The 57671-nt window shown below is 60.2% G+C and carries 55 protein-coding genes, 1 pseudogene and 2 riboswitches; of the genes and pseudogenes, 32 read left to right on the top strand and 24 right to left on the bottom strand.

The genetic code is table 11. The features are described from left to right. Positions 1-16: 16 nt before the first annotated feature. The 5 genes and pseudogenes from WMO64_RS11670 to WMO64_RS11650 all read right to left on the bottom strand — a co-directional run. Positions 17-1099, bottom strand: a complete 1083-nt coding sequence (locus tag WMO64_RS11670; protein ID WP_349232097.1) for a glycosyltransferase family 4 protein — start codon at positions 1097-1099, stop codon at positions 17-19. After that, on the bottom strand, positions 1096-1704 hold the full coding sequence (locus WMO64_RS11665; RefSeq protein WP_349232096.1) for an acetyltransferase: 609 nt from the start codon (positions 1702-1704) through the stop codon (positions 1096-1098). The genes WMO64_RS11670 and WMO64_RS11665 overlap by 4 nt, the downstream gene beginning before the upstream one ends. After that, entirely contained in the window at positions 1701-2342 is a 642-nt protein-coding gene (locus WMO64_RS11660) for a sugar transferase (protein WP_349232095.1), read from the bottom strand. Before WMO64_RS11660 ends, WMO64_RS11665 begins: the two co-directional genes overlap by 4 nt. A gap of 23 nt (positions 2343-2365) precedes the next feature. Then, positions 2366-3592, bottom strand: coding sequence for a DegT/DnrJ/EryC1/StrS family aminotransferase (locus WMO64_RS11655; RefSeq protein WP_349232094.1), 1227 nt, complete (start codon positions 3590-3592; stop codon positions 2366-2368). Positions 3593-4042: 450 nt separating this feature from the next. Beyond that, positions 4043-4165: pseudogene (locus WMO64_RS11650) on the bottom strand (sporulation transcriptional regulator SpoIIID); the annotation flags it as partial. 185 nt (positions 4166-4350) lie between these two features. On the opposite strand from WMO64_RS11650, the gene WMO64_RS11645 reads away from it, so the two are divergent. Both WMO64_RS11645 and ppk1 read left to right on the top strand, forming a co-directional pair. Next, positions 4351-5262, top strand: a complete 912-nt coding sequence (locus WMO64_RS11645; RefSeq protein WP_349232093.1) for a Ppx/GppA phosphatase family protein — start codon at positions 4351-4353, stop codon at positions 5260-5262. Next, positions 5255-7399 carry a polyphosphate kinase 1 gene (gene ppk1, locus WMO64_RS11640; RefSeq protein ID WP_349232092.1) on the top strand — a complete coding sequence of 715 codons (2145 nt, stop codon included), beginning with the start codon at positions 5255-5257 and terminating at the stop codon, positions 7397-7399. The genes WMO64_RS11645 and ppk1 overlap by 8 nt, the downstream gene beginning before the upstream one ends. A gap of 322 nt (positions 7400-7721) precedes the next feature. On the opposite strand, the gene ychF is transcribed toward ppk1, so the two are convergent. The 7 genes from ychF to WMO64_RS11605 all read right to left on the bottom strand — a co-directional run bounded on the left by ychF (position 7722) and on the right by WMO64_RS11605 (position 12594). Beyond that, positions 7722-8831 (bottom strand): redox-regulated ATPase YchF, encoded by a 1110-nt coding sequence (gene ychF, locus WMO64_RS11635; RefSeq protein WP_349232091.1) that lies wholly within the window; start codon positions 8829-8831, stop codon positions 7722-7724. A 113-nt stretch (positions 8832-8944) separates the two neighbouring features. Beyond that, on the bottom strand, positions 8945-10126 hold the full coding sequence (locus tag WMO64_RS11630) for a site-specific integrase (protein WP_349232090.1): 1182 nt from the start codon (positions 10124-10126) through the stop codon (positions 8945-8947). A 110-nt stretch (positions 10127-10236) separates the two neighbouring features. After that, positions 10237-10443: an excisionase gene (locus WMO64_RS11625; protein WP_349232089.1), complete on the bottom strand. Its 207-nt coding sequence runs from the start codon at positions 10441-10443 to the stop codon at positions 10237-10239. Between the two features lie 31 nt (positions 10444-10474). Beyond that, complete coding sequence (locus WMO64_RS11620; protein WP_349232088.1) at positions 10475-11338, bottom strand: ATP-binding protein; 864 nt, start codon at positions 11336-11338, stop codon at positions 10475-10477. Next, positions 11329-12003, bottom strand: a complete 675-nt coding sequence (locus tag WMO64_RS11615; RefSeq protein WP_349232087.1) for a replication initiator protein A — start codon at positions 12001-12003, stop codon at positions 11329-11331. Before WMO64_RS11615 ends, WMO64_RS11620 begins: the two co-directional genes overlap by 10 nt. A 69-nt stretch (positions 12004-12072) precedes the next feature. Continuing rightward, positions 12073-12240, bottom strand: coding sequence for a hypothetical protein (locus WMO64_RS11610; protein WP_349232110.1), 168 nt, complete (start codon positions 12238-12240; stop codon positions 12073-12075). 24 nt (positions 12241-12264) lie between these two features. Beyond that, positions 12265-12594 carry a plasmid mobilization protein gene (locus WMO64_RS11605; protein ID WP_349232086.1) on the bottom strand — a complete coding sequence of 110 codons (330 nt, stop codon included), beginning with the start codon at positions 12592-12594 and terminating at the stop codon, positions 12265-12267. A gap of 642 nt (positions 12595-13236) precedes the next feature. Between WMO64_RS11605 and WMO64_RS11600 the strand changes: the two genes are divergently transcribed. From WMO64_RS11600 to WMO64_RS11575, 6 genes are all read left to right on the top strand, one after another. After that, the gene (locus WMO64_RS11600; protein WP_349232085.1) at positions 13237-13830 is read left to right on the top strand and encodes a type IV toxin-antitoxin system AbiEi family antitoxin domain-containing protein; all 594 of its coding nucleotides are present in this window, start codon (positions 13237-13239) and stop codon (positions 13828-13830) included. Continuing rightward, positions 13827-14651, top strand: a complete 825-nt coding sequence (locus WMO64_RS11595; protein ID WP_349232084.1) for a nucleotidyl transferase AbiEii/AbiGii toxin family protein — start codon at positions 13827-13829, stop codon at positions 14649-14651. The genes WMO64_RS11600 and WMO64_RS11595 overlap by 4 nt, the downstream gene beginning before the upstream one ends. A gap of 120 nt (positions 14652-14771) precedes the next feature. Then, the gene (locus tag WMO64_RS11590) at positions 14772-16535 is read left to right on the top strand and encodes a site-specific DNA-methyltransferase (RefSeq protein WP_349232083.1); all 1764 of its coding nucleotides are present in this window, start codon (positions 14772-14774) and stop codon (positions 16533-16535) included. Positions 16536-16548: 13 nt separating this feature from the next. Next, on the top strand, positions 16549-19140 hold the full coding sequence (locus tag WMO64_RS11585) for a DEAD/DEAH box helicase (RefSeq protein ID WP_349232082.1): 2592 nt from the start codon (positions 16549-16551) through the stop codon (positions 19138-19140). Between the two features lie 215 nt (positions 19141-19355). Beyond that, positions 19356-20558: a recombinase family protein gene (locus tag WMO64_RS11580; RefSeq protein WP_349232081.1), complete on the top strand. Its 1203-nt coding sequence runs from the start codon at positions 19356-19358 to the stop codon at positions 20556-20558. A gap of 13 nt (positions 20559-20571) precedes the next feature. Then, positions 20572-21003 (top strand): hypothetical protein, encoded by a 432-nt coding sequence (locus tag WMO64_RS11575; RefSeq protein WP_178535791.1) that lies wholly within the window; start codon positions 20572-20574, stop codon positions 21001-21003. A gap of 442 nt (positions 21004-21445) precedes the next feature. Here WMO64_RS11575 and mgtE read toward each other — a convergent pair whose 3' ends face one another. Continuing rightward, a complete protein-coding gene (gene mgtE, locus WMO64_RS11570) occupies positions 21446-22795 on the bottom strand; it encodes a magnesium transporter (protein ID WP_349232080.1) in 1350 nt (449 codons plus the stop codon). A 532-nt stretch (positions 22796-23327) separates the two neighbouring features. Here mgtE and WMO64_RS11565 point away from each other — a divergent pair. Next, positions 23328-24695: an MATE family efflux transporter gene (locus tag WMO64_RS11565; RefSeq protein WP_349232079.1), complete on the top strand. Its 1368-nt coding sequence runs from the start codon at positions 23328-23330 to the stop codon at positions 24693-24695. Between the two features lie 64 nt (positions 24696-24759). Here WMO64_RS11565 and proS read toward each other — a convergent pair whose 3' ends face one another. Next, positions 24760-26199, bottom strand: a complete 1440-nt coding sequence (proS, locus tag WMO64_RS11560) for a proline--tRNA ligase (protein WP_349232078.1) — start codon at positions 26197-26199, stop codon at positions 24760-24762. Positions 26200-26339: 140 nt separating this feature from the next. On the opposite strand from proS, the gene WMO64_RS11555 reads away from it, so the two are divergent. The 4 genes from WMO64_RS11555 (at position 26340) to WMO64_RS11540 (ending at position 29795) form a co-directional block, all read left to right on the top strand. Next, a complete protein-coding gene (locus WMO64_RS11555; RefSeq protein WP_349232077.1) occupies positions 26340-26837 on the top strand; it encodes a hypothetical protein in 498 nt (165 codons plus the stop codon). A gap of 126 nt (positions 26838-26963) precedes the next feature. Next, on the top strand, positions 26964-27758 hold the full coding sequence (locus tag WMO64_RS11550; protein ID WP_349232076.1) for a zinc dependent phospholipase C family protein: 795 nt from the start codon (positions 26964-26966) through the stop codon (positions 27756-27758). Positions 27759-27820: 62 nt separating this feature from the next. After that, positions 27821-28975, top strand: coding sequence for a sensor histidine kinase (locus tag WMO64_RS11545; RefSeq protein WP_349232075.1), 1155 nt, complete (start codon positions 27821-27823; stop codon positions 28973-28975). Between the two features lie 112 nt (positions 28976-29087). Beyond that, positions 29088-29795, top strand: a complete 708-nt coding sequence (locus WMO64_RS11540) for a GNAT family N-acetyltransferase (protein WP_349232074.1) — start codon at positions 29088-29090, stop codon at positions 29793-29795. 52 nt (positions 29796-29847) lie between these two features. Here WMO64_RS11540 and WMO64_RS11535 read toward each other — a convergent pair whose 3' ends face one another. Continuing rightward, positions 29848-31215, bottom strand: coding sequence for a citrate/2-methylcitrate synthase (locus WMO64_RS11535; protein ID WP_349232073.1), 1368 nt, complete (start codon positions 31213-31215; stop codon positions 29848-29850). A gap of 83 nt (positions 31216-31298) precedes the next feature. Here WMO64_RS11535 and spoIID point away from each other — a divergent pair, with 83 nt between their 5' ends. Further along, a complete protein-coding gene (spoIID, locus tag WMO64_RS11530) occupies positions 31299-32348 on the top strand; it encodes a stage II sporulation protein D (protein ID WP_349232072.1) in 1050 nt (349 codons plus the stop codon). Between the two features lie 125 nt (positions 32349-32473). On the opposite strand, the gene WMO64_RS11525 is transcribed toward spoIID, so the two are convergent. From WMO64_RS11525 to WMO64_RS11505, 5 genes are read right to left on the bottom strand one after another with little or no spacing between them, the layout of a single operon-like run. Further along, positions 32474-33298 carry a GTP-binding protein gene (locus WMO64_RS11525; RefSeq protein ID WP_349232071.1) on the bottom strand — a complete coding sequence of 275 codons (825 nt, stop codon included), beginning with the start codon at positions 33296-33298 and terminating at the stop codon, positions 32474-32476. Between the two features lie 45 nt (positions 33299-33343). Then, positions 33344-34258, bottom strand: coding sequence for an ABC transporter permease (locus WMO64_RS11520; RefSeq protein ID WP_349232070.1), 915 nt, complete (start codon positions 34256-34258; stop codon positions 33344-33346). Further along, a complete protein-coding gene (locus WMO64_RS11515; protein WP_349232069.1) occupies positions 34255-35028 on the bottom strand; it encodes an ABC transporter ATP-binding protein in 774 nt (257 codons plus the stop codon). The genes WMO64_RS11520 and WMO64_RS11515 overlap by 4 nt, the downstream gene beginning before the upstream one ends. A gap of 31 nt (positions 35029-35059) precedes the next feature. Further along, positions 35060-36178 (bottom strand): ABC transporter substrate-binding protein, encoded by a 1119-nt coding sequence (locus tag WMO64_RS11510; RefSeq protein ID WP_349232068.1) that lies wholly within the window; start codon positions 36176-36178, stop codon positions 35060-35062. A gap of 39 nt (positions 36179-36217) precedes the next feature. Then, positions 36218-36805 (bottom strand): DUF5714 domain-containing protein, encoded by a 588-nt coding sequence (locus WMO64_RS11505; protein WP_349232067.1) that lies wholly within the window; start codon positions 36803-36805, stop codon positions 36218-36220. Between the two features lie 266 nt (positions 36806-37071). Here WMO64_RS11505 and WMO64_RS11500 point away from each other — a divergent pair, with 266 nt between their 5' ends. From WMO64_RS11500 to WMO64_RS11435, 14 genes are all read left to right on the top strand, one after another. Continuing rightward, positions 37072-38466, top strand: a complete 1395-nt coding sequence (locus tag WMO64_RS11500) for an NAD(P)/FAD-dependent oxidoreductase (RefSeq protein WP_349232066.1) — start codon at positions 37072-37074, stop codon at positions 38464-38466. A 444-nt stretch (positions 38467-38910) separates the two neighbouring features. Further along, a complete protein-coding gene (mnmE, locus tag WMO64_RS11495; RefSeq protein WP_349232065.1) occupies positions 38911-40287 on the top strand; it encodes a tRNA uridine-5-carboxymethylaminomethyl(34) synthesis GTPase MnmE in 1377 nt (458 codons plus the stop codon). A 356-nt stretch (positions 40288-40643) separates the two neighbouring features. Continuing rightward, positions 40644-43250: a bifunctional acetaldehyde-CoA/alcohol dehydrogenase gene (adhE, locus tag WMO64_RS11490; RefSeq protein WP_349232064.1), complete on the top strand. Its 2607-nt coding sequence runs from the start codon at positions 40644-40646 to the stop codon at positions 43248-43250. Between the two features lie 695 nt (positions 43251-43945). Then, positions 43946-44764: an amidase domain-containing protein gene (locus WMO64_RS11485; protein ID WP_349232063.1), complete on the top strand. Its 819-nt coding sequence runs from the start codon at positions 43946-43948 to the stop codon at positions 44762-44764. Between the two features lie 33 nt (positions 44765-44797). Continuing rightward, a complete protein-coding gene (locus WMO64_RS11480; RefSeq protein ID WP_349232062.1) occupies positions 44798-45448 on the top strand; it encodes a hypothetical protein in 651 nt (216 codons plus the stop codon). Positions 45449-45566: 118 nt separating this feature from the next. Beyond that, a riboswitch (molybdenum cofactor riboswitch) is annotated at positions 45567-45686 on the top strand. A 148-nt stretch (positions 45687-45834) separates the two neighbouring features. Further along, a complete protein-coding gene (locus tag WMO64_RS11475; protein WP_349232061.1) occupies positions 45835-46860 on the top strand; it encodes a molybdopterin-binding protein in 1026 nt (341 codons plus the stop codon). 15 nt (positions 46861-46875) lie between these two features. Then, positions 46876-47355 (top strand): cyclic pyranopterin monophosphate synthase MoaC, encoded by a 480-nt coding sequence (gene moaC / locus WMO64_RS11470; RefSeq protein WP_349232060.1) that lies wholly within the window; start codon positions 46876-46878, stop codon positions 47353-47355. Then, a complete protein-coding gene (gene moaA, locus WMO64_RS11465) occupies positions 47348-48343 on the top strand; it encodes a GTP 3',8-cyclase MoaA (RefSeq protein ID WP_349232059.1) in 996 nt (331 codons plus the stop codon). The genes moaC and moaA overlap by 8 nt, the downstream gene beginning before the upstream one ends. Before the next feature lie 25 nt (positions 48344-48368). Further along, the gene (locus WMO64_RS11460; RefSeq protein ID WP_349232058.1) at positions 48369-48806 is read left to right on the top strand and encodes an MOSC domain-containing protein; all 438 of its coding nucleotides are present in this window, start codon (positions 48369-48371) and stop codon (positions 48804-48806) included. A gap of 1 nt (position 48807) precedes the next feature. Beyond that, the gene (locus WMO64_RS11455; protein WP_349232057.1) at positions 48808-49293 is read left to right on the top strand and encodes a MogA/MoaB family molybdenum cofactor biosynthesis protein; all 486 of its coding nucleotides are present in this window, start codon (positions 48808-48810) and stop codon (positions 49291-49293) included. A 63-nt stretch (positions 49294-49356) separates the two neighbouring features. Then, a complete protein-coding gene (locus tag WMO64_RS11450) occupies positions 49357-49569 on the top strand; it encodes a TOBE domain-containing protein (RefSeq protein WP_349232056.1) in 213 nt (70 codons plus the stop codon). A 7-nt stretch (positions 49570-49576) separates the two neighbouring features. Continuing rightward, a riboswitch (molybdenum cofactor riboswitch) is annotated at positions 49577-49698 on the top strand. Further along, positions 49692-50522 (top strand): molybdate ABC transporter substrate-binding protein, encoded by an 831-nt coding sequence (gene modA / locus WMO64_RS11445; RefSeq protein ID WP_349232055.1) that lies wholly within the window; start codon positions 49692-49694, stop codon positions 50520-50522. It overlaps the preceding riboswitch by 7 nt. 75 nt (positions 50523-50597) lie before the next feature. After that, entirely contained in the window at positions 50598-51290 is a 693-nt protein-coding gene (modB, locus tag WMO64_RS11440; protein ID WP_349232054.1) for a molybdate ABC transporter permease subunit, read from the top strand. Next, on the top strand, positions 51290-52345 hold the full coding sequence (locus WMO64_RS11435) for a sulfate/molybdate ABC transporter ATP-binding protein (RefSeq protein ID WP_349232053.1): 1056 nt from the start codon (positions 51290-51292) through the stop codon (positions 52343-52345). The genes modB and WMO64_RS11435 overlap by 1 nt, the downstream gene beginning before the upstream one ends. 39 nt (positions 52346-52384) lie before the next feature. Here WMO64_RS11435 and WMO64_RS11430 read toward each other — a convergent pair whose 3' ends face one another. Beyond that, positions 52385-52753, bottom strand: coding sequence for a hypothetical protein (locus tag WMO64_RS11430; protein ID WP_349232052.1), 369 nt, complete (start codon positions 52751-52753; stop codon positions 52385-52387). Between the two features lie 225 nt (positions 52754-52978). Between WMO64_RS11430 and WMO64_RS11425 the strand changes: the two genes are divergently transcribed. Beyond that, complete coding sequence (locus WMO64_RS11425) at positions 52979-53488, top strand: deoxycytidylate deaminase (protein WP_349232051.1); 510 nt, start codon at positions 52979-52981, stop codon at positions 53486-53488. Positions 53489-53540: 52 nt separating this feature from the next. Here WMO64_RS11425 and WMO64_RS11420 read toward each other — a convergent pair whose 3' ends face one another. Together WMO64_RS11420 and WMO64_RS11415 are read right to left on the bottom strand one after the other, a co-directional pair. Continuing rightward, positions 53541-53900, bottom strand: coding sequence for a GIY-YIG nuclease family protein (locus tag WMO64_RS11420; protein WP_349232050.1), 360 nt, complete (start codon positions 53898-53900; stop codon positions 53541-53543). After that, on the bottom strand, positions 53893-54381 hold the full coding sequence (locus tag WMO64_RS11415; RefSeq protein WP_349232049.1) for a DUF6530 family protein: 489 nt from the start codon (positions 54379-54381) through the stop codon (positions 53893-53895). Before WMO64_RS11415 ends, WMO64_RS11420 begins: the two co-directional genes overlap by 8 nt. Positions 54382-54552: 171 nt before the next feature. Between WMO64_RS11415 and spoVAC the strand changes: the two genes are divergently transcribed. From spoVAC to WMO64_RS11400, 3 genes are all read left to right on the top strand, one after another. Beyond that, positions 54553-54996 carry a stage V sporulation protein AC gene (gene spoVAC, locus WMO64_RS11410; protein ID WP_349232048.1) on the top strand — a complete coding sequence of 148 codons (444 nt, stop codon included), beginning with the start codon at positions 54553-54555 and terminating at the stop codon, positions 54994-54996. Positions 54997-55182: 186 nt separating this feature from the next. After that, positions 55183-55740: an RNA polymerase sigma factor gene (locus WMO64_RS11405; protein WP_349232047.1), complete on the top strand. Its 558-nt coding sequence runs from the start codon at positions 55183-55185 to the stop codon at positions 55738-55740. Then, the gene (locus WMO64_RS11400; protein ID WP_349232046.1) at positions 55737-57374 is read left to right on the top strand and encodes a hypothetical protein; all 1638 of its coding nucleotides are present in this window, start codon (positions 55737-55739) and stop codon (positions 57372-57374) included. The genes WMO64_RS11405 and WMO64_RS11400 overlap by 4 nt, the downstream gene beginning before the upstream one ends. Positions 57375-57480: 106 nt before the next feature. Here the strand turns inward: WMO64_RS11400 and WMO64_RS11395 are convergent. Further along, the coding region (locus tag WMO64_RS11395) for a hypothetical protein (RefSeq protein WP_349232045.1) at positions 57481-57671 on the bottom strand (191 nt) is incomplete at its 5' end.

The following is a 57671-nucleotide window of genomic DNA, read 5'->3' as shown; positions in this document are numbered from 1 at the left end:
ATCCGACGTACGCTGTTTATAGCCCCAGACTTTCTAGTGTCCTTTCAACCACTTTCCTCTTATCAAACACGTCTTCCATATGCTGGCGTCCGGCCAGGCCCATCTGGCGTTTTTCTTCATGGCTCAAAGATAAAAATGTCTTCATGGTCTGGTATAGACTCTCAGGCGATTTTCTCTCACACAGCAGGCCGCTCACGCCCTCTACCACAGCCTCCTTACAGCCGTGGATATTGCTTGTGATGACGGGACGGCCGCTGGCGGCACACTCCAGATTGGTGTTGGCCATTCCTTCGTGCCAGGAGGGCAGCACAAAGCAGTGGCTCGCTGCAATAAAGGGGCGCACGTCTTTCTGATATCCGTGATAATATAGCCAGCCTTCCCGCGCATACTGCTGGATCTGCTGCTTATAATCTTCTTCGAATCCGCCGAGCACATCCAGCACGCAATTATAGCCCTCCTGATGGAGGCGGCGCATGGCTGAGAAAAGCTCGTCGATCCCCTTCTCTTTCATCACACGGCCGATAAAGAGAAAACGAGTTTCCGCGCTGCTGTCGGGATAGTCCAGGACGTGATAATGCTCCAGATTGACACCGGCTCCGGGGAGCAGGCATGTCTTCTCTGCGGGCACGATCCCCTCATCCACAAAGATCTGCTGGTTTTCCATGTTCTCAAAAAAGACGACCTTTGCGCGCTTCGCCCCCAGCTTATACAAGAAGGTTACAACCGCCCGAAGCAGACCCTTTCCCTGGAAGGCGGTGCCAAGCCCGGTAATGTTGACTGCATAGGGGACGTTACAGAGCCGGCATGCAAACCCACCATATATGTTGGGCTTGATGGTATATGTAATCACCAGATCAGGCTGCTCTTTTTTCAGAATCCTGCGGTATTGAAAGAACAGCTTCAGATCTGTAATCGGATTGACGCCCCGCCGGTCAACCGCGGTATCAATGAATTTACAGCCCTCAGCTTTCAGCGGCTCCACCATTTCTCCGTATGGAAGAGAGAGTACCACCGTATTTTCCTTCCGCAATGCGCCAATCAGCTCCCGCCGAAACTGGTATAGCCCGATATCGTTATTGGCCAGAATCAGTATTTTCATTTGATCTTCCTCGCCGGGACACCCACATAGGTTCCTTTTTCTTCAATGGAACGGCACACGACCGCGCCGGCCCCGATCATGCATTCAGCGCAGACGGTCAGGTTGTTACTGATCACAGCGCCGATGCCGATCCAGGTATTGTGTCCCACCTGCACGGTCCCGGCCAGATGGGAGCCCACCGAAATATGGACATAATCGTGAATACGGCAATCGTGATCCACAGAGGCACAGGTATTGATGATGCAGCCTTTCCCGATCGTGCTGCCGGGGTTGACGACCGCACCTGCCATAATGACAGTACCCGCGCCGACGGTCACGTCTGGGGCCAGTACTGCATGGGGGTGGATCAGAACCGGAACGTGAATACCGCCCGCCTCCAATCGTTCCTGTAATGTTTGTCTTACCTGACTGTTCCCGATGGCGACGATACCCTCACAGCTAAAGTGAAAAATATCAGCGCTTTTGCCGACAACAGGGTAACCGTTGCAGGAAGCGCAGCCTTCGCTGTCGTCAAAGAAAAGGATTTCCTCATACCCCATGCTCCGCGCAATATCGGCGACGACTTTCCCATGGCCGCTTGCACCAATGATCCCGAGTCTTTTCATTTTTTCACCAGTGTTCCCTTGAATTCTTCCATTGTGGCAGCGGTCTGGGAACTGATGCCCTCCCGCTTGACAAATGCCTTCAGGACCGTATCCAGAATGATCCGCACATCGCCCCAAAAGGTGATATGGTCGACATAGGCCACGTCCATTTCAAACCGGGCTTCCCAGCTGACGGCGTTGCGGCCATGGACCTGGGCATAACCGGATAGTCCGGGCCGCACTTCGTGCCTGCGGCGCTGCTCCTCACTGTAGAGGGGGAGATACTTGACCAGCAGCGGCCGGGGACCGATGACGCTCATATCTCCCTTTAAAATATTAAATGCCTCGGGGAGCTCATCCAGACTGGTGGCGCGCAGAAGCCTGCCGAACTTGGTTAGACGCACGTCATCGGGCAGCAGAGCTCCGTTTTCATCCCGCCGGTCGGTCATGGTGCGGAATTTATAGAGCTTGAAGATCTTTTCATTCTTTCCGGGGCGGTCCTGGGTGAACAGAACCGGGCTTCCCAGCTTGATGCGCACCAGAACGGCCACAATGATATAAAGCCAGCTGAACACAACGATGGCAGCCAGCGCGCACAAAATATCAATGGGCCGCTTGAAAAATCGCTCATACGGCCCATAAGGGTAATGCTTCTTCAACTGTGCTCCTCCCCTTGACCGCCTTACGCAAAACAGCTTTTCACGATTTCAATTACCTGGTTCTGCTCTTCCACGGTCATCTTGTTGTCGCTGGGCAGGCACAGGCCCCGCGCAAAGATGTCCATACCCACGTCTGCGCCGCACCCGGCGATGTAGGCGTTGGTACTGGCGCGTCCGTCGCCCTGAGCGGTTACAAATCCATGCATCCGGTAAATGGGCTGCATGTGCATGGGCTTCCAGATAGGGCGGCCCTCCGCATTGTACTGCGCAAGCGTTTCCAGGATCTGCGTGGGGCAGCTTTTGCCCGGCTCGCTCACATACAACGCCTCCCGCTCACCGCGCGCCTGACGGCACATGGCAGCCCTGTCAATGAGCAGACAGGAGAGCCAGAAATTCGGCTGGCTGTTTTGGGCGTCATAGGGATTCATGGTCACGGGAAGATCCCGAAACCCCTCCTGATAGCGCTGGTAGATCGCCCTTTTCTGGGCGATATGCTCCTCCAGGTAGGGATACTGTCCGCGCACTACGCCGGCGATCACATTGCTCATCCGGTAGTTGTAGCCCAGCTCCTCATGCTGGTACCAAGGGGCGTTCTCCCGGCTCTGTGTAGACCATTTGCGGGCCTTGTTGGCGGCCTGTTCGTCATCCGTCAGCAGCATGCCGCCGGAGGAGCCGGTGATGATCTTGTTTCCGTTGAAGGAAATGGCGCGATAATCACCGAACATTCCGGCCTGTACGCCCTTGTATGTAGCACCCAGCGCCTCTGCGGCATCTTCGATCAGGACGGCGTGATGGCGTCGGCAGACCTCCAGGATCTCATCCATCTTAGCGGGCGTACCGTAGAGATGGGCCAGCACCACGACCTTTACTTCCGGATAGAGCGCAAAGGCCTTTTCCAATGCCTTGGGGTCCATATTCCAGGTGTCCGGCTCCGTGTCGATAAAGACAGGAATGCCGCCCTCGTATACCACGGGATTGACCGTGGCTCCAAACGTCATGTCGGAGCAAAATACCCGGTCGCCGGGCTTGATGCCGGCCAGCTTCACACACAGATGCAGCGCGGCCGTCCCGGAGCACAGAGCTACGGAATATTTACATCCGACCTTTTCACAGGTCAGCCGTTCTGCCTCGTCGATGTTTTCGCCGATTGTAGACATCCAGTTCGTTTGGAATGCCTCTGTCATGTACTTGAGCTCATCCCCGTGCATCGTGGGGGTGGACAGCCACACCTTTGCCTCAAACCTCTTCATTGGAATTCCAATGCGCTCCTTTTTATCAAAAATCAATTTTTCATTTTATTTTTCGACTTTTTATAAGAAAAACAGCGGCCAATTCTGAAATGATTCTACTTCATTCCACCATATTTTGCAAGAAAAAAACCATGTGATTCTCTAATTTGGAATATTAATCCATTTTGCACTTGGACTGGCCGGCCCGCTGGGGGGCTGGATGGAAAACAGGGGAGGGGCGCGATAGGCGGGGAAAATAAAAGATGCGGCGGACGGGTATCCCGTCCGCCGCTCCTGTGCGCCCGGGGCGTCCTCTGAGGGCCCGGACATACTTTCTCATTGTGTCAGGCTTTTTGGAACCACTTGCCCAGCCAGTGGCTTTCTTCAGACAATCAGGCGTGGGCGGAGTCAAATCCGCCCACGCCTGATATTCTTCTCATCGGACCACCCACAGGAAACGTTCCATTTTATCACGTCCGTATGTACCGTAGATTTGCTGATGCCGAACTTTCGGGCTGCGCCGCGCACCGTGGCTCTGTTCTCTATGATGTAAAGCGCCAGCTGGCAGGCGCGCTCCTCGATGTTCCCCTTCAAACAGCAACACTCCCTGCTTGTTTCTGGGGCATATATATGCGTCCGGACCGGGAGATATGAAGTTGCGGCCCCTTTCGCGCTGTTTTTCGGGGAGATTGTAAATCTTACGTAAATCCCATTGATAACCGCTGGAAAATCGCGTAAACTAAATTGAATACACTAGTTCATTGTGAGGTGTCAGGGAAATGAAATGCGGGATTGTCGATCTGGGCTCCAACACCATCCGGCTTTCCATCTACCACTGGGAGGGGCGGCAGTTCAAGCTGCTGATGAACAAAAAGGAGATGGCCGGCCTGGCCGGTTACATCAGGGACGGCGTGCTGTCCGACCGGGGCATCCTGGTGGCCTGCCAGGTGCTGGCTGGCTTCAAGGCGCTGCTGGAGAACTTTGATATCCGGGATATCCACGTGTTCGCCACCGCCTCCCTGCGGAATATCGTCAACACGGAGGACGCGGTGGACACCATCCGCAGCGTCACCGGACTGCCGGTAGAGGTGGTCTCCGGCTCGGACGAGGCCGCCTTCTCCTTCCTGGGGGCCACGGTAGGCGGCGGCGCCCCCGCCACCGGCCTGCTGGCCGACATCGGCGGCGGCTCCACCGAGCTGGTGTCCTATGAGAACGGGATCATCACCTCGGGGTGCAGCCTGCCCATGGGCTCTCTGTCCCTGTTTACCAAGCATGTCTCCGGCCTGTTCCCCACCAGGGAGGAGCGCCGGGCCATGCGGGACGAGGTGAAGGCCGAGCTGGACCGGGCCAAGACCGCCGGCGGCCACAGCGCCCATCTGACCGGCGTGGGCGGCACCATCCGGGCGGCGGCCAAGCTGTGCAACGACCTGTCCGGCGCCGACCAGAGCAACCGGGTCATTCCCGCCGGGGAGATCCGGGCCCTGTACAAGGACCTGAAGAAGGGGGACCAGGCCACCCTGCGGCAGATCCTCCGCATCGTGCCCGACCGTGTGCACACCATTCTCCCCGGTCTGGCCATCCTCAATGCGGTGCTCAAGAGCTATGAGGTGGAGACCGTGCTGGTGAGCACCTGCGGCGTGCGGGAGGGCTACCTGCTCCGGCGCGTGATGGGAGTGAACGGCCATGAGTAAGACGGTAGATACCCGCTACACCCAGGAGCGGGAGCTCTCCTGGCTGCGGTTCAACGAGCGGGTGCTGGACGAGGCCAGGGACGAGACTGTCCCCCTGTTTGAACGAATCAAATTTGCCTCCATCTTCACCAGCAATCTGGACGAGTTCTTCATGATCCGGGTGGGTTCTATCTATGACATGACCCTATCCAAGCAGGACTATGTGGACAGCCGCAGCGGCCTCACGCCGGTCGAACAGCTCCAGGCCATCTGCAAGGCGGTGCCCGCCCTGTACAAGCAGCGGGACAAGATCGTCTCCCAGCTGGAGAAGCGCCTGCGGGCCTGCAACATCTGCAACCTGAAGCCGGACGAGCTGGACGGCAAGGAGCGCAAGCAGGTGGAGCGCTGGTTCCGGGACTATGTGCAGCCGGTGCTCTCCCCCATGGTAATGGACAGCCACCACCCCTTTCCCCATCTGCCCTCCAAGAGCCTGAACATCGTTCTGTCCCTCCGCCGGGACGGGGAGCGGCGGTTCGGCCTGGTGTCCATCCCCCGGGCTCTCCCCGCCTTCCTCCAGCTGGAGGAGCGGGGGCTGCGGTACCTGCTCACCGAGCAGATCGTCCTGACCTACGCCGACTCCCTCTTTGACTCCTATCAGATCGAGGAGAAGCACATCATCTCGGTCACCCGCAACGCGGACATCAGCCCGGAGGACGAGGACTACGACGTGATGGAGGACTTCCGGGAGCACATGCAGAAGGTGCTCAAGAAGCGGGCCCGGCTGGCTCCCGTGCGGCTGGAGGTCCAGGGACATCCCTCCGAGGAGCTGCTGGACTACCTGTGCCAGCGGCTGGATCTGCCCCGGGAGCACGTGTTCTTCTCCAAGGCGCCCTTGGCCATGGGGTACGTGTACGCCCTGGAGGGCAAGCTGCCCCCGGAGAGCGCCGCCGCCCTGTGCTACACCAAGTACACCCCCCAGTGGCCCGCCGGCCTCAACCGCAGCGAGAAGATGATCCCTCAGATCCTCCGGCGGGACGCCCTGCTCTTCTACCCCTACCACTCCATGGACCCCTTCCTCCACCTGGTGCGGGAGGCGGCCAACGACCCCTCTGTTCTGGCCATCAAGATCACCATCTACCGCCTGGCCTCCACCGCCAAACTGGTGGAGTACCTGGCCGCGGCGGCGGAAAACGGCAAGGATGTCACTGTGCTCATGGAGCTGCGGGCACGCTTTGACGAGCAGAACAACATCGCCTGGGCCGAGCGGCTGGAGGAGGCGGGCTGCACCGTGCTCTACGGCTTTGAGCACTACAAGGTCCACTCCAAGATCTGCCTCATCACCCGGCGGGACAAGGCCCGCATCCAGTACATTACCCAGATCGGCACGGGCAACTACAACGAGAAGACCGCCAAGCTGTACACCGATTTCTGCCTCATGACGGCCAGCCCGGCCATCGGCGCCGACGCGGCCGCCTTCTTCCAGAACATGTCCACCTCCAATCTGGAGGGGGATTACCAGCAGCTGCTGGTGGCGCCCTACGGCCTGAAGCCCCGGCTCATGACCCTCATCGACGAGGAGATCGAAAAGGCCCGCCAGGGGAAGCCTGCCCGCATCTTTATCAAAGTCAACTCGGTCACCGACCGCCATCTCATCGACAAGCTGGCCCAGGCCAGCCAGGCCGGGGTGCCCGTCACCATGAACGTGCGGGGCATCTGCTGCCTGCGGCCCGGCGTGCCCGGCCTCACCGACCGCATCCGGGTGTTCTCCATTGTGGGCCGGTTCCTGGAGCACCCCCGCATCTACGCCTTCGGCGTGGGGGAGGAGACCAAGGTCTACATCGGCTCCGCCGACCTGATGACCCGCAACACCCAGCGGCGGGTGGAGATCGCCTGTCCGGTCATCGATCCCGCCGTCCGGCGGCAGATCAAGCACTATGTGGAGCTGTTCTGTGCCGACAATGTGAAGGCCCGGAACCTCTGCGTGGACGGCACTTACGCCCCTGTGGCCCGGCCGGAGGATGCCCCTGCCCTGGACGCCCAGGCCACCCTGATGGCGGAGGCCCTCCAGGAGGCTTCCTCCACCCAGGCCGCTCCCGCCCCCCAGGAGCACCGGCCCGGCCTGCTGGGCCGTCTGCTGGGCAAGCTGAGAGGAGAATAACAGAAAGACAAAAGCTCCGGCATGTCTCAGAATGAGACACGCCGGAGCTTTTTTCCGTTTCAGTTTTCCATGGAAGCGAGAGCCCCCGGTTGTTATACGTTAAACCGGAGAGGACGATATCTCCGTCTTTCATGACATACTCCTTGCCCTCGGAGCGGACCAGGCCCTTTCGCCCCACAGAAGCGGTGCTTCTGCGGGGACCCCAATTCTCTTAATAGCTCGGGGCAAGTGAATTGCCCCTGCGCCAAGGTTTTCGCCTCAGGCGAAAACGCTTGTACGGCGCGTGCCGCCCCGCGCTGCGGGGCCCCAGGAAAAGGGCCTGTTATACGTTGAACCGGAAGAGAACAATATCTCCGTCCTTCATGACATATTCCTTGCCCTCGGAGCGGACCAGGCCCTTTTCCTTGGCGGCGGCCATGGAGCCGCAGTTCTTCAGGTCCTCGAAGGACACCACCTCGGCGCGGATAAAGCCCCGCTCAAAGTCGGTGTGGATCTTGCCGGCGGCCTGAGGGGCCTTGGTGCCCTTCTTGATGGTCCAGGCCCGGCACTCGTCCTCGCCGGAGGTGAGGAAGGAGATGAGGCCCAGCAGGGTGTAGCTGGCCTTGATGAGCCGGTCCAGGCCGGACTCGGCGATGCCCAGATCGTCCAGGAACATCTTCTTCTCGTCGGCGTCCAGTTCGGCGATCTCGGCCTCCAGCTTGGCGCACACGGGGATCACCTGTGCGCCCTCTTTGGCGGCCAGCTCCTCCACGATCTTGTAGTAGGCATTGCCCTGGCAGTCGGCAAAGCCGTCCTCGTCCAGGTTGGCGGCGTAGATGATGGGCTTCAGGCTCAGCAGCTCGGAGGTGGCGATGAGGGCGGCGTCGTCCTCGTCGCACGCAAAGGAGCGGGCGGAGTTGCCGTCGTTGAGCCAGTCCTTCAGGGCGGAGAACACCTCCACCTCGTGGAGGTACTTCTTGTCGCCCTTGGCGGCCTTCTGGGCCTTGTCGATGCGCCGCTCCACCATCTCCACGTCGGCCATGATGAGCTCGATGTCGATGACGCCGATGTCGCCGGCGGGGTCCACGGGCACGTTGGTGCTGGTGTCGGCCACCACGTGCATGATATTCTCGTCGTCAAAGCAGCGGACCACGTGGACAATGGCGTCGCACTCCCGGATGTTGGCCAGGAACTTGTTGCCCAGGCCCTGGCCCTGGCTGGCGCCCTTCACCAGGCCGGCGATGTCCACGAACTCCACCACAGCGGGGGTGGTCTTCTTGGGGTGATAGAACTCGGAGAGCCAGTCCAGCCGGGCGTCGGGCACGGCCACCACGCCCACGTTGGGGTCGATGGTACAGAAGGGGTAATTGGCGCTCTCGGCGCCGGCGTTGGTAATGGCGTTGAACAGGGTGCTCTTGCCCACGTTGGGCAGACCCACGATACCTAATTTCATATATCTCTACATCTCCTTAAAAAATGCCGTATTTACAAGGTCTTTCGCACTTTGGCGTTTTGGCTACTACGCCATTTTTACGCCATTTACGCATGGACTTGTATTAAGTTATATCAACATACGCTACTGAGCTGAAATTGCTTGACCGCCTGATCCAGCGTTTCATCGGTCACATGGACATACCGATCCATTGTGGTTTTAATGCTGGCGTGTCCCAGCAGCTTTTGCAGCACTTTCGGCTGCATTCCGCTTTCGATCGCACGGGTTGCGTAAGTATGGCGTAGCGCGTGCATACAAAAGCGGTTGATCCCCGCTTCATCGCAAAGCTTATAGAGGTGGGTATCATAGGAACTGTTTTTTGCCGGTTCCCCTGTGCGCCAGTTGATAAAGACCAGATCATGCATCACAAGCCGGGAAGTAACGCCGGTGCGCCTGTCCATATATTCCAGCGTTTGCGACAGCAGGGGGGATTCTTTTCTGCCGCTCCGGCTATCCCATACCTCTTTCAGAATGTCATACGCTTTATCCGTCAAAGGAATGGTGCGATAGCTCTGCTGGGTTTTGGGAGGACCGGCACGCCAAACTTTCTGTGCGTGACGAAACTCCAAGGTTTTGTTTACCGTAAGCGTCCGGCGCTCAAAGTCGATTGCGTCCCATGTTAAGCCAATCATTTCCCCGGTACGCAATCCTGTTTCGAGGATGAGCGCATACTGGTTGTAATTGTGGGAGCGCCGTGCGGTTTCGAGAAAGAGGCGCTGTTCCTCCCGCGTCAGATAGTGAATATCATCCACAGCGCGAACGGGCTTTGAAAACCGAACGCCATCCATGGGGTGCTTTGCAATCAGGTCGTTCATCTTAGCAGCCTTAAACATTGTCCCCATCGTGATGTATGCCTGACGAATGGTGGAACCTGCGTAATCCGCATCCATCTGGATGAACACCTTTTTGCAGTGCATCGGTTTTACATTGGCGATCAGCATTTTCCCCATTACCGGCTGAATATTGCGGACATAGCGTTCCCGGTAATTTCTGAGCGTGTTGGGAGCCAGATCCCCGACAATATTTTCAATCCAGAAATTGAACCACTCATCAACCGTCGTATCGGTAGCCACAAATACATCATCGTGCTTATCGGCGTACTTTGCGTCCTCAATCCAGTTTCGCGCCTCGGGCAGCGTCTGAAAATACTTCTCATGCCGCTTCCCGACTCTATCAACAAATCGTGCGCTATACAATCCGTCCTTTCTTTGGTAGATACCCTTACCGCAGTCTTTTCCCTTGAGATTCTTTCCCATGGACGAGCTCCTTTCCCGCAGAGAAGAAAAGAGCACACTACTACACTATATAGTATAGCGCACGGTGCTCTTTTCCTCAAGGCTTCTCCGCGAATTTTTCAAATGCAATGTCAGATCACAAGCGCCTGACTGATGTACTGTTCAAACTCTTTGCGCTTCACCAATTTTTTGCTGCCCACAAAAAGCACGAACGGGCAGTTTGGCGAACGCAGCATACTGTCGATTTTATTGATTCCGATATTGCTGTACTCAGCGGCTTCTTTTGCCGTGAGTGTCATTTTCAGGTGGATCGGCACCTTGCCGACGGAATTTTCCATGTGATTGCCCCTTTCGTAGAATAGAAGTTCGTCAATTTTCCTGGTTCAAAATTTTCGCCGCCCGTTTCACATTTTCCGCAGCATTGCCCTTTCGGAAATTCTCGCCGTTAAACTGTATGGGGACGCAGATCTCCAAAACCCTGTCATAGATGCGGCGCTCATCCAGATCGGCAGCTTTCTGCATCACGGAAAGCGGGATATTGGTGGTAACAATCATCGGTTTGCCGGTCAACAGCCGCTTGTTGACCACATCAAACACGCGCTCCTTGCCGAAGCTGGTATTCCGTTCCGCGCCCAGGTCATCCAAAATCAGCAGCTCCGGGCGCATCAGCATTTTCAGGCAGGCATCCCGATCCGCGCCAAAGTTGCCCTGCATACGGTTCACCACATCGGATAGCCCGACAAACAGGACGGAAACCATTTTCTCTATCAGGGCGTTGGCGATGCAGCCTGCTGCATAGGATTTTCCGGTGCCCACATTGCCGAACAGAAGCAGCCCGGTTCCATCTTGGCGGAAAGCATCCCAGTTTTCGGAATAAGCTCTTGCCTTGGCAAGCTGTGGAGTCATCACTTCCGCGTTTTCAAACCGCCATCCGGCGGCGGGAATGTCCCGGAACGCTTCGGAGCGGAGCATGGCAATCCGGTTTAGCCGTTCCAGCTCCCGCTGCTCTGCTTCACGCCGTGCCCGTTCCTCAGCCGCGCATTTACAGGCAATCGGATGCTTGTTCAGCCCGTTTTTACAGTACTGTTCAGGAAAATAGGCTTCCTTGGGCGTGTGGCACTTGCCGCAGTATTTCAGCCCGTCATCCGGGTTGATGTAATCATCCGGGGCGGTGTTTAGGGTCTCTGCTGCCTCAACGATTGCAGCCATAATCGGCTTCACATTCACAGACATTCTCCTTCCTCATAGGTCTCTGTATAGTTGTAATTTTTACCGGGCTTCGGTTTGCTGTCCTCGTCCAGCCACTTGCGGATTGTAGCGTAATGGTTGGCATAGTGCTTTCCGCTGGATGCCATATAGGCCGACAGTCGGTTGATGTAGTCCTCATACTGGTCGGGATATGTCGATTGCAGTTCAGCCAATTCCCTGTCCAAAAGAAAAACATTCTGATACTGCCCAAAACAGCGGCGGGCGTTCTCCCTCCTGTTATTCTGACTGGAATCTGTTTTTTTCTTCTCTTTCTTACTTATGGGCAAATTTTGCCCCATACAAGGGGAAGATTCCAGCCCATCCATTGGGCAGATATTGCCCTCTGGACGGGAAGAAAGCTGCACCTCATCCGGCAGTTGCAAGAAAATATGGTTTGCCCGGTTCCAGCCTTGCCGGATGCGGGTGATAAGTCCCGCATTCTCCAACTCGGCCAATGCGGCCTTGACCGTTCGCTCGCTCCGGTTCAGGTCATTCGCCATCTGGCGGATGGTATAGATCACATAGACATCCCCATCCTCCGACACCCAGCCGGATTTCTGGGAGAGCTGTGTGCGCCCCAGCAGCAGGGCATAGATCAGTTTGGCATTGATCGAGTATTCGCCCCAAAGGATAAACCGGGGCAACGGCACGAAAGGCGGCAGCGGGGTATCGGTTTTGTAGTAGATGGTACATCACTTCCTTTCTCCGGCACAGGGCAATTAAGGCGGGCGGCGGGATCGTTTGGAGTGGTAATGTGGGCAGACGATCACCGCAGCACGGAAACTTTGTTTGCAGTTGTAGACGCACTTGCGGCACAAGGCGTTATAGGCGATGCGGCTCCGGTCATTCAGAAAGAAAGCCCATTCTTCTTTTCGTTTTTTACTCATACGCGGCATAGTGGCCTCCTGTCATTACAATTCCTTTCGCTGGGTCTCTTTGAGCAGCGACCAAATCTCGGCTTGCCGTTCTTTCAGTTCCACAACATCCTCAGCATAGAAATGCCCGGTGCTGTTGATGCGGCGGCAAATCTGGTTGATATTGCTGGCAGCCCGGCTGACGGCTGCGGCCAGTTTCTTCTGCTGGGTGTAATCCACATTGATGATGTAACCGTCAATCGCCATCTTGCGGAGATATGCACCCATGTTCCTGGTGCCGAGCTGCGCCATCTTGTTTTGGATGAGCCGCCGCTCCTGCTCGGTAACGCAGAACTCGATGCGGATCGGCCTTGTGCGTTCAGCCATTGGATATTCGCCTCCTCAAACTACAATGGACAATTTTTTGCGGATTGGGGGGGACACTCGAAAAAATATCCCCTTTCATATTTCAACGGACAGTTTCGGGCAAAAACTTGGTACCTGCTCAGAAAAAATTTCTCTCTCACTTTACAACGGACATTTTATTCGCAGATTAGCGGGTAAGGCGGGAATAAAATTTCCAAGCCGGAAAGTGCCTCCCAATTTACAACGGACACTTTTTAGGCTAAACGCAGGTATGGCAGCAAAATATTTTTGAACCGAATTCCCCTCCTACTTTACAACGGACATTTTCTCCGAGAAAAACAGGGGTCTGCCTGAAAAAAGTGAAAATAAAATGCTCCCGGCTTTGGAAAAAGCGGAAGCATCATGTTCTGCGGATATGAGATTTGAGAGAACAGCAAGCACAGCCGCTGTCCGTACACAGCGGCGAAATGAGCGTTCCGGCCTGTCAGCCAGTCTGCTCATTGGTTCTTGTTGGGAGCACCCAAACCCCTACTAATTCGCAAGAAAAATTGACTTGCATCATAATATCAACTCCAATTTTATCTTGATGCCATCAACACGACCGTTGACTATCATCGTGATTTTGGATATACTATTATCAGATTGTTATTGCGAGGTGAGCGGATGGACTATATGGCGGAACTCGCCGCGATTGCGAATAAAAACGGCGGCATTATCGAAACGAAAACAGCGGCGCAGCGCGGCATTTCCAAAGCAATGCTCTATAAGCTGTGCAAGGCGGAAAAGATTCACCGCATTGTCAAGGGGCAGTATGTTCTCCCGGAGGATATGCAGGACGAACTGCTGTCCATTAGCCGCCGGTCTGGAAAGATTATTTTTTCCCATGAAACGGCGCTGTTCCTTCACGGGATTTCCGACCGGACACCCTTTGAGCACACCGTAACCGCGCCCTCCGGCTGCATCCCGTCTGCGGCCATCAAAGCGGAGTGCAAGGTGTACTACATCAAACCGGAGCTGTTCGAGCTGGGCAAAACAATGCTGCAAACCCCCGCCGGAAACCCCGTTCCCTGCTACGATTTGGAGCGCACCATCTGTGATGTGATCCGCAGCCGCAACAAGATCGGGACAGAGACATTTTTATCGGCGCTGAAACAATACGCTGTCAGCCCAAAGAAGGATTTGAACCGGCTGGATGAGTACGCCCGTCAGATGCGGGTATCGGGCGTACTGCGCCAATATTTGGAGGTGCTACTGTGAGCAATGCCATGAGCCTGAAAGCGAAAATCCGCAACATCGCCAAGCAAAAAAATATCCCGGCGCAGGTCATTTTGCAGAACTATATGTTCGAGCGGCTTCTTGTCCGCCTTGCGGCCTCCACATATAAAGACAAGTTTGTGCTGAAAGGCGGAATGCTGGTAGCGGCCATCGTAGGGCTGGACAACCGGGCGACGATGGATTTAGACACCACGCTGAAAAACCTGCCCCTGACCCCGGAGACCATCCGCAGCGCACTGGAACAGGTGTCCGCCGTGCCCTTTGATGACGGCGTGGCCTTTGAGGTGGGGAAAATCTCTCCCATCCGGGAGGATGACATCTACGGCGGCTACCGTGTGATGCTGAACGCCCATTTTGACACGCTGATTACCCCGCTGAGTATTGATGTGTCCACTGGGGACGCCATTACGCCCCACGCGGTGCAGTACCAGTTTTCTGAAATTTTCGATGATGAAAAATCCTACGAGCTGTGGGCATACAACATCGAAACCGTTATGGCGGAGAAGGTGGAAACCATTCTGCGGCGTGGCGTGTTCAATACCCGCCCCAGAGATTTTTACGATGCGTACATACTGGCGACCACGCAGAAATTTGATAAGGCCGTGTTCGCCGAAGCGTTAAACGCCACCGCAGCCCATCGCGGCACCGCCCGGCAGATTGCGGATGTGCCCGCCATTCTGCGCAACATTGAGAGTAGCCGGGAACTCAAAGCCATGTGGGAAAAGTACCGCAAGCAATTTGCCTACGCCGCCCACATTGAGTACAGCCAGATCATGGATGTGCTGAAAACGCTGGTCGCCTGACAGCGGTCCGGACTCGAAATTAAGGCTCCCGCGCCTCAGCGTGGGTTCGATTGGACAAAATACGGCCCTCCCGATACGGGAAAGGTCTTTTACGATAGCAGCGACAGGGAGGAACGACCCATGCCTACATTGGAATGGATTGGAAAAGAGAAGGTCATCAACCACCATCAAGAGGTGCCCTTCCGGGTGCTTGACCGGCGATACAGCTTTGACGAGAATGGCCAGCACACCGAGGACAACGGCAGTGAGAATATGATCATCCACGGGGACAATCTGGACGCACTGAAGGCCCTGCTGCCCCGGTATGAGGGCCGGGTGAAGTGCATTTACATTGATCCTCCCTATAACACCGGCAACGAAGGTTGGGTGTACAACGACAATGTGAACGATCCCAAGATTAAGAAGTGGCTGGGCGAAGTGGTGGGCAAAGAGGGCGAGGACCTGACCCGCCACGATAAGTGGCTGTGCATGATGTACCCCCGGCTGAAACTGCTGCAAAAGCTGCTGGCCGAGGACGGATGTTTAATTATAAGCATTGGTCATCATGAACTGAATAATCTTGTCACTTTGTTGCGAGAGATTTTCGGATCAAAACAGATTGTTACCATCACAGTTCAAACTTCTGGAGGAAAACCATCGGGTGGTTTTAACTATGTCCATGAGTACTTGATTTTCGTTGTTCCTATGGATTTTCATGCGAATGCGCTTGATTTTTGTGGAGGCAATAATCGAACCCCATTTGAAGGGCTTACATTGAGTACTTTCGATAAAACACAGCGTCCGAATCAAACATATCCAATTTTTATAAATGACCAAGGCGTGCTTGTAGGTGTTGGAAAATCGTTACAAGACCAAATTAACGATGGAACATATACCGGAGAAAAGGCTGATTTTCCCTATGACTATTCTGTTGCCCCGCAGGGGACTGTCGCTGTATGGCCTGTAACCGCAAAGGGGAAACAATGTGTTTGGCGGCAAATACCGGAACGCTTGCAAAGCGACTGGAAAAAGGGATATATAAAAATTTCAAAAAACAAGAGTGGAAACAACCAGAACGAATTTAGCGTTCAGTACTTGCCGAGCGGTGTTATCAAAAAGATAACAAGTGGTGAACTGGAGGTTTTAGGTCACGAAGAAGGTGTTCCTACACTGCTTTTTGGAGATAATCAGACGGTAGGCGGGCAGGTACCTACTATATGGGCAGAAAAGTCCTTTTTTACTGTTAATGGCACACAGACACTCAAAGAAATTTTCCCGGAATCTCCCAAAAAATTTGATTATCCAAAGTCGGTTTCATTGATTGAAAGCGTCATTCAAGCTATAACGAAAGATACTGACATTGTGCTCGACTCCTTCGCTGGTTCCGGCACCACTGCCCACGCCGTCCTCAACATGAACAAGGCCGACGGCGGACACCGCAAATTCATCCTGGTGGAAATGATGGACTACGCCGAAAGCATCACCGCCGAGCGCGTGCGCCGGGTCATCCGTGGCTACGGCGAGGGCAAGAACGCGGTGGAGGGCACAGGCGGCAGTTTCAGTTACTACGAGCTGGGCGATCCACTGCTCATCGGCGAAAACCTGAACGAAGCCGTAGAGCCAGAAAAAATCCGGGAGTACATCTGGTTCATGGAGACCAAGACGCCCTACACGCCCGCCGCCGGGGACAGCCCCTATTACCTCGGCCAGCACAACGACACCGGCTATTACTTCTACTACGAGCCGCAGCGGATCACGGTGTTGGACTATGATTTCTTGGCTACCGTCACCGAAAAAGCAGGCGGCACCGTGATTTACGCCGACCGCTGCTCCATCGATGACAGCAAACTGTCGCAGATGGGGATTGTTTTCAAGAAAATTCCCCGCGACATCAGCCGCTTGTAAGGAGGCGACATACATGGAACTGAAAACCTATCAGCGGCAGGTCATCGCCGATTTGAACCGCTATCTGGAATTGCTGGACGAAACCAAGGATTATATCGCCTCCTTCCGCCTCTTTTGGCAGGAGAAGGGCGCGCCCACGCTGGGCATCTATCAGGATGTATTGCCCGGCGTTCCTAACCTCTGCTTCAAGGTGCCCACCGGCGGCGGGAAAACCTTTCTTGCCTGCAACGCTGTCCGGCCTGTGTTTGACGCGCTGCCGTTCACCAAGACAAAAGCGGTAGTGTGGCTGGTTCCGTCCGATGCAATTTTGACGCAGACGGTCAAAGCCCTGAAAGACCCGCGTCACCCTTACCGCCAGAAGATTGATGTGGATTTCGGCGGGCGCGTGGAGGTCTACACCAAACAGGAGCTTTTGAACGGGCAAAACTTCAACCCCACCGCCGTTACCGAACAGCTCTCCATTATGGTGCTATCCTATGATTCCTTCCGCGGACGGGGCAAGGAGGGTTTGAAAGCCTATCAGGAAAACAGCAACCTTGCCGCCTTTGCCAAGGCGCTGGGTGCGCCGGAAAATCCCATCGAGAAGGCGGACGAGACGGCGCTGTTTCAGGTCATCAATCAGCTCAACCCGCTGGTGGTCGTGGACGAGAGCCATCACGCCCGGTCGGAACTGAGCATCGAGATGCTTGCCAACTTCAACCCCTGCTTTGTGCTGGATTTGACCGCCACGCCCAAAAAGCGCAGCAATATCATCTCCTATGTGGATGCGGTGCAGCTCAAAGCGGAACACATGGTCAAGTTGCCGGTGATTGTCTATAATCGGGACAGTCAAGCCGAAGTGCTGATGGATACGATTGACCTGCGGGACAGGCTGGAAGAAATCGCTGCGGCAGAATGTCAGAACGGCGGAAAGTACATCCGCCCTATTGCCCTGTTTCAGGCCCAGCCGAAGGGCAAGGAGGACGCGACTACTTTTGAAAAGTTGCGGGCGGAGCTGGTGAACGCCGGGATTCCCGCCGAACATATTGCCATCCGTACCGCCGATGTGAACGAGTTGAAAAATGTGGACTTGCTGTCCCCGGATTGCCCGGTGCGGTACATCATCACCGTAAACGCGCTGAAAGAGGGCTGGGACTGCCCGTTTGCCTATATTCTGGCCTCCCTTGCCAACAAGACCAGTCAGGTGGATGTGGAGCAGATTTTGGGGCGCATTCTGCGCCTGCCCTATACCGCCGAGCACAGGGCAAAGGCCCTGAATATGTCCTATGTGCTGACTTCCTCCAACGATTTCAACGATACAGTGCAGCAGATCATCCGTGGGCTGAACAGCGCCGGTTTCAGCGACCGGGATTACCGCCTTGCCGAGCCGGTAGAACCGGTTAAGCCTACTCCAGTGCCGGAACAGCTTCCGACCATCGAACCAGAAGATTTTTCCGGATTGGACGGGAAATCCATCGGGGCAGAGCTGCAACGGCGCAGAGAAAGCGAAAATTCGCCGGAATCCGCCCCGAAAGCGGACAGTATGCTTGCCGAGGCCCAGCAGGCGGGAGACGCATACAATCAGGCGGTGCAGGGCGCGGACAACGACCCGTTTGCCGCCGCCCTTCCGTGGGAGGTGCGTGACAAGGTGAACACATTTCATATCATTCCCCAATATCGGGAGAGCGTGGACGGCCTGCTGATCCCACAGTTTTTCCAAGTGATCCCGCAGTCCCTGTTTACCGATGGGGATAAGGTGCTGTTGAGCAAGGAAATGCTTGCAGACGGCTTCACCCTGAAAGGCAAGGCATACGACATTGATTTTGCCGCAGCGGACGATGAGATCGTCAAAGTCGATGTGGAAACTGGCCGCAGTGTGCCGAGGGCTTACCAGATGGAAGCTGCCGACCAGCGATATTTCAAGGAGTATTTCAGCAGTTTACCCCCGGAAAGCCGCGTGCGCCAGTGCAAGGACATGATGATTCACCAGTTGGACAAGCTGAACATGGTGGATGGCAGCGATTTGCGCGCCTATGTCAATCTCATTGTGGACGGGATGGATCGGGAACAGCTTGCCGCGATGGAAAAAGCCCCGCTGGGCTTTGCCGCAAAAATCCGAGCTAAAATCGAGACTCTGCTGGATCAGCACTATAAGGAGACTTTCTTTACATGGCTTGACCGGGGCAAAATCGTGTGCGAACCCAATTACCGCCTGCCTGCGGCAATCCACCCCACGAGCAGTACGGCGATTTACGGAAGGTCGCTCTATGAGGCCGAGGAGGACATGAACACGCTGGAACAGGCGCTGGTAAAGCAGTTGACGGCCATTCCCAATGTACTGTGGTGGCACCGGAATATTGCCCGGCATGGCTTTGCCATCAACGGCTACTTCAACCACTACCCAGACATTATGATCATGACCAAGAGCGGTAAGATCATCCTTGCCGAAACCAAGGGCGAACACCTGAAAAACGACGACAGTCAGGAAAGAATCGAGCTGGGTGCGGCTTGGCGGAATGCAGCGGGAAATCGGTACCGCTATTACATGGTGTTCCGCGACGAGGAAAATCTGCCACATGGGGCGGTGAGCATGGGGCAGTTTTTGGAGACAGTCGAAGCCCTATAATAAGTGAATAACCGCATCTCATGGTTTCTGATGGGGCAGCAGAGAAATCTGCTGCCTTTTTCTTATGGTGACTACCCTGTGGGGATTCGTCCCGCAGGGGTTGTCATAAATAAACGCACAGGGAGGCGATACAGATGAAAAGACAAATTTGCGCAAAGGAGGTGGCATACCCATGCAGCACGGGAAAAAGGCTGTAAATTCGATGGAGGCAGGATATGGCAAAACCGCTTGACCCCAAGAAGATAGAATCGGCCCGTCAGTATAGCAGCTGTGCCGAGCGCAGGGAGCAGCGGCGGAAGCTCATGCAGGACGAGATTGCGGAAAATCAGCGCAGCAACGGCGTGATAGTGATTCCACCAAAAAAGTTGCAGGAAGTGCAGCAAGAGCGCCCAAAACTCCGTGTTGCGGCGTATTGCCGCGTCAGCACACAGGAAGAAGAACAGGTTGGCAGTTTTGATATGCAGGTCCGTCATTTTACCCAGCGGATTGAAGGAAATCCCGACTGGGAGCTGGTGGAAATCTATCAGGACGAGGGCATCAGCGCCACGACCGTCAAAAAGCGCCTTGGTTTTCAAAAAATGATTGCCGATGCAGTGGACGGGAAAATTGATCTGATCCTTACCAAGAGCATCAGCCGCTTTGGCCGGAATATTGTAGACATACTGGATAACCTGAATGTTCTTTCTGCGCTGAATCCTCCTGTCTCGGTGGAATTTGAGACGGAGCACATCACCTACACGGGCGATGGAAAGAACAATCTGTTAATCGTTCTTCTGTCCGCGCTGGCAGAAATGGAGTCCCAGCAGAAAAGCGAGGCCATCAAAGCGGGTATTCGCTGGCGGATGGCCGAGGGAATTTACAAATTCTCTGTACAGAATACGCTGGGCTTCTACCGCGACCACTTTGGCCGGTTGGTCATTGAACCGACTGAGGCGAGGATTGTTGAGTATATCTACGAGAGCTATTTGGAAGGAGCAACACCGTCAGAGATTGCGGCTGCGCTGACAGAACAGGGAATCAAATCCCCTATGGGCAATGATAGCTGGTCTGTCGGTACCGTCCGCAGCATCCTCCGAAACGAAAAATACTGTGGTGATGCCTTGATGCAGAAAACCTATACTAAGGATTTTCGCACCCACAAGTCGGTGAAGAATACAGACTTGAATATGTATTTCAAGGAAAATCACCATACGGCAATTATCAAAAAAGAGGACTGGCTGAAAGTACAAAAGCTGTTGTCTGAGCGGCACACTTCGCCCCATAAGGCGAAACTGCGTTTCCTGAGTAACCGCTTTGTCGCTCACCGCGTCAAGGATGGCCTGTTCAAAGGGTATTTGATTCTTGATTCCCGGTGGTCTCCTGCTGAACGGCAGGAATTTATGAAAATTGTCGATGACACACAGGATAACACGAAATGAAAGGATTTTTACAATGAATTTCGATTTTTCTGCTCTGAATTTTGAAACGATTGATTCCAACATCAACGCTTACCCGGATATGTACATCAACCAGAACGGCGTCACCTTCACCAAGAAGGTGCTTGAAGATCTGGGGTATCCCGCCTATGTGCTGTGCCTGCTAGATGCCAAGGCGAAGGTATTCGCAATCCGTATGTGCAAGAGTAACGAGCCGAAGGGGTTTAAGTTTTCTAAGCCGCGGGGTGAACAGAAGGGCGTTGTGACGATTTCCAGCAAGAATCTTCTGGAACCGCTCCGCGCTGCCACGGGCGAGGATTGGGTTCCGGGCAAGCGGTACCGCGTTCGCGGTTTCTGGGTCGCTGATGCGAAAACTATGTGCTTTGATTTGAACGAGGGCGTTCAGGAAGATTTCCGTCCGAATCCTACCAATAGCGATGCCAAGTAAGCACAGAACCGTTTGACCGTATAACCGTATAAAAGAGATGAGCACGGCCCGTTTGTATAGGCTGTGCTCATCTTTGTTCTTTCTCAAAGTAGTAGTGCTCTTTTCCTTCTGCAAATTAGCCGATTTCTCTACGCCATTTTTACGCCATTTCTGCGTGGGACTGCATAGAGAAATATGAAGTTATAATTTGGTTGGTTTTGCGTAAAACCGCGCTATATCAGGCTTTAGCGGCGTTTATGGAGAGGTATGGAGATATAGAATCCGGCGTTTGAACGCCGATACCCAGTTTCATCGGATAAAAACCCTCTTTCGGTATTTTAGCCCTAGTATTATATAGTATCGCGGGCCAAAAAACAAGTCCTCCGGGGGGATTCAGACGAATTCAGCCCCGGAAACCGTCCGACAGGAGGGCGGCTTCCGGGGCTGAATTTTTCTCCGGCCCTCAGATGGGCAGCAGGGCGGAGGCGATGTTGAAGTAGACCACCAGGGAGATGGCGTCCACAATGGTGGTGATGAGGGGGGCGGCCATGATGGCCGGGTCGGCGTGGAACAGCTTGGCAGCCATGGGCAGCACGCCGCCCACGGTCTTGGCCAGCAGCACGGTGACAAAGAGGGCCAGGGACACGGTGAGGGCGATCATCTCGTTGCCCGGATAGGTGATGATGAGCCGGACAAAGTTGACCGCGCTGAGCACCACGCCCACCAGCATGCTGACCCGCAGCTCCTTCCAGAACACCTTGAGAAAGTCCCTGAGCTGGATCTCGCCCACGGCCATGCCGCGGATGATGAGGGTGCTGCTCTGGCTGCCGGCGTTTCCGCCGGTGTCGGTGAGCATGGGGATGAAGGTGACCAGCAGGGGCATGGCGGAAAAGGCGGCCTCATATTTGCCCAGAATGCCGCCGGTAATCATGCCCGAGATCATCAGCACCAGCAGCCACACGATGCGGTGCTTGGCCAGGGTGAAGGCGCTGGTCTTGAGGTAGGGCTTCTCCGAGGGGGCCATGGCGGCCATCTTCTCAAAGTCCTCGGTGGCCTCCTCCTCCATGACGTCCATGCCGTCGTCCACGGTGACGATGCCCACCAGCCGGTTCTCCTTGTCCACCACGGGCATGGAGATGAAGTCGTACTTCATCATCCGGGCCACCGCTTCCTCCTGGTCCTCGGTGGTCTCGGCGGTGATGACGTCGGTCTCCATCAGGTCCTCCACCTTCTGCTCGTCCTTGGCGATGAGCAGCTCCCGCACCGTGATGACGCCCTCCAGACGGCGGGCGTTGTCGGTGACGTAGCAGGTGTAGATGCTCTCCGAGTCCTCGCCGGTGCGGCGGATGTGGGCGATGGCCTGGGCCACGGTCATGGATTTCTTCAGATCCATGAACTCGGCGGTCATGATGCTGCCCACCGAGTTCTCCGGGTAGTTGAGGAACTGGTTGATGAGCTTGCGGGTCTCGGGCCGGGCGTTCTTCAGCACCCGCTTGACCACGTTGGCGGGCAGCTCCTCCAGCATGTCCACCGCGTCGTCCACGTAGAGCTCCTCCACAATGGCGGACAGCTCCTGGTCGGTGGCGGCGCCCAGGATGGCCTCCTGGTTCTCCGGGGACAGGTTGGAGAACACCTCCGCCGCCAGCTCCTTGGGCAGGGTGCGGAACACCACCGTGGCCTGTTCGGTGGTCAGCTCCTCCATGAACTCGGCGATGTCCACCTCGTTCTCCTCCGCCAGGGCGGCCTGGAGGGCGTGGTAATCCCGGCGCTCCAGCAGAGCACGGAGCGCCTCAAAGTTGTTTTTCTTTTCCATCGGATATTCCTCCTGTTTGATGAGATGACAGCGAGGAAGTCACCAAATGGACAAAGCCGCAGCAGGGCTGCCGGACCATGGGTCCAGCCGCCCTCTGCGGCGATACTCAAGCAGGGTCTCTCAGGATGGGGAACCCAGGCGGACAACGCCGGAGCGGGTCCGCAAATGAATATCACTGCCCATTTTCGTACTTCGGCCGCATTGGTCCACCTGACTTTCCTCCTTTTTCCTATTATCTGGCTGGGGATTCCCAGCCGCCCCATGAGGATAGCACACTCCACCGGTAAAATCAACCCCCATTTGCTCTTTTTCGCTCATTTTTGACGAATATACACGATATTTTACCATGTCATTCCACTGGCTCTCTGAATCTCGCTCACAGATGCCCGCACGCCTGTTTTCACATAGTTTTAAATTTCCATTTTCTGTGCGCTCCGGCGGACCAAAAAATCTGGCGGCCCGTACTTGTCAAGGAAAGTCGGAGCGTGTAGAATCGTAGGGCAGTGTGTTAGGTTTTTCAGGAGGTGTTCCCATGGGGGTGCTGCGGCCGGCCGGCGACATTACCCAGGGCGTGATCTGGAGGCATCTGCTGTCCTTTTTCTTCCCGCTCTGGTTCGGCACATTCTTTCAACAGCTCTACAACACGGTGGACACCCTGGTGGTGGGCCGCTTTGTGGGCAAGGTGGCCCTGGCCGCCGTGGGCTCCACAGGGGCACTGGTCAACCTGACGGTGGGCATCTTCACCGGCCTGGCCAGCGGCGCGGTGGTGGCCATCGCCCAGCACTACGGCGCCCGCCGGTGGGAGGACGTCCACAAGGGCGTCCACACCGCCATGCTCCTCTCCCTCATCATCGGCGCCTTCTTCACGGTGACGGGCTTCCTCCTCACCCCCTGGGCCCTGAGCGCCCTGGGCACCAGGGCGGACGCCTTTCCCGGTGCGGAGCTCTATCTGAAGATCTACTTCCTGGGCATGATCCCCAACGTGGTGTACAACATGGGCACCGGCGTGCTCCGGGCCGTGGGCGACTTCAAGCGGCCGCTGTACTTCCTCATCGCCGCGTCGGTGTGCAATATTGTCCTGGACCTGGTGCTGGTACTGGGATTCCATCTGGACGTGGCGGGGGTGGCCATCGCCACGGTGTGCTCCCAGGTGCTCTCCGCCGTGCTGGTGGTCATCTCCCTCATGCGCTCGGAGATGACGCCCTACCAGTTCTTTCCCCGGCAGATGCGGTTCTACACCGCCCCCGTCCGCAGCATTGTGGCGGTGGGCGTGCCCACCGCCCTCCAGTCGGTGATGTACAACGCCTCCAACCTGTTCATCCAGGCCGCCATCAACTCCTTCAGCACCGACGCCGTGGCCGCCTGGACCGCCTACGGCAAGCTGGATGTGTTCTTCTGGATGACCATCACCGCCATGTCCCAGTCGGTCACCACCTTTGCCGGCCAGAACTACGGCGCCGGACAGTACGGCCGGGTGAAGAAGAGCGTCTGGGTGTCCGCCGCCATGACGGCGGCCTTTACCGCCCTGATCAGCACCGCCATGTTTGTCTTCGCCCGGCCTCTGGTGGGCTTCTTCTGCCCGGACGCGGACGTGGTGCCCATCGGCGTGGAGCTGGTGCGCTTCCTGGCGCCCACCTACATCACCTATATCCTCATTGAATTGCTCACCGGCGCCATCCGGGGCGCGGGCAAGTCCCTGGTGCCCATGATCATCTCCGTATTGGGCGTATGCGTGCTCCGCCTGGCCTGGCTCTTCTTCGTGGTGCCCAGCCACCACACCCTGCTGATGGTGGCCGCCAGCTATCCCATCACCTGGGCCGTCACCTCGGTGGCACTCTGGCTCTACTACCGCTTCGGCCACTGGCTGGAGCCCAGACAAAAGACAGCGCAAAAAGCGTAAAAAAACACCGCCCGCAGCTGGTTTCAGCCGCGGGCGGTGTTTTATATTCATGTGACGGACGGGATCAGTAGGCCACGCCCCAGTAGATCATGTGCTTGGCGGGCTTGCCGCAGATGGCGCACACGTCGCCCAGGTGCTCCTGCTCCAGGGGCATGCACCGGGAGGTGACGCCGGCCTCCTCCTTCATGCGGATCTCGCAGGCCTCGTCGCCGCACCACATGGTCTTGGCGAAGCCGCCCCGCTCCTTCATCTTCTCCCGCACTTCCTCCAGGCTGGAGCAGGCGTAGGTGTTGTCCTCCAGGTTCTTCTTGGCACGCTGGTACAGGCCGTCGTGGATGGAGTCCAGCATGGCGGCCACGGTCTCCTCGATGCCGTCCAGGGAGACGAAGCTCTTCTCGCCGCTGTCCCGGCGGACCAGCACGCACTGGTTCTTCTCCATGTCCTTGGGGCCCAGCTCCAGGCGCAGGGGCACGCCCTTCATCTCGTACTCGGCGAACTTCCAGCCGGCGGACTGGTCGGAGTCGTCCATCTTCACCCGGAAGCCGGCCTTGATGAGCCGGTCCATGACGGCCTGGTTGGCCTCGATGACGCCGGGCTTGTGCTGGGCAACGGGGATGATGATGACCTGAATGGGGGCGATGCGGGGGGGCAGCACCAGGCCGTTGTTGTCGCCGTGGGTCATGATGATGCCGCCGATCATGCGGGTGGACACGCCCCAGGAGGTCTGGTGGGGATTGTGGAGCTGGTTGTCCTTGCCGGTGAAGGTGATGCCGAAGGCCTTGGCGAAGCCGTCGCCGAAGTAGTGGCTGGTGCCGGCCTGGAGGGCCTTCTTGTCGTGCATCATGCACTCCACGGTGTAGGTCTCCTCGGCGCCGTTGAACTTCTCCTTGTCGGTCTTGCGGCCCTTGACCACGGGCATGGCCAGCACGTTCTCCAGGAAGTCAGCGTAGATGTTGAGCATCCGCTTGGTCTCCTCACGGGCCTCCTCCTCGGTGGCGTGCATGGTGTGGCCCTCCTGCCAGAGGAACTCACGGTGGCGCAGGAAGGGACGGGAGGTCTTCTCCCAACGCAGCACGGAGCACCACTGGTTGTACAGCTTGGGCAGGTCCCGCCAGGAGTGGATGATGTTCTTGTAGTGCTCGCAGAACAGGGTCTCGCTGGTGGGACGGATGCAGTAGCGCTCCTCCAGCTTCTCGCTGCCGCCCATGGTCACCCAGGCGCACTCAGGGGCAAAGCCCTCCACGTGGTCCTTCTCCTTCTGGAGCAGGCTCTCGGGGATGAGCATGGGCAGGGACACGTTCTCATGGCCGGTGGCCTTGAACCGGGCGTCCAGCTCCTTCTGAATGTTCTCCCAGATGGCGTAGCCATAGGGACGGTAGATAAACATGCCCTTGATGGAGGAGTAGTCGATGAGCTCCGCCTTCTTGCACACGTCGGTGTACCACTGGGCGAAGTCTACCTCCATATCGGTGATCTGTTCCACCTGCTTTTTATCCTGTGCCATATCGGTCTTCAATCCTTTACAGATGTATTTGCGTGTCAGAGTATCGAACACCATTTTATGCACAAACCCCTGAAAAGTCAAGGGCTGCGGGGCGTATAAGACAAAGAAAACTCCATAAACTCTCCCTGAGGTGTTGCACTGTGACAAGGGTCGGAATCTGGGAGAAGCAGGAAAGCGTGTCCGCCGCGGTGCGCCGTTCCCTGGGGCGGAGAGGGGAGGAGATCCAGCTGGTATCCGGCCGGCATCCGGCGGAATTCGCCGGGGAGCCGGTGGACCTGCTGTGTATCGGCCCGGACTCGGACGGCTGGGCCGGGGTGCGCTCGGCGGAGTGCGGCGTGCTCCTGCTGCCCGGCGCGGCGGGGCCTCTGGCCCGGGGGATGCGCTGCCGCAGCGCCGTCAGCTACGGCACGTCCCCCAGGGATACCCTCACCTTCTCCAGCCTGGAGGGGGACAAAATCTGCCTGGCCCTCCAGCGGGAGATCGTCAGCCTGGCCGGCCACGTGGTGGAGCGGCAGGAGTTCGTAGTGCCCTTTCCGCCGGGGGAGGACCCCATGGCCTTTCTGGCCGCCGCCGGGGTGCTCCTGCTGCTGGGCGCGAAACCGGAGGAAAATTGTCCTTTCGTTCGGGGGATTTTGTGATAAAATAGTGTCTGCTGGACAGGCCCAAAGGGGTTCTGTCCGTGCGGCTCAGGCCGCGCGAGGGCATAGAGGCGGCCGCTTTTATGCCCCCCAATCCACTGCACAGCAGAGACTCAGGTGAGACATATGCCCAATTATTTTACCCATCTCCAGTTCGGCGGCCGGGTGCTCGCCGCCCTGCCGGAGCCCCTCCGCACCCGGATCGAGGCCCAGCGGGCGGACTTTGACGTGGGCTGCTACGGACCCGACCCCCTCTTTTTCTACCACCTGCTCCACGACAACCCGGTGCGGCAGGTGGGGCTGCGGATGCACAAGGTGTCCGCCCTGCCGGTGTTCCGCCGGCTGGTCCGGATCATCGCCGAAGACCGCCCCGGCGGCGCCGGATACGCCGCCGGCTTTCTCTGTCACTTCGCCCTGGACAGCGGCTGCCACGGCTACATAGAGGCCCGGGCGGCGGGCGGCCAGACCAGCCACCTGCGGATGGAGGGGGAGTACGACCGGCTACTCATGGAGCGCGCCGGCATTGATCCCCTCAGGCAGACCCCGCTGCCCCGGCACAATCTGCCCGATGCGGAGACACAGACCATAGCCCTCATATACCCCGGCGTCACCGCCAAACAGTTCCGGGAGAGCCTGGAGGCCTACCGGCGGGTGTGCCGTCTCCAGACCGTGGCCTCCCGAGCGGGGCTGAGCCGGGCCATAGACGCCCTGTCCCGCCACACCCCCAACAAGCCCGACTTCCGCGGCGCGGTGCTCAGCCGTCGGCCGGCGGGGGAGTGCGCCGTCAGCAGCACGGTGCTGGACGGCCTGGTGGACCAGGCGGTGCCCAAGGCCGTGGAGAAGATCGGCGCCCTGTTCCGGGCTGCCGCGGGCGAGGAGCCCCTGGACGGCTGGTTTGACCGGGATTTCAGTGGAAAATGAGTGTGGAAAACCGGTGGAAAATGTGGAAAACTAACAGTGGGGACAGAATTCAGGAGGAGAGAATGGGCAAAAAATATACCAGACTCAAGCTGAAGATGCTCCTGATGGTGGTTCTGGGCGCGGCCGCCGCCGCGGCGGTGGGACTGTTCCTGCTGGAGGTGGTGGTGGACGGCCTGCTCCAGGACCCCTTTGCCAGGGGCTTTGTGTGGGCGGCCCGGGAGATCTTCGGCCACAGCCAGGAGGAGGCCCTGGCCCTCTACCAGAATCTCATCCGCAACAACAAGCCGCTCATTCTCAACTGCGCCATGCTGGTGCTCATGCTGGCCGCCTTTTACCTGGCCATGGGCCGGTTTACCCGGTGGCTGGACCAGATCGGCCAGGCCACCCGCCGCCTGGTGAACGAGAGCGGGGAGGAGATCCGCCTGCCCCGGGAGCTCGCCCCGGTGGAGGAGGATCTGCGGGCCATCCAGCGCCAGCTCCGCAGCCGGGAGGAGGAGGCCAGAGAGAGCGAGGAGCGGAAACGGGACCTGGTGGCCTTTCTGGCCCACGACCTGAAGACCCCCCTCACCTCGGTGGTGGGCTATCTCACCCTCCTGCGGGACCGGCCGGAGATGGAGCCGGAGCAGCGGGCCAAGTACACCGGCATCGCCCTGGACAAGGCGGAGCGGCTGGAAGAGCTGCTGGGGGAGTTCTTTGACATCACCCGCATGGACCTGGAAGGCACGGCGGACAGCGGCGAGACGGTCCAGCTGACCATGCTGCTGGAGCAGCTCACCGACGAGTTCTACCCCCTCTTTGCCGAAAAGGACCTGAAGTGCAGCGCCGACCTGGAGCCCAGGCTCACCGTGTCCGGCGACCCGGACAAGCTGGCCCGGGTGTTTGACAATGTGCTGCGCAACGCGGTGAGCTACTCCACCCCCGGCGGCACCGTGGGCATCACCGCCCGGCGGAAGGGCGGGCTGGTGGAGGTGGTCATCAGCAACGAGGGCCTGGAGATCCCCGAGGGGGAGCTGGCCCGGATCTTTGAGAAGTTCTACCGGCTGGACGCCGCCCGCTCCACCCGTACCGGCGGCGCCGGGCTGGGCCTGGCCATCGCCAAGGAGATCGTGGAGCTCCACGGCGGCACCATCCGGGCCGAGAGCACGGGAAAGCACACCAGCTTTGTTATCAGCCTGCCCGCCCGGGCGGCGGAGTATACACATTGCAGCAATGTCTAAATTGATGTGAAAACGACTGGGATCAACCGTTTTCACATCAATTGCGCGGCATTGCCGCGCAAATAAACTGCATCGCGGTTTATTCAGTAGACATTACATAAGGAGCGCGGATATGAGGGAATTTGAGACGGCGGCGGACTACCTGGCCCGGCAGGGCCTGCGCTGCGTGGACATGATGGAGCTGCTCCGCCGGGACGGCGGCGCGCTGCGCTATGCCGGGCCGGAGGGGGCGCTGCTCTGGGACAAGGAGAGCGGCGGCTGGTTTCTCAGCGCACAGAGCGAACAGGACCTGAGCCGGGCTCTGTCCCTGATCCCGCCGGAGGCCAGGCTGGCCACCTGCCATGAGGACTGGTATCTGCCCCGGCTGGAGGAGAGGCTGGGCCTGAAGGGCCGGGCCTTCTTCCAGTCGGTCTGGACAGCGCCCCAGCCGCCCGAGCTGCCCCCCTTCCGGGGAGAGCTGCGGCGGCTGGGCCCTGAGTGGGCGGAGACGGTGGCGCAGGCCTACGGTCAGACCTTCGGGGACATCGACTATATCCAAGGTGCCATTGACCGGGGCATGCTGGGTATCTTTGACGGAGAGGCGCTGGCCGGGTTCGTCGGCGTCCACGACGAGGGCAGCCTGGGCATGCTGGAGGTGCTGCCGCCCTACCGCCGCAGAGGGTACGGCCTGGTGCTCCAGCTGGCCATCGTCCGGGCCGCTCTGGCCCAGGGGCGGTACGCCTACGGCCAGGTGGCCGAGGACAACGCCGCCTCCCTGGCCCTCCAGCGGAAGGCGGGGATGACGGTATGCCCGGACAAGATCTACTGGCTCATGGCCTAATCCATAAAAAACGCGGGACCACCTTCGGGTGGTCCCGCGTTTTTTGCTAGCGTCAGCCCCGCTGGTCCAGTGGGATAAAGGGCCGGGCGGGGGCCACGGCCTTGTAGGCCGGGCGGATGATCTTGTTGCCCGGGTTGTAGACCTCCTCGATGCGGTGGGCGCACCAGCCCACCACACGGGCCACGGCGAACAGGGGGGTGTACAGCTCCTGGGGGATGCCCATCATCTTGTACACCAGGCCGGAGTACAGGTCCACGTTGGCGCACACCACCTTCCGCTGGCCGGAGGCGGACAGCACCTCGGGGGTGAGCCGCTCCACCGCCTCGTAGAGCTCGAACTCGTCCAGCATGCCCTTCTTGACGGCCAGGGACTTGGCGAATTTCTTCAGCAGCACGGCCCGGGGGTCGGACAGGGTGTAGATGGCGTGGCCCATGCCGTAGATGAGGCCGGAGCCGTCGCCCGCCTCCTTGTGGAGGATCCGGGTGAGATAGGCCCGGACCTCGTCGTCGTCCCGCCAGTCCTTCACGCCGTCCTCGATGTACCCGAACATCTCCATGACCTTCTTGTTGGCGCCGCCGTGGCGGGGGCCCTTCAGGGAGCCGATGGCGGCGGCAATGGCGGAGTAGATGTCCGTGCCCGAGGAGGACAGCACCCGGCAGGCAAAGGCGGAGTTGTTGCCGCCGCCGTGCTCGGCGTGGAGCACCAGGCACAGATCCAGCAGCCGGGCCTCCTCCTCGGTGAACTGATTGTCGTGGCGGACGGAGTAGAGGAAGTTCTCCGCCACGCCCAGCCCCTCCTGGGGCCGGTGGAGATACAGGCTCTCGTTGTCAAAGTAGTGCCGCTTGGCGGCATAGGCGTGGGCGGCGATGGTGGGCAGCCGGGCGATAAGGGCGATGGCCTTGCCCATCTCGCTCTCCAGGGAGCGGTCCTCGGGGGCGTCGTCGTAGGAGTAGAGGGAGAGCACCGCGCGGGCCATCTTGTTCATCACGTCGGCGCTGGGGGCGCGGAGGATCATATCCTCGGTGAACATGTTGGGCAGGGGCTGGTGGACCGACAGACCCCGCTGGAACAGCTTCAGCTGCTCCCGGGTGGGCAGGGCGCCGAAGAGCAGCAGATAGGCGGTCTCCTCAAAGCCGAAGCGGTTCTCGCTCATAAAGCCGTTGACCAGATCGTTGAGATCGATGCCCCGGTAGATGAGTTTGCCCTCCATGGGGAACCGCTCGCCGTCCTGCACATAGTAGCCCAGCACGTTTCCGATCTGGGTGATGCCGGCCAGGACGCCGGTGCCGTCGGCGTTGCGCAGGCCGCGCTTTACATCCCACTTTTCGTAGTAAGACGGGTCAATGCGGTTATGCTTCTCGAACTCGCCGCATAGACTCTTAATAAAATCCATGGAGCCGTCAGTGTGGGCAGACTGCATGAGGACTCCTCCTTTGCTTTTGTTTGAATATCCCATTTTACTACGGATTTTCAAGCAAGTCAACGGCGGGGGTGGGACGGAAGGTGAGAGCGGTGCACATCAAAGAGGAGAGCGGTGTGAGACGGGCGGCGGCGGTGGGGCTGGGGCTGCTGGCCCTGCTGTTCCTGCTGCCTCTGCTGTTCCTGGGGGGCAGGGGGGAGGCGGAGGACGCACCGGAGCCCACCGGCACCCTGCCCCTGGACCGGACGGTGGTGTCTCCGCCCCCGGCGGAGGGGGCAGGTGCAGACGAGACAGTGTCCATACGGGTGAAGCTGTCCGACGGCACGGTGACCGAGATGACCATGGGCGACTACCTGTGGCGGGTGGTGGCGGCGGAGATGCCCGCCTCCTTTGAGCCGGAGGCTCTGAAGGCCCAGGCGGTGGCGGCCCGGACCTACGCGGCGGCCAAGATGGCGGCGGGGGAGGAAAACCACCCGGACGCGGACGTGTGCACCGATATCAGCTGCTGCCAGTCCTACATCACCCCACAGCAGGCGGCGGACAACTGGGGGGAGTCGGCGGCGGCCTACGAGGAGAAGATCTCCCGGGCCGTGGCGGACACCGACGGGGTCATCGCCACCTACGGCGGCCAGCCCATCCAGGCGGTGTTCTTTTCCTCCGCCGCCGGGCGGACAGCCGACGCGGTGGAGGTGTGGGGCAACGACGTGCCCTACCTCACCAGCGTGGAGAGCCCTGAGGGGGAGGAGGTGCCCAACTACCACAGCACCGTGACCGTGCCCCTGGAGGAGTTCCGGACCAGCCTGCTGGCCCAGGTATCCGGCGCAGACCTGAGCGGCGACCCGTCCGGCTGGTTCGGCACGCCGGTGCTGGCCTCCAACGGCGGTGTGGTGACCATACCGGTGGGCGGCGCGGAGGTGACAGGCGCCACCCTGCGCGCCCTCTTCGGCCTGCGCTCCACTGTGTTCACCGTCCAGGCGGACAGCACGGCGGTGACCTTCTCCGTCACCGGCTACGGCCACGGGGTGGGCATGAGCCAGTACGGCGCCAACGCCATGGCCAAGGAGGGGAAGAGCTACCAGGAGATCCTCAAGTGGTACTACACCGGCGTGGAGCTGGAGCAGATGACGGGATAGACAGGAAGCCCCCGGCGCTGATGCGCCGAGGGCTTTCGTATACACAGCCTCATTCCACCGCCGCCCGGCACTCGGGGTACCAGGTCATGGCGGCCCACAGGCTCCTGGGGGCGGGCAGGGCGCCGTCAAAGAGGACGGTCAGCCGCCCGGGGTTGAGGGCCTCCCCCTGCCATGGCTCCAGCCGCACTTGGGGGCCCGTACAGTCGGCCAGGTACATCCCGGCCCTCCAGGGGAACAAAGCCTCTGATCCGGCGGGTATCCCGGGCAAAGACGGAGAGAAACTGCTCCAGAGAGGCGGGGGAGCAGTCCGGCCCCACCGTGAGGGTCAGCCTGCGGCGGGACATGCTGGGGGTTGCAGCCGGAGCGTGAGCGTCCAGCGCGGAGAGCCAGGACGGGTCCAGCATGCCGAAGGAGGTCTCATGGACCGGGCGGCCCGGGCGCTGGGCCTCCACCTCCGCCCGCACCAGGGCCACCTGCTCCGGGGAGACCAGGTCGGTCTTGTTGATGAGAACCAGGTCGGCTGCCGCCAGCTGGCGCCTGCACACCCCGGAGGAGGCATACACTTTGTGGAACCGGGCCGCGTCCACCAGGCAGATGGCCCCGGCATAGGTCAGGCCCGGGAACTTCTCCCGCTGGCCCAGAATTCTGTCTGCACCGGTGGGGTCGGACAGGCCGGAGGCCTCCACCAGGATCACATCCGGCCCATCCGCCAGGGCGGCGCGGAGGGAGGCCTCAAACTGCTCCAGGCGGCAGGAGCAGAAGATGGAGCCGTTGTCGATCTCGGTCAGGGTGGCCCCCAGGCCGGACAGCAGGGCGCCGTCCACCCCTTCCCGGCCGTACTCGTTGACGATAAGGGCCAGCCGGCGGCCGGGGAAGCAGCGGACCAGCCGCTTGAGAAAGGTAGTCTTTCCGGCGCCCAGAAAGCCGGTGACCAGATAGAGTCGGGACAAGGAGAACACCTCTTTCCGGGAGGAATCGGGGGAGCCGCACCTGGGTCAGCTCCAGCGGACCGCCTTCCGCTCCAGCACGGTGACCAGGGCGTTGAGGGCGGTGACCACCAGGGCCACCAGGAGGATGCCGGCGATGACATTGGTGTAGTTGGCGTAGTCGGCAAAGTTTTTGATGAAGTACCCCAGGCCGCTGGTGGCGCCCATCATCTCCGCCAGGGTCAGGAGCATGAAGGAGGTGGACAGGCTCACCCGCAGGCCGGCGATCAGGCCGGGCAGCAGGGCGGGCAGGAAGATCTGGAACACCATCTCCCGGTCGGAGAGGCAGAGCACCCGGGCGCTGTCCAGAATGTGGGGGTCCAGCCCCACGGTGCGGCCCACGGTCTGGAGGAAGGTGGGCCAGAAGATGCCCAGAATGATCACCAGGGCGGAGGCCGAGCGGAAGGAGGGCATCAGGGCGATGAGGTAGGGGGCGTAGATGATGGCGGGCACCGGGGAGAGCACCCGGGCGATGGGCACCAGGAATCCCCGCAGCCGGGGGCTCCATCCGGCCAGCATGCCCAGCAGGGCCCCCAGGGGGAGGGCCACGCAGAAGCCAATGGCAAGCAGGGACAGAGAGGAGCCGATGCCCCGGAGCATCAGCCGCCATTGGTCCCCGAAGACCTGGAACACCGCCTCGGGGGTGGGCACCAGGATGGGGTGGGCGGTTCCCAGCACCGTGGCCCACAGCTCCCAGACGTTGAACAGCAGGAACAGGGCGGCGCCGATATCCCCGGCGGCCCGGGCGTTTTTCTTCCGGACGATGCGCCACAGACAGGCCGCCTCCACCAGGACGGCGGCCCACAGGAACAGGACCGGGGAGGCGGTCTCGTTTTTGCCCGGCAGGGCCACCTGGACCACCAGCAGCACAAAGAGCAGATGGAGGAGCACGATGGGCCGGGACTTTTTTTCAGAGGTCTTCACAGTGTCTCACCCACCGCCTCTCCGTACTGGTAGAACAGGCCGATAAGCCGCTTGCGGGCCACGCAGCACTCAGCCGAGGTGAGAAAGGCCGCCGGGTCCCGGGGGCGGGGGGAACGGACGGACAGGACAGCCCCGACCCCGCCGGGGCGGAAGAAGGCGATGCGGTCGGAGAGAAGGATGGCCTCGTCGATGTCGTGGGTGACCATGACCACCGTGCTCCCCTCCGCCTGCCACAGCTCCAGCAGCAGCTGCTGGAGGGCCTGCCGGTTCTTGGGGTCCAGGGCGCCGAAGGGCTCGTCCAGCAGCAGCACCTGCCCCCCCACCGCCAGGGCCCGGGCGATGGCCACCCGCTGGGCCATACCGCCTGACAGCTCCCCGGGGTAGCGGGACAGGGCGTCCTTCAAGCCCACCCGGACCAGGGCCGCCTCGGCCTGCTCCGCCGCCTGGGCCCGGGACAGGCCGGGTTTGGCCTTCCGCAGGGCGAAGGCCACGTTTCCCCGGGCGGTGAGCCAGGGGAAAAGCCCGCCCTGTTGGAACACGATGGACCGCCCGGGCGCAGGACCGGTCACCGGGGCGCCGCCGATGGAGATGGTCCCCTCCTCCGGCAGGGAGAGGCCGGAGATGAGCCGCAGCAGGGTGGACTTGCCGCAGCCGGAGGGGCCCACCACGGCCAGAAAGGAGCCGCGCTCCACCTCCAGGGACACCCGGTCCAGCACCCTGGGGCCGCCGGGATAGGAGAAGGACACGTCGCGCAGGGAGATCTCAGGCACGGAAAGGCCTCCTTTGGGGAAAATAAGCAGGTCACAGGTTGTTGGCGTCGTATGTCTCCAGCATCTCCTGGAAGTGGACGTCGTCGGGGTAGCGCTCCAGCACGATGTTCAGGGCGTCCAGATAGATGGTGGAATCCACATGGTCGGCCATGGTATTCTCCGCGTCGGCGGGAATGTCCCCGTTGGCCTTCATCACATCGAAGAACTCCACCACCCGGTTCTTGGCCGGGTCCATGGAGATTTTCATGCAGCCGTCGTAGATGCAGTACTTCACATAGTCCTCACTCTGGCCGGAGAAGGCGGCCAGGGTGGCGATGGTGGTCTCAGGGTCGTCGTACATCAGCTTCATGGCCCGCAGATTGGCCACCTCAAACCGGACCAGGGCGGGCCGCTTCTCCTCCACCACCGCGCCGGAGGTGGTCTGGCGGCAGCACACGTTGTCGGGGGTGTACTCCCCCACAAAGAAGGGCACCGCCAGCCCCTGGGTGACGGCGTTCTGCTCAAAGCCGCTGTTGACAAAGCCCACGTCGGCCGTGCCCTTCAGCACAGCCTCCACCACCGACTGGAACCCGTCCAGCTCCACAAAGGTGACGGTGCTCATGTCCACGCCGGCCTGGCGCATCTGGTCCTTCATCATCATGTGGCCGGTCTCGGCCCGGACGCAGGCCACCGTCTTGCCTGCAAAGTTCTGGATGTCCTGGAACTCCTCCTCCCACTCGGGCAGGGCCACGCAGGCGCTGCCCTCGGCGATGGTGCCGCCGATGACGGTCAGGTCGGCGCCCTGGGCAATGAAGGTGCAGGTGGGGATCACGCCGAAGGGCAGAATATCCAGCTTGCCCAGGGTGATGGCGGTCAGGCCGTCGTTCAGATTGGAGATCTGGGTCAGCTCCACGTTGAGGCCCTCCTCCTCATAGTAGCCCATCTCGTGGGCCAGCACCACCATGGCGGCCTTGATGCCGGTGCCCATCTGGCCAACGGACAGGTCGTAGGTCACGGACAGGTCCCCCAGGGCGGATTCGTCGGAGGCGGCCTCGCTCTCCTGAGGCGCGCTGCTCTGGGGCGCGGAACTCTGGGGGGCTGTGGTGTCCGCGCAGGCGGCCAGGGACAGGACCAGCATCAGGGACAGGGCGAGAGACAACATCCGTTTCATGGCAGTGATATTCCTCCTAAAGTGTGATTTTGGGGCCGTTCAGGCCTTCTTGGACGGGAAATAGGGACAGGCGGCATGGAGACACTCTGGGTTCCGGGCGAAGCGGGTGCAGGCGGGCTTGGGCCGCTCCCCCAGATCCACCCCCAGCAGATCCTTGGCCAGGGGCACCGCCGCCTCAATGGCCAGGTAGGACACCCGCTTGCAGCAGCGGGGGCCGTCCACCGTGGCGATGTACTCCAGACACCAGGCGGTGAAGCGGTTGGCGTCCGCCCAGTGGGCGGCGCTCTTGGGGTTGGTCTTGAGCCACAGGGCGGCGAAAATACCCGCGCCCACCGCCGCGCCGCAGCAGCCGCAGTCGCCGCAGCTGCCGCCGGGCACCTGCTTGGAACGGGTCAGGGCGGTGCGCAGAGAGCGCTCCAGGGCGGAGCGGTCCCGGCCCGACACGCTGTGGGCGGCGGTGAGCAGGGCGGCGGGCACCATGAAGTGGTGCTCCGGCGTGTGCATCTCCACGCCGGGCAGGGACATCATGGCCTCCAGCATGTCCAGCGGCGCCACCGGCCCGCCCCGGTCAAAGGCGTCCAGGCACAGCGCGATCATCTCAGGATAATGGCCGGAAATGGTGTCCATTGTAAGACCTCCACAGACAAAATTGGGCCCGCTGGGGGCTCCTCTGTCCCTTATTGTAGGACGGAGAGAGAAAGCAGGGTAGAAAGAAATCCTCATTTCTTGGTAAAAATTTGCGATGTTTTGCATAAAATCCCGTTGGCACAATGGTTCCGACGGCGAAAGACTGGGCAAAATACGAATTTTTGTAGACCAACCTTGACTTTGTGTGGTATACTTTATTATGGGTTTTTATGGCCCGTATTTTTGATGAAAAGGGAACGATGCACATGAATTCGCGCTATGACGTTGCCATCCTGGGCTGTGGCGAGGCCGGTATTTACGCCGGCTACGAGCTGATGCTCAGGAACCCCGGCCTCAAGGTAGTGGCCCTGGACCAGGGCGCCGACATTTACAGCCGCAGCTGCCCCATCGTGGCGGGCAAGGTGAAGGAGTGCATCCACTGCAAGATCTGTGACACCATGTGCGGCTTTGGCGGCGCCGGCGCCTTCTCCGACGGCAAGTACAACTTCACCACAGCCTTTGGCGGCTGGCTCACCGACTTTATGGACGCCAAGGAGGTCATGAGCCTCATCGACTATGTGGACTCCATCAATGTCAAGCACGGCGCCACCACCGAGGTCTACTCCACCTCCACCCCCGAGGCCCGGGCCCTGGAGAAGAAGGCCCTGGAGTACGACCTCCACCTGCTCCAGGCCCGCTGCAAGCACCTGGGCACCGAGAACAACCTGAAGATCCTCCAGAGCATCTACGAGACCGTCAAGGAGGGCGTGGAGTTCCGCTTCCACACCGCGGTGACCAAGATCGAGCGCCTGGGAGAGGAGGGCTACCGCCTGACCACCGACAAGGGCGATACGGTGGACTGCACCTATTTCGTCGCCGCCCCCGGCCGGTCCGGCGCGGAGTGGTTCGCCAACCAGTGCAAGGACATGGGCATCGAGCTCATCAACAACCAGGTGGACATCGGCGTCCGGGTGGAGCTGCCCGCCAAGGTCTTTGAGCACATCACCGACGTGGTGTACGAGTCCAAGCTGGTCTACCGCACCAAGCAGTACGGCGACCAGGTCCGCACCTTCTGCATGAACCCCTACGGCCACGTGGTGGCGGAGAACGTGGAGGGCATCAACACCGTCAACGGCCACTCCTACTCGGACCCCGCCCTCCGCAGCGAGAACACCAACTTTGCCCTGCTGGTGTCCAACCGGTTCACCCAGCCCTTCAATGAGCCCTACCGGTACGGCAAGCATATCGCCTCCCTGAGCAACATGCTGGCCGGCGGCGTGCTGGTCCAGCGGTTCGGCGACCTGGTGGGCGGCATCCGTACCAACGAGCACCGGCTGAGCAAGTCCTTTGTCCGGCCCACCCTCACCGCCGCTACCCCCGGCGACCTGTCCCTGGCCCTGCCCAAGCGGCAGCTGGACGACATCATCGAGATGATTTACCAGCTGGACAAGCTGGCCCCCGGCACCGCCAACTACGACACCCTGCTCTACGGCGCGGAGGTCAAGTTCTACTCCTCCCGCCTGGCCCTCTCCCATGAGCTGGAGACCGCTCTGCCCAACTTCTTCGCCATCGGCGACGGCGCCGGTATCACCCGCGGCCTGGCCCAGGCTGGCGCCTCGGGCGTGAAGGTGGCTCAGGTCATCTCGGAGCGGCTGAAGTAAGAGCCCCCCGGACAACGGGACATAATGTTTGATACGGGGCCGCCCAGGCAGGCGGCCCCGTATTATCTGCCGCTATTTATCCAGACTGTAATCTTGCGGCAGAGCGGAAACGGCGAAAAACCGCCAAATGTCCAGGAGACGCATAATGGCCTTTGTACGGCCTGTATCCAGATGTATATGCAGGGCAAAGGGCCTGTAAGAAAACTGTAAATTCTGTCGTATCAGGGGTTTTCCACATTATCCACATAGTTTTCCACAGGCAAGCCGGAAGGTGGATAACCTGGGGATATACAAAAATAGTTGACATAAAACTGTGTCAAGTGTAAAACGAACGGCGGAGTGCACAAACTTGCCGCAGGTCCGCCTCAGACCGGGACTCAATCCTCCACAGGGGGACAGTTGTCCACAGTCCCGGCGGGGAAGCGCACGTCAGGAGGTTGTAAAATGGGAGATACCATTGCCGCGGTGGCGACCCCCATGGCCAGGGGGGCCATCGGGATTCTGAGGCTGTCCGGGCCGGAGGCGGTGCGGGCCGCGTCGGCTGTGTTCCGGCCCGCCGGCGGGCGGCCCCTGGAGGCCTATGAGGGCCGCAGGCTGGTGTACGGCACCCTGTACGACAGGGAGGGGCACCCCATCGACCAGGCCCTGGCCACCTACACCAGGGGGCCGGGGAGCTACACCGGCGAGGACACGGCGGAGCTCCAGTGCCACGGCTCTCCGGCGGTGCTCACCTTGGGGCTGGAGGCGCTGTTCGCCCAGGGGGTGCGCCAGGCCGGGCCGGGGGAGTTCACCCGCCGGGCCTTCCTCAACGGCAGGCTGGACCTGACCCAGGCCGAGGCGGTGGCCGACCTCATCGACGCGGAGACCTCCTCCGCGGTGCGGCAGGCGGCGGGCCAGCTGTCCGGCGCCCTGGGGCGGCGGGTGGGGGCGGTGTACGACGCCCTCACCGACCTGACCGCCCACTTCTGCGCCGTGCTGGACTACCCGGATGAGGACATCGACCCCTTCCGGGCGGAGACCATGGAGGAGGCCCTGTCCGCCGCGCAGAAGGAACTGTCCGCCCTGCTGGCCACCTATGGCCGGGGCAGGCAGCTGGTCCAGGGGGTGCCCTGCGCCATTGTGGGCCGGCCCAACGCGGGCAAATCCTCCCTGCTCAACGCCCTGGTGGGGTACGACCGGGCCATTGTCACCGACATCCCCGGCACCACCCGGGACACCATTGAAGAGAAGTGCCGCATGGGGGGCGTGCTCCTCCGGCTCATCGACACCGCAGGCATCCGGGATACCACGGATACCGTGGAGCGGCTGGGGGTGGAGCGCAGCCGGGCGGCCCTGGAGGGGGCCGGCCTGGCCCTGGTGCTCATGGACCCCCACGGCGGCATAACCGGGGGGGACCTGGCCATTCTGGACCAGGCCCGGTCGGCGGCGGAAAAGGTGATCGTGGTGCTCACCAAGTCCGACCTGCCCGGCGGCGAGGCCCCGGGGCTGGCCCTGGAAGGGGAGGATTGCCCGCCGGTGGTCTCCCTCAGCGCCAGGACCGGAGCGGGACTGGAGCAGCTGGAGCAGGCGGTGGCCGGGCTGTTCCCCCAGGGGGAGGAGAACTGGGGGGAGCTGCTCACCAACGCCCGGCAGGCCGAGGCGGCGGGGAGAGCCCTGGAGGCGGTGGCCTCCGCACGGGCCGCCCTGGCCGCCGGGATGCCGGCCGACGCCATTTTCTCCGACGTGGAGGCGGCCCTGGACGCTCTGGGCGCCCTCACCGGCCGGTCGGTGCAGGAAGATGTGACGGACCGGATTTTTTCCCGTTTTTGTGTGGGAAAGTGAGCGTAAAAAGGAAAAATCCGTATGAAAACGCGGGCAGGAAGGGATTCCTGTCCGTGTTTTTTATCAAGAACAGGTAAAATTCCAGGCAAAATCCCGGGGGTATTCGTCAAAAAGACGGAAGAAAAAAGATTGCAAAAATTGATAATATTTTAACAATAAAAGGCCGTTTTTTTAAATAAGATTATCAAATATATACTTTTCACAGAAAATAACGAACCTTTCTTGAAAGATGGCAAAAAAAATAATGCAGTTTTCACATTGACAATATTTTAACAAGTAGGTATAATGCGAATCGTTAAAAAAATATCAAATGAGCGGACCCACCGCTCTCACCCATTCTTGAGGAGGCTGCACAGATGAACGAGCAGAAAACGGCAACCGCTATCATCGACAATATCGAGGCGCTCGAGGCCAAGATGGCCGCCATGCGTGAGGCCCAGAAGGTATTCGCCACCTACACCCAGGAGCAGGTGGACGCCATCTTCCTGGCCGCCGCCACCGCCGCCAACCAGGCCCGGATCCCCCTGGCCAAGATGGCCGTGGCCGAGACCGGCATGGGCGTGGTGGAGGACAAGGTCATCAAGAACCACTACGCCGCCGAGTATATCTACAACGCCTACAAGCACACCAAGACCTGCGGCGTGGTGGAGGAGGACAAGGCCTACGGCGTGAAGAAGATCGCCGAGCCCATCGGCCTCATCGCCGCCGTCATCCCCACCACCAACCCCACCTCCACCGCCATCTTCAAGACCCTCATCGCCCTGAAGACCCGCAACGCCATCCTCATCTCTCCCCACCCCCGCGCCAAGGGCTGCACCATCGAGGCCGCCAAGGTGGTGCTGGACGCCGCTGTGAAGGCCGGCGCCCCTGAGGGTATCATCGGCTGGATCGACGTGCCCAGCCTGGAGCTGACCACTCAGCTCATGCGCGACTCCGACCTGATCCTGGCCACCGGCGGCCCCGGCATGGTCAAGTCCGCCTACTCCTCCGGCAAGCCCGCCCTGGGCGTGGGCCCCGGCAACACCCCCGTCATCATCGACGACACCGCCGACATCAAGATGGCTGTCAGCTCCATCCTCCACTCCAAGACCTTCGACAACGGCATGATCTGCGCCAGCGAGCAGTCCGTCACCGTGCTGGCTCCCATCTATGACGCCGTGAAGAAGGAGTTCGCCGCCCGGGGCGCCTACTTCCTCAAGGGCGACGAGCTGGACAAGGTCCGCAGCATCATCCTCATCAACGGCACCGTCAACGCCAAGATCGTGGGCCAGAGCGCCCACGCCATCGCCAAGCTGGCGGGCGTGGACGTGCCTGTGGACGCCAAGATCCTCATCGGCGAGGTGGAGAGCACCGATCCCTCCGAGCCCTTCGCCCACGAGAAGCTGTCCCCCGTGCTGGCCATGTACAAGGCCGAGAGCTTTGATGAGGCCCTCCAGAAGGCCGAGCGGCTGGTGGCCGACGGCGGCTACGGTCACACCTCCTCCCTGTACATCGACGTGCGTGAGACCGAGAAGATGGCCAAGCACGCCGCCGCGATGAAGACCTGCCGCATCCTGGTCAACACCCCCTCCTCTCAGGGCGGTATCGGCGACCTGTACAACTTCAAGCTGACTCCCTCCCTGACCCTGGGCTGCGGCTCCTGGGGCGGCAACTCGGTCTCCGAGAACGTGGGCGTCAAGCACCTGCTCAACATCAAAACCGTGGCGGAAAGGCGTGAAAACATGCTCTGGTTCAGAACTCCCGAGAAGGTCTACTTCAAGAAGGGCTGCCTGCCCGTGGCCCTGGACGAGCTGCGCTGGGTCATGAACCGGAAGCGCGCCTTCCTGGTCACCGACAGCTTCCTCTATCAGAACGGCTACACCAAGGCCATCACCGACAAACTGGACGAGATGGGCATCGTCTACACCGTGTTCTCCAACGTCCAGCCCGACCCCACCCTGAAAAATGCCCAGGAGGGCGCCGCCGCTATGGCCGCCTTCAAGCCCGACTGCATCATCGCCATGGGCGGCGGCTCCGCCATGGACGCCGGCAAGATCATGTGGGTCATGTACGAGCACCCCGAGGAGAACTTCCAGGACATGGCCATGCGCTTCATGGATATCCGCAAACGTGTCCACACCTTCCCCAAGATGGGTGAGAAGGCCTACTTCGTGGCCGTCCCCACCTCCTCCGGCACCGGCTCCGAGGTCACCCCCTTCGCCGTCATCACCGACCAGAACACCGGCGTGAAGTACCCCCTGGCCGACTACGCCCTGCTGCCCAACATGGCCATCGTGGACACCGACAACATGATGAGCCAGCCCAAGGGCCTGACCAGCGCCTCCGGCGTTGACGTGCTCACCCACGCCCTTGAGGCCTATGCCTCCATCATGGCCACCGACTACACCGACGGCCTGGCCCTGAAGGCCATGAAGAACGTCTTCGAGTACCTGCCCACCGCCTACGCCGACGGCACCAACGTGGAGGCCCGTCAGAAGATGGCCGACGCCTCCTGCATGGCCGGTATGGCCTTCGCCAACGCCTTCCTGGGCGTGTGCCACTCCATGGCCCACAAGCTGGGCGCCTTCCACCACCTGCCCCACGGCATCGCCAACGCCCTGCTCATCAGCCTGGTGGTGGAGTACAACTCCGCCGAGTGCCCCCCCAAGATGGGCACCTTCTCCCAGTATCAGTACCCCCACACCCAGGCCCGGTACGCCGAGTGCGCCCGCTTCTGCGGCATCCAGGCCAAGGACGACGCCGAGGCCGTCAAGAAGCTCATCGCCAAGATTGAGGACCTGAAGGCCGCCGTGGGCATCAAGAAGACCATTGCCGAGTACGGCGTGGACGAGAAGTACTTCCTGGACAACCTGGACGCCATGGTGGAGCAGGCCTTCGACGACCAGTGCACCGGCGCCAACCCCCGCTACCCCCTCATGAGCGAGATCAAGGAGATGTACCTCAAGGCCTACTACGGCAAGTAAGCGCGCGCAATAAAAAACAACCGAAGCCGTCCGTTCCGCAGGCAGCGGAACGGACGGCTTCTTTATTATCAAGGGACAGAACGTCCTATTTCCGAACCTGTCAATTATGATGATATTCCAAACGTGTAGTCCACAAATATAAATGATAAAATATCGAACCGAAAGGTTGCTCATACGAAAAGAATATGGTATATTTAAATAAAAAGGAGGTGATTAAAATGTTTATATAATGCGAAATGCACAAATTTTGGCAAGAGGTTTATGAAGCATGTCATTTAAATAAGAGAAAGTAAGGAAGACTTATGAAGAAAGTTATGTCTATTATACTTTCGGCGGTTATCCTTACGAGTGCGTTATGCACTTATACTTATGCTCTTGACAGGAAAAATGATAGCGCCGAGAATAAAATTACGCAGGTCGCAACGGAATATCTCTCGCGAGCTACACGAAATATGTATCTATTTGAAGATAATGACCTTGATTCTTTGTCAATTGCTTTAGTTATGGAAAACCCCTTAAATATATAGCAATTTAAGCAGAATAGAATTGAGTTAAGAGAATTTGCTGATAACTTAGAGCTAGTAAATGACAAAGTTTCATATTATAAATATGTTCGTTCTGCACAAGAAGGCTTCGTAAATGATTTTACTCAGAAATATACAGTTAAAAATATACAAATTTGCGATAATGTTGCAGTGGCTAATATAACTGAATTGTTGACTTGGCAATATGTTGACTATGATCTTCCATCTGCTGCCGAAATAAACTATAATGTTACATTAATCATGACGGAGGATAAATGGCTAGTTGCTTCGGTAGTGGCACCTGAAGAATATTTTGATCAAAAATACATTATTGGAGATACGGAATTCAACCTTGACACAAAAATTACTCAGTTTAATGTACGTTATGCAACTGAAAAAGCTGAATATAACGCTTATTTAGAAAATGAGAATAGAATTTCTGAGGCCCCTACAATTATTCGTACTAGTAGCTATGACCCTGACAAAGCTGTAGCCTACGCACAAAAATGGGCAATGTCCCGAAATGATGCCTTTATTGACTTTGGAAACGTAGACTGCATGAATTTTGCTTCTCAATGCATCTATGCTGGACTAGGTGGCCCAGAAAATACACCTGACACAGATTACATGGACAAATCAGGAAGTGATAAAACAGAGAGATGGTATTGGAATGATTATGAATCGTGGTGTTCTTGCAGTGATTTTAGAAATTATGTAAATGGAAGCGATGCCGCATTAAATACTGGCATTTATGAAATTGAAAATGGGGGACAGATGCCATTTTGGCACACAATTGTAGGGAGCATTGCTCATGTCAATACGGAGGCTGGAGGAGAATATGGGCACGCTATTGTTTTTATTGGCTATGAGTCCCCACTATTGAAAGATATCTATTTTTGCGCACACAGCACCAACAGGCTTAATGAGAAGTTTGGTTTACATTATCCTGACAGCCCTGCATATGTAATTACACCTGAATCATTGTCATAATAAGCGTTCAAATGCCGCCGGAAGGGGATAGCCTTGTACAGACAGAGGATTTTATTTGCGCTCCTGCTCGGCCTTTCTCTGGTTTTGACCGGTTGCTCCGGCGGAAAGGAACTCACCGCCGGGCAGATTGAGGCCGTCAACGCCGCGTTTGAGCCGGTGGTACCGGCGGAGGAGGGGGACATTGCCGCCGGACAAGGGCCAGAGGGCGCTTTTACGGTCAATCCCATCACGCATTTCTTCACCTCCTGCTATGAGACGCCGGAGGAGCTGGACCTGGGGAAGTTCGTGGCCTATATCCCCAGCGACAGCCCGCTCTCCCCGGGCGATGAGGACGAGCTGGACGCCCTCCGGGCCGCAGGCTTCCCGGTGTCCTTCGACCGGGTGGAGGACGCCCCTGTTGTTATCAAAAGGGTTCCCTTTTCCACTGTGGACGCATACTTGCAGCGCTACGCCGGGGTTTCCTTGTCGGCCATGGAAAATCCGGGAGACGCCTGGTATCTGGAGGACTATGGGTGCTTTTACAGCCTTGCCAGCGATTTCAACCCCGGCAGCTTTGCCTGCACCCGCGGCGTACAGCGCGGGGACAGCCTTGTCCTGTACAGCGCGGACGCCGTGCTGACGCTTGCACGGAGCGGCGATACCTGGCAGATTATCTCCCACCTGCCCGCGGAGGACCCGGAATAAGTATATGAATGGCCCGCATCCACAGCTTTGTGGATGCGGGCCGCGCTTTTGGGGGCGGAATGGAAGAAAACGGACTTTTCTGTTGCAATCCGCCGTGGCGTGTGGTACGATTTTCATAATATTGTACATGCTCCGAGCGGGACCGCCTAAGGGCAACTGGCCTATGGCGCACCGCCGGGGTCGGGCTGGAAACGGCCCGGCCTTCCGCCTTTTGAAAAGGAGCAGCTTTCGCCCAAGGGGGTAGTGTACCCTTTTTTACCCTTTTGGCCCTTTTTCGGGAGTGCTGCTGACAGGCGGCACTCCCGTTTTTTGTTGCGGAAAGAGGCGGAAACCATGGACAGAAGACCACAGAAAACTAGATCTTGAACTGCCAGGAGGGGCTGCACATGAAGCTGATCGATACCCGCAATGCGGTGGGGCACGTGCTCTGCCATGATCTGACCCAGATCATCCCCGGCGTCACCAAGGACGCCCGGTTCCGCAAAGGCCATGTGGTCCGGGAGGAGGACATCCCCGTCCTGCTCTCCATGGGCAAGGAGCACCTGTACGTGTGGGAGAAGGAGCCGGGCATGCTCCACGAGAACGAGGCGGCGGAGCGGCTGCGGGCCCTGTGCCAGAATGAGCACATGCACCCCACGCCGGTGAAGGAGGGTAAAATTGAGCTTATAGCCGACTGCGACGGCCTGTTTCAGGTGGACGTGGAGCGGCTCAACGCCCTCAACAGCGAGGACGAGATCATGATCGCCACCCGCCACACCAACACGGCGGTCCGCAGGGGGGACAAGCTGGCGGGCACCCGCATCATTCCCCTGGTCATCGCCGAGGAGAAGCTGAAGACGGTGGAGGCCAAGGCGGGGGACACCCCTATCCTGCGCCTGACCCCCTGGAAGCTGAAGACCTGCGGCCTCATCACCACCGGCAGCGAGGTGGCCAATGGGCTGATCCAGGACAGCTTTACTCCCGTGATCGTGGACAAGCTGGCGGCCTACGGCATCCGGGTGACGGAGCACTGCCTGCCCGGCGACGACCGGGCCGCCATCACCGCCGCCGCCCTGGCCTTCCGGGACAGGGGAGTGGACATGGTGCTGTGCACCGGCGGCATGAGCGTGGACCCGGACGACCGGACTCCCGGCGCCATCCGGGACACCGGGGCGGAGATTGTCTCCTACGGCGCACCCGTCCTGCCGGGGGCCATGTTCCTGCTGGGGTACTTTGACAGCGGCGTGCCCATTATGGGCCTGCCCGGCTGCGTCATGTACGCCAAGGCCACAGTGTTCGACCTGGTGCTGCCCCGCATCGCCGCCGGAGTGCGGGTGAGCCGGGCGGAGCTGAAGGCCATGGGCCACGGCGGTCTGTGCCTGGGCTGCGGGGAGTGCCATTACCCCGTCTGCCCCTTCGGCAAGGGCGTATGACAAGGAGGGAACGGAATGGAACCGACCATGAACCACTTTGACCGGGAGGGCAACGCCATCATGGTGGATGTGGGCGGCAAGGAGCCCACAGTGCGTACCGCCACGGCAGAGGGACTCATTAGAGTGTCCCGGCCGGTGCTGGAGGCCATCACCGGCCGCACCGCCGCCAAGGGGGACATGCTGGGCGTAGCCCGGGTGGCGGGCATTATGGCCGTCAAGCGGACCTGGGAGCTGATCCCCCTGTGCCATCCTCTGGCCCTGAGTCACGCGGCGGTGGACTTTGAGATCCTGGAGGAGCAGTGTGCCGTCCGGGCGGAGTGCACCGTCAGGCTTACCGGCCGGACCGGCGTGGAGATGGAGGCCCTCACCGGGGTGACGGTGGCCCTGCTGACGGTGTACGACATGTGCAAGGCCATGGACAAGGGCATGGAGATCACCGGCGTCCGCCTGCTGTACAAGGAGGGGGGCAAGTCGGGGGTGTACCACTGTGTATAAACCGGAGGAGGGCCTGCGGGACGGGTACGGCCGGGCCATCCGCTATCTGCGGGTGTCGGTGACCGACCGGTGCAACCTGCGCTGCCGCTACTGCATGCCGGAGGACGGGGTGGACTGGATGGACCACAGCAATCTGCTGTCCTACGAGCAGATTGCCCGGCTGGTGGGGCTCTTTGCCAAGCTGGGGGTGGAGAAGGTGCGCCTTACCGGCGGGGAGCCTCTGGTGCGCCGGGACCTGCACCGGCTGGCGGCCGCCGTCAGCGGCACACCGGGAATACGGGAGGTGGCCGTCACCACCAACGGCGTGCTGCTGGCCGAGCAGCTCCCCGGCCTGGTGGCGGCGGGGCTCACCGGGGTGAACATGAGCCTGGACACCCTGGACCGGGAGCAGTTCGCCGCCATCACTAGGCGGGACCAGCTGCCGGCCGCTCTGGCCGGGCTGGAGGCGGCCCTGGCAGTGCCCGGGCTGAAGGTGAAGCTCAACTGCGTCCCCATGGGGGAGAACGACAGCCAATTGGTCCCTCTGGCCGCCCTGGCACGGGACAGGGAATTGTCGGTCCGGTTCATCGAGCTGATGCCCATCGGCCTGGGAGGAAGCCTTCCCCGCCGCACCGAGGCGGAGGTGCTGGAACGGCTGGAAAAGGCCTTTGGACCGGCACAGCCCTGTGCCCAGGACCAGGGGGGCGGCCCCGGCCGGTATGTGACCTTCTCGGGCTTCCGGGGCCGGGTGGGCTTCATCAGCGCCATGACCCACCGGTTCTGCGACCGGTGCAACCGGGTGCGGCTCACCTCCTCCGGGTTTCTGAAGACCTGCCTCCAGTATGACCGGGGCGTGGAACTCAAACCACTGCTGGACGCCGGCGCGGAGGACGGCGACATCCTGGCCGCCATCCGGAGGGCCATCGGGGAAAAGCCGGCGGGGCACCACTTCGCCGGGCCGGCGGCCCAGGGAGACGAGGCCCGGAATATGAGCCAGATCGGCGGATAAAAACAAAATATGTGAGGTGTTTGCCATGGGCAAGGTGATTGCCGTGTGCATCAGTGAGAAAAAGGGGACCCAGAAGAAGAACGTGGGCACCGCCCAGGTGGTGGAGGACTGGGGCATCCAGGGGGACGCCCACGCGGGGAAGTGGCACCGGCAGGTGTCCCTGCTGTCCCACGAGCAGGTGGAGGCCTTCCGGGCCCGGGGCGCCGTGGTGGACCACGGGGCCTTTGGGGAGAACCTGGTGGTGGAGGGCTATGACTTCAAGACCCTGCCCATCGGGACCAAATTTCAGTGCAACGACGTGGTACTGGAGCTGACCCAGATCGGCAAGGAGTGCCACTCCCACTGCGAGATCTACAAGGTGATGGGGGAGTGCATCATGCCCCACGAGGGCGTGTTCACCAAGGTGCTCCACGGCGGGACCATCTCCGTGGGGGACCAGCTAACTATTGTGGAGGAGGGGTAATATGCGGGCGGCCATCATCACCCTCAGCGACTCCGGCTACGCCGGACAGCGGGAGGACAGGAGCGGCCCGGTGATCCGGGCCATGGCGGAGGAGGCGGGCTATGAGGTGGTGCACACCGCCCTGCTGCCCGACGGGGTGGAGCCCCTGGCCGGGGAGCTGAAGCGGCTGTGCGACGGGGACCTGGCCGACCTGGTGCTCACCACCGGCGGCACCGGCTTTTCTCCCACCGACCTGACCCCCGAGGCCACCCTGTCCGTGGTGGAGCGGCTCGCCCCCGGCATCGCCGAGGCCATGCGGTGGCAGTCCCTCCAGATCACCCCGCGGGCCATGCTCAGCCGGGCGGCCGCGGGCATCCGGGGCAAAACCCTCATCGTCAACCTGCCGGGCAGCCCCAAGGCGGTGCGGGAGTGCCTGGAGTTCATCCTGCCCGCCCTGGGCCACGGCCTGGAGATCCTACGGGGCACGGCGGGCAACTGCGCCCGATAAATCCGGTTCCGCCTCCCTGCGGGGAGTTTGGAATAAAATGCAAACGGGAAGGAGGGAAAAACAGTGAAGATCAGCGCGAGAAATCAGTTCAAGGGGACCATTCTCTCCATCGAGGAGGGGGCGGTCAACGGCATTGTGCGGCTGGACATCGGCGGCGGCAATGTGGTGACCTCCACCATCTCCATGGCGTCCATCCGGGAACTGGGCCTGAAGGTGGGCGGCACGGCCTATGCCGTGGTCAAGGCCACCTCGGTCATGATGGCGGTGGACGACTGAGTCCCCCGCTGCCTCAGCACTTCGAGCCCGTACCGCCTAAGGGACAGCGCGTCCTATGGCGGCGGGCCGGGGTATATCTGGAAACGGGTATGCCTACCGTATTTGTGAAGGAGTTTTGAGAAATGAAAAAGGTATTTGCCCTGGTCCTGGCCCTGGCGATGGCCCTGGGACTGACCGCCTGCACATCCACCACCGGCGGAGAGACCGGGGAGGAGACCGTGGATGTGGTGGTGTTTGCCGCCGCGTCCATGGAGGCCTCCCTCACCGAGATCGCCCAGCAGTACAAGACGGTTGCCCCCAACGTGAACCTGGTGTTCACCTTTGACTCCTCCGGCACCCTCAAGACCCAGATCGAGGAGGGCGCCGTGTGCGACCTGTTCATCTCCGCCGCCCAGAAGCAGATGAACCAGCTGGACAGCGCCGACACCACCGGCACCAACACCGACGGCCTGGATTTCGTGTACAGCGACACCCGGATCGACCTGGTGGAGAACAAGGTGGTGCTGGCGGTGCCCGACGACAACCCCAAGGACATCCAGACCTTCTCCGATCTGGGCACCGACAAGCTGTCACTGCTCTGCCTGGGCAACGACGACGTGCCCGTGGGCGCCTACTCCCTGGAGATCCTGGACACCCTGGGCATCGACATCGCCCAGCTGGAGAACGACGGCAAGGTGACCTATGCCTCCAACGTCTCCGAGGTGGCCAACCAGGTGAAGGAGGGGGCCGTGGACTGCGGCATCATATACGCCACCGACGCCAACACCTATGAGCTCAAGGTCGTGGACCAGGCCGCTGCCGACATGTGCAGCCAGGTCATCTACCCCGCCGCCGTGATGAAGAGCGGCACCGAGGGGGCCAAGGACGCCGCCCAGGCCTTCCTGGACTACCTGCACACCGATGAGAACGCCGTCTCCGTGCTGGAGGGCGTGGGCTTCACGGTGCTGCCCTGAGGGGCTGCTGAAACGCTGAGGGCCGGCGCATACCGCGCCGGCCCCTGGCAGCGATGAAAGTGCAGGTGATCCGATATGGACTGGTATCCCCTCTTGAACTCTCTGCGCATTGCGGCCATCTCCACGGCCATCATCTTTTTCTTGGGCCTCGCCGCGGCCTACTACGTAGCCAAGCTGCCCCGGCTGCTCAAGGGCGTGCTGGACGTGGTGCTCACCCTGCCCCTGGTGCTGCCCCCCACGGTGGTGGGGTACTTCCTCCTGCGCATCATGGGCCCCAAACGGCCCCTGGGCATGTGGTTCCTGACCCAGTTCGACCTGCGGCTGACCATGGTGTGGTACTCGGCGGTGTTCGCCTCGGCGGTGGTGGCATTCCCCCTCATGTACCGCACCGCGCGGGGGGCCTTTGAGTCGTTCGACCCCACCCTGGCCCACGCCGCCCAGACCCTGGGCCGCTCCAACACCTGGATCTTCTGGCGGGTGCGGATGCCGGTGTGCCGCCAGGGCATCATCGCCGGCACGGTGCTGGCCTTTGCCCGCGCCTTGGGCGAGTACGGCGCCACCGCCATGATCGCCGGCTACACCCCCGGCAAGACCGCCACCATCTCCACCACCGTCTACCAGCTCTGGCGCACCGGCGACGACGCCGGAGCCATGCGTTGGGTGCTGGTCAACCTGGCCATCTCCGCCGTGGTGCTGCTGGCGGTGAACATGCTGGAGAAGAAGGACCGCCGCCCCCGCCGGGCGGCCCCCTCCGGGGAGGTGGCGTGATGTCCCTTGTGGTGGATATCCGAAAAAACTACGGAAAATTTCAGCTGGATGTGTCCTTTGAGACGGGCAGCGGCCACGTGACCGGCCTGCTGGGGGCCTCCGGCTGCGGCAAGAGCGTGACACTCAAGTGCATCGCGGGCATCGAGACCCCCGACGCGGGGCGCATCATCCTGGACGGACGGGTGCTCTTTGACAGGGAGAAGGGCATCAACCTCTCCCCTCAGCGCCGCCGCGTGGGTTACCTCTTTCAGAACTACGCCCTGTTCCCCAACATGACCGTAAAGCAGAACATCACCGTGGGCGTCCGGGACCGGAAGGCCCGGGAGGAGACGGCGGAACGGCTCATAAAAGCCTTTGGCCTGGAGGGAAACGAGCACAAATACCCCCGCCAGCTCTCCGGCGGCCAGCAGCAGCGGACCGCCCTGGCCCGCATCCTGGCCAGCGAGCCGGAGGCCCTGCTGCTGGACGAGCCCTTCTCCGCCCTGGACAGCTATCTGAAGTGGCAGGTGGAGGGGGAGCTGGCCGATCTGCTGGAGGGCTTTGCCGGGCCGGTGCTCTTTGTCACCCACAGCCGGGACGAGGTGCGCCGCATCTGCCAGCAGGCCTGCGTCCTGGACCGGGGCAGGGCCCAGGCGGTGCTGCCGGTGGACGAGCTGTTCCGGGCCCCGCGGACTCTGTCGGCCTGTCTGCTCTCCGGGTGCAAGAATGTGTCCCGGGCCAGACCGGCGGAGGGCGGGAAAATTGAGGCCCTGGACTGGGGCGTCACCCTGGACCCGGGCCGCCCTCTGCCCGAGAACCTCACCCATGTGGGCATCCGGGCCCACTTCGTCCGCCCGGCGGACGGACCCGGCCCCAACCGGTTGCTGTGTACCCCCGGGCGGGTGGTGGAGGAGATGTTCTCCACCGCTGTGACCCTGTTCACCCCCGGCGGGGACAAGGGCTTCGCCCGGCTGCGGATGGAGCTGAGCCGGGAGGGCTGGGCCGCCCTGAGAGAGCCGGAGCAGCTGTGGGTGGAGCTGCCGCCCGAGTCCCTGCTTCTGCTCAACGGAGGATAACAAAAACGTCCTGGACAACTGCCGTCCAGGACGTTTCTTTCAGGATTTCTCTTCAAAACTGGCGCCGCAGCTGCGGCAGGTGACGGTGATTTTTCCCTTGCCCTTGGGCACCCGCAGCTGCTGGCCGCAGTTGGGGCACTTGAAGTAGCGGTGATCCTTGTCCCGGTGGATGGTCCGGCGCAGCCGGAACCACCGGATGGCGGGGCCGGCCAGCTGCATGAACTTGTTGTTCTCCGCCCGCCGCCGGGAGATATTCCGGGAGAACAGGCGGAACACCACATAGGCCGCCACCACCAGTGCAACCCAGCACACCAACTCCAGCCGCAGCAGACTGCCCGCCAGATAGAGCACCAGATACACCGCAATCAGGAACAAGGAGAACTGATCGACGCCATATCGGCCATACATAAATCTCTGCAGCCAATTCATCGAGCGAACGTCTCCTTCTCAGCGGAAGAATGGCCCCAGCGGGACCGGGAGTCCGGCCACCTGGCCTTCCGCGGTACTTTTTATAACAGTAATGATACCGTTTTGAAGGTTTTCCGTCAAGGCACCAGACGTAAACAATATGTGAATAATCCCTTGAAAGCACAGGGGAAAGCGGTTATACTGGACAAAAACAGGAGGTGCTACGTGAAGCGAATCGACAAGGAGAACTACTATCTGGACATCGCCGAGACAGTGGCCGAGCGGTCCACCTGCCTGCGCCGGTGCTATGGCGCCATTATTGTCCGCAATGACGAGATCATCGCCACCGGTTATAACGGCGCGCCCCGGGGCCGCCGCAACTGCGTGGATCTGAACTACTGCACCCGGGAGGCCCTGAAGATCCCCTCCGGTGAGCGGTATGAGCTGTGCCGCAGCGTCCACGCCGAGGCCAACGCCATCATCTCCGCCGCCCGCAGCGAGACCCTGGGCGCCACCCTCTACATGGCGTGCAAGAATCCCGCCACCGGCGCCCTCATCGCCGGGTCCACCTCCTGCGCCATGTGCCGCCGTCTCATCATCAACGCCGGCATCCAGCGGGTGGTCATCCGGAACACCGAGACGGAGTACTCCGTGGTCCACGTGGAGGACTGGGTGCGGGAGGACGACTCCCTGCCCCAGGAGCGCTGCTCCTGCTGCGGGGACGGTAAAGCGTAAAAAAAATCAAATCCACCAGCTGCCGGGCGCTCAGCCGGCGGCTGGTGGATTTTTATTTGGTGTAAAATTCCGCGCCCTCCGCAGCCAATCGCTCCCGCCACAGGGCAGCCAGAGCCTCCAGATCCGCCTTGAACTGGGCGTCGGTCTGGTCCGCCCCCTTCTTCAGCTCCTCCAACACAGTGAAGGTGAAGGACCCGGCGCCGTATTTGTTCCAGTCGGCGGCCAGGGGGAGAAAGGTGCACGAGCCGGTGGCGGCGGAGAACTGGAAGCGGTTGCGCAGGCCCGCCGGGTCGGCAACGGCGCTGAGCAGCACCCGGTTGTTCGCTGTGCAGCGGATGGCGCACACGCCGCCCACCACGGTCCGCTCCCGCCAGGCGGACAGCAGCTCTTTTTGATGTTCCGTCTTAGCCATGATATCCCAGCTCCCCCAGAATGCGTGCCAGCACCTGCATCCGCTCCCCCAGCAACTCCCCATCCCGGGCCAGCGCGTCCTGGAAGAGGCGGATATCCTCCTGGATGTGGTCGTTCTCCGTGCACACCGACACCGTCATGGCGTCCCCCTGGAGGCCTACCCGGTCGATATCAGGGTGGTCGGGGTCGTAGAAATCGGGGTACTTGTAGCTCTCCTCCCGCAGGTAGAGCTGGGCACGGCAGGTGAGAATGGCCAGGTCCAGCACCCGGTGGAGGGGCAGCTCCTCCGACTGGCGGGACCACTTCTCCCCGGTATATCGCCACACCTTGGCCGAGATGTCCACCCGGCCCCGGTCATTCCACTGGGCCAGCCCCAGGGAGAGCCCCTTGGCGTCGGTCTGGTAGGCAGACCGGCCGTCGATGTGGTCATAGTCCTCTGCCACAATGACGGGCTTGTGTTTCAATGACGTGGGAATGCGCATAAGACCGCTCCTTGCAATTTAGTAAATTAGTAATTTAGTAAATTTCAAGAGCGAGAATAACACATCGCCATCCGTCTGTCAAGAGAGAGGGAAAAAGCGGCGGCCTGCTTGCCGTATAATTCCGGCCTGTCCGGAAAAACTGGAGGAGAAAAGGAGGTGCGGACAGGCTCTATGGATATGACCAACAGAGAATACGAAAAATACGTGGAGAAAAAAGCGGCGCCGTCCCCTACACCCAAGAATCTGGCCTGGGCCTTTGTCACCGGCGGACTGATCTGCACGGTGGGACAGGGTCTGCTCAACCTGTACCGTTCCATGGGCCTCAGCGAGACCGGCGCGTCCATCGCCGTTTCCGTGACGCTGATTTTCCTGGCGGTGCTCTTTACCGGCCTGGGCTGGTTCGACAAGCTGGCCAAACACGCCGGTGCGGGCACCCTGGTCCCCATTACCGGCTTTGCCAACGCCATGGCCGCCCCCGCCCTGGAGTTCCGCAGCGAGGGGCTCATCATGGGCGTGGGGGCCAAGCTGTTCGTCATCGCCGGGCCGGTGCTGGTGTACGGCATCAGCGCCAGCGTGATCTACGGGCTGCTGCTGGTACTGTTCACCGGACACTGAAAACAAGTTGACATAAAATCACAGCCGTCCGCCGTTCCGAAGGGAATGGTGGGCGGCTGTGCTGTGTTCAGGGAAAATTGACGGCGTCCGGGCGGATATGATAAATTCTTTTCCACAGGAAGCGTCATATCCCGGTCCGGATTTCGTCTCAATGGGTGAAAGGGAAAGAACAAAGGAGGGATTCCCGTGGAGGACGCAAACATTGTGGCGCTGTACTGGCAGCGGGACCAGGGGGCCATCACCGCCTCGGACGAGAAGTACGGCACGCTCTGCCACAGCCTCTCCTTCAACATCCTCCAGACCCATGAGGATGCGGAGGAGTGCGTCAACGACACCTGGCACCGGGCCTGGGACACCATGCCGCCCCAGAAGCCCAACTCCCTGCGGGCCTATTTCTGCCGCATCGTCCGCAACCTGTCCATCGACCGGTGGCGGGCCCGGTACAGCCGGAAGCGGGGCGAGGGGATGGGCAGCCTGGTGCTGGAGCTGGAGGAGTGCGTGCCGGCCGTGCCCAGCGCCGAGGAGCAGTGGGAGACGGAGGAGATCGGCGCCGCCGTGGAGCGGTGGCTAAGGCAGCAGCGGGCGGAGGACAGACAGCTGTTTGTGGGCCGGTATTTTTACGGCGCGGCGGTGCGGGACCTGGCCGCCGGGCTGGGATGCTCCCCCAACGGCACCACCCAGCGGCTGCGCCGTCTGCGGCAGTCCCTCCGCCGGGCGCTGGAGGAGGAAGGAGTGACATTATGAGCAGAGCGAGCGAGAGGCTGCTGGAGGCCATGAATCATCTGCCTGACGCCACCCTGGAGGAGGCTGTCCCGGGGACGGTCAGGAAAAAGCCGAGTTGGAAGAAGTGGGCGGCCCTGGCGGCCAGCCTGGCCGTGGTGGTGCTGGGGGTGGGCATCTTCACCGGGTTCATCCCCCTGCTGGGTGGACGAGCGGGACAGAACGGCTCGGGCAGCGACGGTGCGTCGGTCTTTATGTCCTACGCCGGGCCGGTGTTCCCCCTGACCCTGAGAGAGGAGAACGCCGCCATTGCGGCACAGCGGAACATCACACTGGATTTTGAACCCTGGGTGCCGGTGTGGATCTCCAACCAGGAGGAGGCCGACTCCCGCACCTGGCTGACTGAGACGGAGCGGCAGGATGTGCTGGAGTTCTATAACGAGCACTATCCTGAGGGCGGGCGATACGAGAGCAGCACCGATATTCTGGTGACGGATTCCTACACCCTGACCAACACCTCGGCGGAGGACCAGACCCTGACCGTCCTCTACCCCTTTGTGTCCGGGCTGGACAGTCTGGAAGAGAACCGGCCCACTCTGACAGTGGACGGGACAGAGCTGGAGACCACCCTGCGGGTGGGCACCTATGCGGGAGGCTTTGAAGGCGTATGGGGCGCAGACGACCCGGAGGGCACCGCGAACCTGGCCTATCCCCACAGCTGGACGGACTATCAGGCACTGCTGTCCGATGGCAGCTACCTGGAGAACGCCCTGGGACCCGGCCCCGATGTGACCGGCGTGCCGGTGATTGTCTACAAGCTGACCAACCCCTACAGCCCCGAGCGGGATGAGGAGGCGGGCATCACCAACCCCACTCTGCGGGTCACCTTCAACCTGGATTACGACAAGACCACCATCCTGACCTACGGCTTCCACGGCGCGTCCTATGACCGGGAGACGGGGGTTATGATTCAGGAGTTTTCCATCCCGCAGCCGGGACAGTATGACTACGGCAGCAAGGAATTCTACCTCCTGGTGCTGGGGGAGGACGTGGAGAACATGACCATTCAGGGCTACGCCAACGGCAGCCTGGAGGAGGACGCCCTGGTGCTGGAGGGCTGCGGGGCTACCGTGGAGCGGTATGAGAGCGATTTGGACACCATGCTCCGGCAGCTGCTGCCCCTCATCTGGGAGGAGAGAGGGCAGGAAGACGCGGACTTCGAGCTGTACTACCGGGCTTTTCTGGAGCAGCTGCTCTCTTACGGGGTGCTGTCCGACGACCCGGTGGAGCGGTACGACACCGGCTGGCTGGAGAACATCGAGGAAGGCATGGTCCGGGTGTGCTGGCTGGAGGCTCAAATCACGGTACCAGCCGGAGGGACAGTCAGCCTGACCGCGTCCATGACCAAGGCGGGCAGCTATGACTTCAACTGCACCGGGACAGACAACGTGGGCGTGTGCGGCTACGACCTGGTGACCAAGCTGGGCTCCAACCTGGCCTGTGCCACCCAGACCGCCACCCTGGAGGACAGAGGACAGATCGAAATCGTCCGCCAGAACTTCGGCTTTGATCTGGAGCAGGGTATCACCACTGTCACCCTGGACCCGGCGGAGGAGCACTACTACCTGGAAGTGCGGGCCGCCAGAGAGAAAGGGTAAGGATAAACACGGGGCCCTGCCGCCGGAACGGCGGCAGGGCCCTCCAAGCCGTATGCACGCAAAAACTTGAACATTATAACAAAAACTACTTGACAAAAACGGGAATCTATCGTACAATATAGCCAGAAAGAAAGAGGTGAGTCCGATGGGCTGAAAGGCTCGGGAAACCAAGGAAACCAAGGAAACCAAGGAAACCAAGGAAACCAAGGAAACCAAGGATACCAAGGATACCAAGGATACCAAGGATACCAAGGATACCAAGGATACCAAGGATACCAAGGATACCAAGGATACCAA

Origin of the sequence: Pseudoflavonifractor intestinihominis, from assembly GCF_040096055.1 — a bacterium.
Classification (GTDB): Bacteria; Bacillota; Clostridia; order Oscillospirales; family Oscillospiraceae; genus Pseudoflavonifractor; species Pseudoflavonifractor intestinihominis.
This window is presented reverse-complemented; position numbering and strand designations above follow the sequence as displayed.

Excerpts from the sequence above, each read along its gene's own strand:
- WMO64_RS11670 (WP_349232097.1), bottom strand. The coding sequence starts at position 1,099 with ATGAAAATACTGATTCTGGCCAATAACGATATCGGGCTATACCAGTTT.
- WMO64_RS11665 (WP_349232096.1), bottom strand. The coding sequence starts at position 1,704 with ATGAAAAGACTCGGGATCATTGGTGCAAGCGGCCATGGGAAAGTCGTC.
- WMO64_RS11655 (WP_349232094.1), bottom strand. The coding sequence starts at position 3,592 with ATGAAGAGGTTTGAGGCAAAGGTGTGGCTGTCCACCCCCACGATGCAC.
- WMO64_RS11645 (WP_349232093.1), top strand. The coding sequence starts at position 4,351 with ATGAAATGCGGGATTGTCGATCTGGGCTCCAACACCATCCGGCTTTCC.
- ppk1 (WP_349232092.1), top strand. The coding sequence starts at position 5,255 with ATGAGTAAGACGGTAGATACCCGCTACACCCAGGAGCGGGAGCTCTCC.
- ychF (WP_349232091.1), bottom strand. The coding sequence starts at position 8,831 with ATGAAATTAGGTATCGTGGGTCTGCCCAACGTGGGCAAGAGCACCCTG.
- WMO64_RS11630 (WP_349232090.1), bottom strand. The coding sequence starts at position 10,126 with ATGGGAAAGAATCTCAAGGGAAAAGACTGCGGTAAGGGTATCTACCAA.
- WMO64_RS11625 (WP_349232089.1), bottom strand. The coding sequence starts at position 10,443 with ATGGAAAATTCCGTCGGCAAGGTGCCGATCCACCTGAAAATGACACTC.
- WMO64_RS11620 (WP_349232088.1), bottom strand. The coding sequence starts at position 11,338 with ATGTCTGTGAATGTGAAGCCGATTATGGCTGCAATCGTTGAGGCAGCA.
- WMO64_RS11610 (WP_349232110.1), bottom strand. The coding sequence starts at position 12,240 with ATGAGTAAAAAACGAAAAGAAGAATGGGCTTTCTTTCTGAATGACCGG.
- WMO64_RS11605 (WP_349232086.1), bottom strand. The coding sequence starts at position 12,594 with ATGGCTGAACGCACAAGGCCGATCCGCATCGAGTTCTGCGTTACCGAG.
- WMO64_RS11600 (WP_349232085.1), top strand. The coding sequence starts at position 13,237 with ATGGACTATATGGCGGAACTCGCCGCGATTGCGAATAAAAACGGCGGC.
- WMO64_RS11590 (WP_349232083.1), top strand. The coding sequence starts at position 14,772 with ATGCCTACATTGGAATGGATTGGAAAAGAGAAGGTCATCAACCACCAT.
- WMO64_RS11585 (WP_349232082.1), top strand. The coding sequence starts at position 16,549 with ATGGAACTGAAAACCTATCAGCGGCAGGTCATCGCCGATTTGAACCGC.
- WMO64_RS11580 (WP_349232081.1), top strand. The coding sequence starts at position 19,356 with ATGGCAAAACCGCTTGACCCCAAGAAGATAGAATCGGCCCGTCAGTAT.
- WMO64_RS11575 (WP_178535791.1), top strand. The coding sequence starts at position 20,572 with ATGAATTTCGATTTTTCTGCTCTGAATTTTGAAACGATTGATTCCAAC.
- mgtE (WP_349232080.1), bottom strand. The coding sequence starts at position 22,795 with ATGGAAAAGAAAAACAACTTTGAGGCGCTCCGTGCTCTGCTGGAGCGC.
- WMO64_RS11565 (WP_349232079.1), top strand. The coding sequence starts at position 23,328 with ATGGGGGTGCTGCGGCCGGCCGGCGACATTACCCAGGGCGTGATCTGG.
- proS (WP_349232078.1), bottom strand. The coding sequence starts at position 26,199 with ATGGCACAGGATAAAAAGCAGGTGGAACAGATCACCGATATGGAGGTA.
- WMO64_RS11550 (WP_349232076.1), top strand. The coding sequence starts at position 26,964 with ATGCCCAATTATTTTACCCATCTCCAGTTCGGCGGCCGGGTGCTCGCC.
- WMO64_RS11545 (WP_349232075.1), top strand. The coding sequence starts at position 27,821 with ATGGGCAAAAAATATACCAGACTCAAGCTGAAGATGCTCCTGATGGTG.
- WMO64_RS11540 (WP_349232074.1), top strand. The coding sequence starts at position 29,088 with ATGAGGGAATTTGAGACGGCGGCGGACTACCTGGCCCGGCAGGGCCTG.
- WMO64_RS11535 (WP_349232073.1), bottom strand. The coding sequence starts at position 31,215 with ATGCAGTCTGCCCACACTGACGGCTCCATGGATTTTATTAAGAGTCTA.
- WMO64_RS11510 (WP_349232068.1), bottom strand. The coding sequence starts at position 36,178 with ATGAAACGGATGTTGTCTCTCGCCCTGTCCCTGATGCTGGTCCTGTCC.
- WMO64_RS11505 (WP_349232067.1), bottom strand. The coding sequence starts at position 36,805 with ATGGACACCATTTCCGGCCATTATCCTGAGATGATCGCGCTGTGCCTG.
- WMO64_RS11500 (WP_349232066.1), top strand. The coding sequence starts at position 37,072 with ATGAATTCGCGCTATGACGTTGCCATCCTGGGCTGTGGCGAGGCCGGT.
- mnmE (WP_349232065.1), top strand. The coding sequence starts at position 38,911 with ATGGGAGATACCATTGCCGCGGTGGCGACCCCCATGGCCAGGGGGGCC.
- adhE (WP_349232064.1), top strand. The coding sequence starts at position 40,644 with ATGAACGAGCAGAAAACGGCAACCGCTATCATCGACAATATCGAGGCG.
- WMO64_RS11475 (WP_349232061.1), top strand. The coding sequence starts at position 45,835 with ATGAAGCTGATCGATACCCGCAATGCGGTGGGGCACGTGCTCTGCCAT.
- moaC (WP_349232060.1), top strand. The coding sequence starts at position 46,876 with ATGGAACCGACCATGAACCACTTTGACCGGGAGGGCAACGCCATCATG.
- WMO64_RS11460 (WP_349232058.1), top strand. The coding sequence starts at position 48,369 with ATGGGCAAGGTGATTGCCGTGTGCATCAGTGAGAAAAAGGGGACCCAG.
- WMO64_RS11455 (WP_349232057.1), top strand. The coding sequence starts at position 48,808 with ATGCGGGCGGCCATCATCACCCTCAGCGACTCCGGCTACGCCGGACAG.
- modA (WP_349232055.1), top strand. The coding sequence starts at position 49,692 with ATGAAAAAGGTATTTGCCCTGGTCCTGGCCCTGGCGATGGCCCTGGGA.
- modB (WP_349232054.1), top strand. The coding sequence starts at position 50,598 with ATGGACTGGTATCCCCTCTTGAACTCTCTGCGCATTGCGGCCATCTCC.
- WMO64_RS11435 (WP_349232053.1), top strand. The coding sequence starts at position 51,290 with ATGTCCCTTGTGGTGGATATCCGAAAAAACTACGGAAAATTTCAGCTG.
- WMO64_RS11430 (WP_349232052.1), bottom strand. The coding sequence starts at position 52,753 with ATGTATGGCCGATATGGCGTCGATCAGTTCTCCTTGTTCCTGATTGCG.
- WMO64_RS11420 (WP_349232050.1), bottom strand. The coding sequence starts at position 53,900 with ATGGCTAAGACGGAACATCAAAAAGAGCTGCTGTCCGCCTGGCGGGAG.
- WMO64_RS11415 (WP_349232049.1), bottom strand. The coding sequence starts at position 54,381 with ATGCGCATTCCCACGTCATTGAAACACAAGCCCGTCATTGTGGCAGAG.
- spoVAC (WP_349232048.1), top strand. The coding sequence starts at position 54,553 with ATGGATATGACCAACAGAGAATACGAAAAATACGTGGAGAAAAAAGCG.
- WMO64_RS11400 (WP_349232046.1), top strand. The coding sequence starts at position 55,737 with ATGAGCAGAGCGAGCGAGAGGCTGCTGGAGGCCATGAATCATCTGCCT.